Raw genomic sequence first — 56,937 nt, forward strand, 5'->3', positions numbered from 1 at the left:
CTGCGTCACCCGTCCCGCTCCCAGGTCCTGCGCGACTACCTCGACTAGGTCTCGGCCATACGTCACTGAGGGCCCGACTCCCACTGGGAGCCGGGCCCTCGGCGCGTACGCGGAATGCGTGCACGCGCGTGCTGGATCACTCTGGGTGTTCCATGACCATCCCAGAGTGAGGAGCGCCCATGCGCCGTCCCTTTGCCTCAGTGCTGGCCCTCGCGGCCACCGCAGCCGCGATACCGCTGGCGGCCCCCGCCCCGGCGGCTGCGGACAGTGTCGTCATAGGAGGCTTTCCGGTCGAGATCTCCGCGAGTCCGTGGACAGTGGCGCTGTCCAGTCGTGACCGGTTCGGGGGTACACGGGCGGGGCAGTTCTGCGGAGGAGTGGTGATCAGCCCGTCCCAGGTCCTGACCGCGGCCCACTGCCTGGGCACGGAGGTGCTGGGGGCGCCGCCTGAACAGACGCGTGACCTGAAGGTCGTCGCCGACCGCGGGGACCTTCTGTCGAACGACGGCAAGGAGATTTCCGTACGCGACATCTGGGTCAACCCGGGTTACGACGCCCATACGAACGCCGGAGACTTCGGCGTGCTCACGCTCGCCACCCCGCTCCCCGAGAGCTCGGTCATCCGTATGGCGCCTTCGGGAGACCCGGCGTACGAGCCAGGTACGGATGCCGTTGTCTACGGCTGGGGGGACACGACCGGTGGTGGAGACTACGCCGGCAGTCTCAGGGCCGCGCGCGTGAACGTACTTCCTGATGCCGCCTGTAAGGCGGCCTATCCGGGCGACTCCGACGGCACGTATCAGGCTGCGTCGATGCTGTGCGCCGGGGAGACCGAGGGCGGGCGGGACGCCTGCCAGGGGGACAGCGGCGGACCGCTGGTCGCCCAGGGGCGGCTCATAGGCCTGGTGTCCTGGGGGAGCGGCTGTGGGCGGGCGGGGAGCCCGGGGGTCTATACGCGGGTCTCGGACGTGGTCCGGACTCTGGGGAAAAAGAAACGCTGAACGCCATATGTGATCGCCGACCGCGACGTACTGACGCGGGCTGGGAGCCGCTCGAGGCTCCGTCCTGACGCGTGACGGGGGCCGCTGGGGGCAATGTCTCTCACGCGCGGCGGGAGGCCCTTGAGTGGAGTGGGGGTGCGGTACGAGTATGGGCGGCCACTCTCTGTGTCCAGAGAGTGGCCGCCCGCTCGCCGACCTATGCCGGCACTCGCTCGTCGTTGATGCGAAGTGTCAGCGCTCTTCGTCGTTGACGCTTTCGGGAACGGATGTCAATCGCTCCGTCTCGTCCTGTATCTCAGCGGCGATCTTCTTGAGTTCCGGCTCAAACTTGCGACCATGGTGGGCGCAGAAGAGCAGTTCTCCGCCGCTCAGGAGGACGACGCGCAGATATGCCTGGGCGCCGCAACGGTCGCAGCGGTCAGCGGCCGTCAGTGGGCTCGCGGGGGTCAGAACAGTAGTCACGTCGCCTCTTCTCTAGCTCGACGAGCTGTCGTACCAGGGTCAACATCCAACCAGGCCGAAAACGTTCCCGCTCGTGGCTTTCCCTCGAAAATTTCTCTTCGGGGCGGCTGTCTGCTGCCGGGTGGCGGCGAATGAGCCGTATTGCGTGTGTTCGCGTCTTACGGGTTCGCGCAGTCTGTCAGGGTCAGTCCTCCCGGCGGGGTGCCGGTTGTTCATGAGGACGTGCCCCGAGGCTAAATGGTTCATGCCTGGAAGGGAACGTGATATGTACTTCACTCCATCGAGGGATCGAACACCCATGCGACTCTGGACTAGTCTGAGTTCTTGCGAGGGTGGCGTTACAAAGGCTCTACCAGGCCTCGGTACCCTCTGAGCGGCGACCGAAGCCGGGCCCTTACCCAAAAGGGCCCCATCTGAAATTCAGCGAGGAGCGAACCGCGTGACCGCCGAAACGTCCGTGCCGTCCACAGCGCTGCTGGCAGGAGCAGACCGGGACGGTTCCAACTACACCGCGCGGCACCTGCTCGTCCTCGAGGGGCTCGAGGCCGTACGCAAGCGCCCGGGCATGTACATCGGATCGACCGACAGCCGCGGTCTGATGCACTGCCTCTGGGAGATCATCGACAACTCCGTGGACGAGGCCCTTGGGGGCTACTGCGACCACATCGAGGTGATCCTGCACGACGACGCCTCGGTGGAGGTGCGGGACAACGGCCGCGGTATCCCGGTCGACGTGGAGCCCAAGACGGGCCTCTCGGGTGTCGAGGTCGTGATGACCAAGCTGCATGCCGGCGGCAAGTTCGGCGGCGGCTCTTACGCGGCCTCCGGCGGTCTGCACGGCGTGGGTGCCTCCGTGGTGAACGCGCTCTCCGCCCGTCTGGACATCGAGGTGGACCGCGGTGGCCAGACCCATGCGGTGAGCTTCCGGCGCGGTACTCCGGGTGCGTTCAAGTCGGACGGTCCTGAGGCCGCCTTCGACGCGACCAGCGGGCTGCGCAAGATCAAGCGGATCCCCAAGACCCGCACCGGCACGCGCGTGCGTTACTGGGCCGACCGCCAGATCTTCCTCAAGGACGCCAAGCTCTCCCTGGAGAACCTGCACCAGCGCGCCCGCCAGACCGCGTTCCTGGTGCCCGGCCTGACCATCGTCGTTCGTGACGAGTACGGGCTCGGCGAGGGCGGCAGCAAGGGCGAGGAGTCCTTCCGCTTCGACGGCGGAATCAGTGAATTCTGCGAGTACCTGGCCACCGACAAGCCTGTCTGCGATGTCCTCCGCTTCTCCGGGCACGGCACCTTCAAGGAGACGGTCCCGGTTCTCGACGACCACGGGCAGATGACGCCGACCGAGGTCACGCGTGAGCTCGGTGTCGATATCGCGCTGCGCTGGGGCACCGGCTACGACACGACCCTGAAGTCGTTCGTGAACATCATCGCCACCCCGAAGGGCGGCACCCACGTCGCGGGCTTCGAGCAGGCCGTCGCCAAGACGATGAACGAGGTGCTGCGCGCCAAGAAGCTGCTGCGTGTCGCCGAGGACGACATCGTCAAGGACGACGCTCTCGAGGGCCTGACCGCCGTGGTCACGGTGCGTCTCGCCGAGCCGCAGTTCGAGGGCCAGACCAAGGAGGTGCTCGGCACCTCGGCGGCCCGTCGCATCGTGACGAATGTGGTCTCCAAGGAGCTCAAGGCGTTCCTGACCTCGACGAAGCGGGACGCTGCCGCGCAGGCGCGCGTCGTCATGGAGAAGGCCGTCGCCGCCGCCCGTACGAGGATCGCCGCCCGCCAGCACAAGGACGCCCAGCGCCGGAAGACGGCCCTGGAGTCCTCCTCCCTGCCCGCCAAACTCGCAGACTGCCGCAGTGACGACGTGGAGCGCAGTGAGCTCTTCATCGTCGAGGGGGACTCCGCGCTCGGTACGGCCAAGCTCGCCCGGAACTCCGAGTTCCAGGCGCTGCTGCCGATTCGCGGCAAGATCCTCAACGTTCAGAAGGCGTCCGTGACGGACATGCTGAAGAACGCCGAGTGCGGCGCGATCATCCAGGTCATAGGAGCCGGGTCGGGACGGACGTTCGATATCGACGCGGCGCGCTACGGGAAGATCATTCTTCTCGTCGATGCCGATGTCGACGGCGCGCACATCCGCATTCTGCTGCTGACGCTGTTCCAGCGGTACATGCGACCCATGGTCGAGGCGGGGCGGGTGTTCGCGGCGGTGCCGCCGTTGCACCGTATTGAGCTCAGCCAGCCCAAGAAGGGTCAGGACAAGTACATCTACACGTACTCGGACCGTGAGCTGCGGGAGACGCTGCTGGAGCTGCAGCGCAAGAACGTGCGGTACAAGGACTCGATCCAGCGTTACAAGGGTCTGGGTGAGATGGACGCCGATCAGCTGGCCGAGACGACGATGGATCCGCGGCACCGGACTCTGCGGCGGATCAACATCTCCGACCTCGAGGCGTCCGAGCAGGTGTTCGATCTGCTGATGGGGAACGATGTGGCGCCGCGCAAGGAGTTCATCTCCAGCTCGGCGGCGACGTTGGATCGGTCGCGGATCGACGCGTAGGCGCTGCTGCTGGGCTGGGCGATTCGCTGTCTGTCTGTCTGTCTGTGGGTGGGGCGGGGCCTGGCGGTGGGTGGTTCCGCGTTTCCGCCGGTGGGCGGTTCCGCGTCCGCCGTTGGGTGGGTCGGGGCCGTGCCGGTACATCCGCCCCGTCGCCGGTGGCAGATCGCTTGGGCTGCAGGGTCCTGCCTGTTGGCAGCCGCGTAAGCGACGGGGCATGTGATGTACCGGCACGGCCCCTTCCGTGGTCTGGCGACTGCGGGCGCGTGGGGGTGCGCCGCGTCGATGACGGCGGGTGGGCGGGGCGTGCGGCAGCCGTTGCGGGTGGGCGGGGCGTGCGGCAGCCGTTGCGGGTGGGGGGTGTGGGTTCGGCGGTGGGTACGTCCCATCGTTCGCCCGCTCGCCGGCCCTCCACTCTGCCGGCACCATTCGGCCGCCCGGCGTTCGACGACGGGGCCGTCAGGTCTAGGGGGCTTCTGATGGATCTCCGCGGCGTCGCGACGCCCGGCACGCTCCCCCACTGCCTTAAGGGCGTGGGAGGTGCCCCCACTCGCCGCACCGGATAGAAGCCCTAGTAGCTCCTCCCCCACGCTCGGCTTCGCTCGCGCGGGGGGACCCCCATCGAGGACTTCCGCCCGGCACGCCGAGAGCACGCACCGAACGCCGCTCCTTCTTCCACGGAGATCCATCAGAAACCCCCTAATCGCGGCCCTGGGGGCCGCCGCCCCGAGGGTCGGGATGGGTAGGGGCGGAGGGGGCGAAAGGCCCTTGGCCTGGCCACCCGGCCTCGGTGGCCGGAAGCGGGTCTCCACCCGTGGGTGGAGGCGTGGGGCGGTGGGGGATCCACCCACGATCCACCCCGGCTCCGATCTGCTGACCAGCCGATTTCCGTAGCGTCGAAGGCGTCGGCAGTTCCCGCTGTCGGTACCCGCCCTTCCTCGCCCACGGAGGCTGTGATGTCCGGGCTCGCCAATGCCTTGGTGATCTGCGCCGTTGTCGTACTCGTGATCGCGCGCCAGTTCCGCACCCGCAGGATCAGCACGGACAGGCGCTGGTGGATCGTGCCCGCCGTCCTGGTCTTCATCGCTGTGCGGGAGCCCGGATTGATCGACCCCCACCACCGGACCGAGGCCATCCTCCTGCTCGGCACCGAACTGCTCATAGGCCTGGCCATCGGGGCCGGCTGGGCATGGACCACGCGGACCTGGGCGGAGCCGGACGGCTCGGTGTGGAGCAAGAGCACCAAGGCCAGCGTGGCCGTATGGATCGTGGGCATAGGTCTGCGCGTGGGCCTGTTCGGCATCGGAGCGCTGCTCGGCGTCCACCAGGGCTCCTCCGCTCTGTTGCTCGCACTCGCCGCGACCCTGCTGGTGCGCACCGGTCTCCTGGTCTGGCGCTCGCAGTCCCTGAGCTCGGCGATCGGGCAGGGCACGGCGTACGGTGACGGCGTGCCCCTGGGCTCGCGGAAGGAGCACGTGTGACCGAGAACGCCTGGAATCGCTGGCCTTCCCGCGAGGCGCTCTCCCGAGAGGGAGTGCCGAGGGCCCGGCGCGCGCTCGCCTGGACCACGAGGGCCCTCGCCCTGGGTGCGCTCATCGCGTCGACCTTCGCGAACAGCCACTTGCACGCTTGGGGTGCGGCGGCGGGCGTTGTGGGAATCCTCGTGTGCGCAGTCGCCGCGCGGGCCTTCTGGCGGACCACGCTCGAACACCGCCTGCTGCCCTCCCTGGGGCTCCTCGCTCTCCTGCTCGCCATCGCGACCGTGGGGCAGGGCATGGGCTTCCGGGTACCGGCTCTGGTCCTCTGGTGCGGGTGCGCCATCAGCGCCATCGAACGGCTGCCTCTCGCGGCGGCACTGCCCGTCGCCTCGGTGGCACTGGGCGCGTACGCGGCGGTCAACAACGATGTGTGGCTGACCACGGTCGCCACGACGGTGGGGCTCGTCCTGGGCGGTTACGTGTTGCGCCTGGACGCGGAGGCTCGCGGCAGCGCCCATCGGCTGCTGGCCCAGGAGCGTGCGGCACGGCTGGCCGAGGCGGAGTCGGCGGCGCTCGCCGAGCGGACCAGGATCGCCCGGGAGATCCACGATGTGCTGGCCCACAGCCTCTCGGCGCAGCTTGTGCATCTCGAGGCGGCCCGGCTGCTCATCGAGCGGGGCGCGGACCGGGAGACGATTCTCGAACGGGTCGTGGCGGCACGCGGCATGGCCCGTGAGGGGCTCGCGGAGACCCGGCAGGCGCTCTCCGCGCTGCGCGGCGAGATGTCCCCGGTGGAGGACTTCCTGAGCGAGCTCGTCGCCACGGCCGACGGCGCCGAGGTCACCGTGACGGGCGAACGGCAGGCGCTCCCCGCCGAGGCCTCGCAGGCAGTACGCAGAGTCGCGCAGGAAGCTCTGACGAACGCGCGCAAGCATGCTCCGGGCGCCAAGGTCCACGTGCGGCTGGTCTACGGCGAGCACGAAGTGACCTTGGACGTACGGGATTCGGGCGGGCCGCCGGGCGAGCTCAGCGGCTCGGGAGCCGGGTACGGTCTGCTGGGCATGCGAGAGCGTGCCGAGTTGCTGGGTGGCTCGTTGGACGCCGGGCCTGACGAGGAGGGGTTCGTGGTGACGCTGAAGGTGCCCGTATGACAGAGACGGAGGAGGCGGGCAGGAAGCCGGCGCGGGTCGTGGTGGCGGACGACCAGACCGTGGTGCGCGAGGGCATTGTGATGCTGCTGGGGTTGTTGCCCGGGATCGAGGTCGTCGGAGCGGCCGGCGACGGGGACGAGGCAGTGGAGCTTGTCGCCGAACTCGCTCCGGACGTTGTGCTGATGGACCTGCGCATGCCCCGTTGCGACGGTGTCGAGGCTACTCGGCGCATCCGAGCCGAGCACCCTGGGACGCAGGTCGTCGTGCTCACGACGTATGCGGACGACGAGTCGTTGTTTCCCGCGCTCAGAGCAGGGGCTCGTGGCTATCTGACCAAGGACGCGGGGGGCGACGAGATCGTACGGGCGGTGGAGAGTGTGCTGTCCGGAGACGCGGGGCTCTCACCGAGCATTCAGCGGCGACTGCTGGAGCGGCTGTCGGAGCCGAAGGCGGAGCCGGCCCCGTTCACCGAGGCGCCGGACGGGCTCACCGCACGCGAGACCGAGGTGCTCCTGCTGATCGCGGAAGGGCTCAGCAATCAGGAGATCGCTCGCAAGCTGCATGTCTCCACGGCCACGGTGAAGACCCACATCAACAACCTCTTCGCCAAGACGGGACTCAAGGACCGAGCTCAGGCAGTCCGTTACGCCTATGGAAAGGGCCTCGTACGGCCACCGGTGGACTGAGTCACCTGATGGGGTGAAGAGCACGGGGAGAAGAGTCCGGGATCTTCCCGATCTGCCCATCCTTGGGCACGCGGCCGAAACGGGCTGCGGACAAGGAGAGTTCGGTGGAGAAGCACGACGGCGGCGACACCGGGAAGGTCCGGTTCGACGACCCCTGGTACGACGCGCTCGCCTCCGGCTGGGGTGAGTTGGACGGCACGGGTGCGCCCGCTTCTGCCGTGCCGGCCGCGCGCCCGGAGTACGAAGGGCGGATGGGCGGGACGGCCGACGTCTATCTGGAGGTGCAGCGCAGCGCCGCCTTCCAGGAAGTGCGCAGGCGGTACCGGAGGTTCGTGGTCCCTGGCGTCGCCCTGTTCTTCACCTGGTATGTGGGCTATGTGGTGACCGCGACGACGGCGCCCGGGTTCATGGCCAGGCCCGTCGCCGGTGCTGTGAACGTGGCGCTGCTCGCGGGGCTCGGGCAGTTCCTCACGACGTTCCTGTTCACCTGGGCGTACGCGCGGCATGCGCGGCTGCGCCGGGACCGGGCCGCGCTCGATCTGCGCTGGGACACCCAGGAGCTGACGCGGAACGTCAGAGGTGGTGAGCGGTGACCGGCAACCATCAGACGCTGGCGCTGCTGCTGTTCAGCGTGTTTGTGGCAGTGACTCTGGCGATCACGACATGGGTGAGCCGTAACCGGCATGGTTCGGCGGAGGAGTTCTATGCCGGCGGGCGGTTGTTCTCGCCGATGGAGAATGGTTTTGCCATCTCCGGCGACTACATGTCGGCGGCTTCGTTCCTGGGTGTCACAGGGCTCATCTCGCTCTATGGCTACGACGGGTTGTTGTACGTCGTGGGGTTTCTCGTGGCCTGGCTCGTGGTTCTCTTCCTGGTGGCCGAACTGGTGCGCAACTGCGGACGGTTCACCCTCGCCGACGTGGTCGCGGCCCGGATGAGCGAGCGACCGGTGCGGATCGCGGCGGGAACCTCCTCGGTGACCGTGTCCGTTCTGTATCTGGTGGCGCAGATGGTGGGAGCGGGCAGCCTGGTCGCTCTGCTTCTCGGGGGTACGAGCGAGGCCGCACGGAACTGGACGGTGATCGGCGTCGGCGCGCTCATGGTGATCTATGTGTCGTTGGGAGGGATGAGGGCCACCACATGGATTCAGATCGTCAAGGCTGTGCTGTTGCTGAGCGGGGCGATGGCGCTGACCGTGCTGGTCCTGGTGCGTTTCCACGGGGACTTCAACGAGCTGCTGCGTTCGGCGGCGGACCGCAGCGGGCATGGTGAGGCCTTCCTCGCGCCAGGGCTGAAGTACGGCGGGAGCTGGACCGCGCGCTTCGACTTCATCAGCCTGGGCCTGGCTCTGGTGCTCGGCACGGGCGGGCTGCCGCACATCCTGTCCCGGTTCTACACGGTGCCGACCGCGCGGGCCGCGCGCCGTTCTGTGGTCTGGTCGGTCGGGCTCATCGGGGGCTTCTATCTGATGACGATCGTGCTGGGCTTCGGTGCGGCCGCGCTCGTCGGCCCGGAGGCGGTGCGTGGGTCGAACGCGGCGGGGAACACGGCGGTTCCCTTGCTGGCACTCGATCTGGGTGGCGGCGTGAATTCCACGGGGGGAACGGTTCTGTTCGCGATCGTCGCCGCCATCGCCTTCGCCACCATCCTGGCGGTTGTCGCCGGAATCACCCTCGCCTCCTCGGCGTCCGTGGCCCACGACCTGTACGCGTCGTTGCGTCGTCGGCACGCGAAGCCGCGCAGCGAGGTGGCCGTGGCACGTGCGGCGGCTGTCGGGATCGGCGTCGCCGCGATCGCGCTCGGGCTGCTCGCCCGCGATCTCAACGTGGCCTTCCTGGTGGGTCTCGCCTTCGCGGTCGCCGCGTCCGCGAACCTGCCGGTGCTGCTGTACTCGCTGTTCTGGCGGTCCTTCACGACGCGCGGCGCGGTGTGGGCCGTATACGGCGGCCTGGTGCCCGCGCTGGCGCTCGTGCTCCTTTCACCGGTGGTGTCGGGGAGCCCCGAATCGCTGTTCCCGAGTGTGGACTTCCAGTACTTCCCGCTGCAGAACCCGGGTCTCGTCTCGATCCCCCTGGGCTTCCTCGCCGGCTGGCTCGGCACGGTGACGTCCGCGGAGCCGCCCGACGAGGCCAAGCACGCCGAGACCGAGGTGCGCGCGCTCACCGGAGCCGGGGCCGTCTGAGGGCGCCTCCAGAGACGTACGCGGCGAACCGGGGAAGCCGAAGCCGCCGCGCACGGACCGTCCGGGCCTATGGAGCAACCCACGCGTACCGATGCTCGGGCCGCCCCGTGTCTCCGTACTTGAGTGAGAGACGCAGACGTCCGGCCTGTTCGAGGTGGCGCAGATACCGCTGGGCGGTGGATCGGCTGAGGCCGGTCTCGGCGGCGACTTCGTGCGCCGAGAGCGGGTGGCTCGCGCGGTGCAGTACGTCGCAGATGAGGTCTGTGGTCGGCTCCGAGTGACCGCTGGGCAGCCCCGGTGACGAGGGCGCGGGCGCGGTGCGCAGGGCGCCGAAGATGCGGTCGACCTGCTCTTGGCCCGCCACGCCGCGGCCGCCCACCCGGTCGACAGTACGGCGCAGGGCGGCGTAGGACTCGAGGCGGGTGCGCAGGGCCGCGAAGGTGAACGGCTTGACCAGATAGTGCAGGGCGCCCAGGCGCATCGCTGCCTGCACGGTGACCACGTCACTGGCCGCGGTGATCATGATGACGTCGGTGCCATGACCGTGCTCGCGCATCCGGTGGACGAGTTCGAGGCCTGTCCGGTCGGGCAGATAGTGGTCGAGCAGCACCAGGTCGATGGGCGCACGCTCGACGGCGGCCATGGCCTGGGCAGCACTGTGTGCGCGGGCGGCCACCCGGAAGCCGGGAACCTTTCCCACGTACTTGGCGTTGATCTCGGCGACGCGGAAGTCGTCGTCCACGACCAGGACGTCAATCATCGGGCCTCTTTTCCCTCAAGGCCTGGCGAGCGTTAAGCCCGTGTTTCGGCTCCGCTGTTGTAGCGCGAGCAAAAAGAGCACAACAGGCTGTTGCAAGCAAAAGAACTCCATGTGCCCAGAAGACTGATGCTGTGGCCCGCGCCACATCTACCGTCCCCGGCCATGAGCGCAGACACCAGCCCCGCCATCGAGCTACGGGGCGCGAGCAAGATCTTCAAGACCCCGTCAGGGGGTCTGCACACGGCGGTCAGGGAGCTGGACCTGACCATCGGCCAGGGCGAGTTCGTAGCCGTCGTCGGCCCCACCGGTTGTGGGAAGTCGACCACGCTGACCCTGGTGAGCGGGCTCGAAGAGCCCACCGAGGGCGAGGTCCTGGTTGCCGGTGAGCCGGTAGCCGGCGTCGGCGACAAGGTCGGCTTCGTCTTCCAGCAGGACGCCACGTTCCCCTGGCGTACGGTCCTGTCGAATGTGATGGCGGGCCCGCGCTTCCGCGGTGTGCCCAAGGCGGAGGCGAAGCGGAAGGCGCGCGAGTGGCTGGCCAGGGTCGGGCTCGCGGCCTTCGAGGACCGTTATCCGCACCAGCTCTCCGGCGGCCAGCGCAAGCGTGTCGCCCTCGCCGCGACCTTCGTCAACGACCCCGAGATCCTGCTGATGGACGAGCCCTTCTCGGCGCTCGACGTGCAGACCAGGGCCCTGATGTCCGACGAACTGCTCGAACTGTGGGAAGGCACGGGCGCCTCGGTCGTCTTCGTCACCCACGACCTGGAGGAGTCCATCGCGCTCGCCGACAAGGTCGTCGTGATGACCGCCGGCCCCGCCACCGTGAAACACGTCTTCGACATCGATCTGCCACGACCGCGCAAGGTCGAATCAGTGCGCCTGGAGCCGCGCTTCATCGAGATCTATCGCGAGATCTGGGAATCGCTCGGCGAAGAGGTCCGCATCACCCGCGAGAGGGGTGCGGCGAATGTCGCCTGACATCATGCCCGAGGCCGTTGTCGCCCTGACGATGACCGAGCCCGGCAACAAGGGGCGTACACACTCCCGCGCCCAGGCCGCACGCAGACGCAAGGCCATCGTCGCCGCTGCCCGCGCACTGCTTCTGGTCGCCGTGCTCGGCCTGTGGGAGGTGTTCGCGCGGGCCAAGGTCATCGATCCGTTCAACTTCTCGATGCCGTCGAAGATCTGGGACCAGATCTACACGTGGGTGATGCACGGGACCGCGCTCGGATCGTTGGGGGAGCAGGTCTGGTACACGCTCCACGAAGCGCTGCTCGGTTGGGTCATCGGTGTGGTCGCCGGTGTGGTCTTCGGTATCGCGCTGGGGCGGATCGCCTTCCTCGCCGATGTCTTTGGTCCATACATCAAGGTGCTCAACTCGATACCGAGGATCGTCCTTGCGCCCATCTTCGTGATCTGGTTCGGGCTCGGGCCGGCCTCCAAGGTGGCCTCGGCCGTGGTGCTGGTCTTCTTCCCGGTCTTCTTCAACGCCTTCCAGGGCGCCCGGGAGGTCGACCGCAATCTGGTGGCCAACGCCCGGATCCTCGGCGCCAGCGACCGCCGGGTGACGCTTCAGGTCGTCATCCCGTCCGCCACCTCGTGGATCTTCACCAGCCTCCATGTCAGCTTCGGCTTCGCGCTCATCGGCGCCATCGTCGGCGAGTACATCGGCGCCACCAAGGGCATCGGCCTGCTCGTCGCCCAGTCGCAGGGCACCTTCAACGCGGCCGGTGTGTACGCCGCGATGGTCATCCTCGCGGTCGTCGCCCTGCTGGCCGAAGGACTGCTGACCTTCGCCGAGCGCCGCATCTTCCGGTGGAAGCCGTCGGACTCCGACCGCTGACCCGTCGTCGCAGGTACCAACCCTCTTCTCTCACAAGGACGTGACCCACCATGCGCAAGACCGCCAGATACTCCGCGCTGGCAGCCGCCGGTCTGCTCGCCCTCACCTCGCTCACCGCCTGCGCCAACGACGCGGCCAGTACCACGGCCGACTCCGGCAGCAATGGGGGTGGCGGCAAGGGTGAACACGTCAAGATCATGGTCGGCGGCCTGGACAAGGTCATCTACCTGCCCGCGATGCTCACGCAGCGACTCGGCTACTTCACGGACGAGGGCTTGGATGTTCAGCTCCTGAGCGAGCCCGCCGGTGTTCAGGCCGAGACCGCCCTTGTCTCCGGACAGGTGCAGGGAGCCGTCGGTTTCTACGACCACACCCTGGATCTGCAGACCAAGGGCAAGTCGGTCGAGTCCGTCGTGCAGTTCTCCCACGCGCCCGGCGAGGTGGAGATCGTCTCCAACAAGCAGGCGGACGACATCACTTCGCCCAAGGACTTCAAGGGCAAGAAGCTCGGCATCACGGGACTCGGCTCCTCGACCGACTTCCTCACGAAGTACCTGGCGGTCAAGAACGGCGTGAAGGTCAGCGAGTTCACACCGGTCGCCGTCGGCGCCGGGCCGACGTTCATCTCCGCCCTCCAGAAGGGGGCCATCGACGGCGGCATGACGACGGACCCGACCGTCGCCACGGTCATGCAGAAGAACCTCGGCAAGGTGCTCATCGACATGCGTACGCCGCAGGGGTCGCAGGAGGCGCTCGGCGGGCCGTACCCCTCGTCCAGCCTCTACATGCAGACGGACTGGGTGAACGGCCACAAGGAGACGGTCCAGAAGCTGGCCAACGCCTTCGTGAAGACCCTCAAGTGGATGTCCACGCACAGCGCGTCCGACATCGCCGCCAAGATGCCCGCCGACTACTCCCAGGGCAACAAGACCCTCTACGCCGGGGCGATCCAGAGCACGCTGCCGATGTTCACCAAGGACGGCGTGATGCCCAAGGACGGCCCCGAGACGGTCGAGAAGGTCCTCAAGGCGTTCAACCCCAACATCAAGAACGCCGATGTGGATCTGAGCAAGACGTACACCACGGAGTTCGTGCAGAACGCCACCGGCTGAGTCCGCGAGGAAGGCCGGCGACGGCCTTCCTGAACAAGCCACCGGCTGAGCTCTCCTCGCGCGCGTACGGCTGTGCTCCCCTGACAGCCGTACGCGCGGTGGTGCGCGGCCGCTTCCCCCGCACTGCCGGCTGTGCACTCAGGCGCGGGTCGCCCAGACGTAGCGATGCTCCGGGCGGCCCGCGTCGCCGTACTTGAGGGTCAGCCTGGCCCTCCCGGTGCGCTCCAGGAGCTTCAGGTAGCGCTGGGAGGTCTGCCGGCTCAGCCCGGTCTCCTCCGCGACCTCCTGGGCCGACAGCGGGCCCTCCGCGTTCATCAGGGCGCGGCGTACCAGCTCCGCGGTGGTGGGGGAGTGGCCCTTGGGCAGATCCGGCTCCGCGCGCGCCGACAGGGCGCCGAAGATCCGGTCCACCTCGGACTGTTCGGCCTCACCGCCGCCGTCGAGGGTGCGGCGCAGATCCGCGTACGCCTCCAGCTTGGCGCGCAGGCCCGCGAAGGCGAACGGCTTCACCAGGTACTGGAGCGCGCCCTGCCGCATCGCGGCCTGAACCGTCGAGATGTCACGGGCCGCGGTCACCATGATCACGTCGGTCTGGTGGCCGCGTCGGCGCATCTCCTGGACGACCGCGAGGCCCGTCTCGTCCGGCAGATAGTGGTCCATGAGGACCAGGTCCAGGTGGGGCAGCGCCTCCATCCGGCTCAGCGCCTCGGCCGCGCTGTGCGCCTCGCCCGCGACATGGAAGCCCGGAACCTTCTCCACGTAGGCGGCGTTGACCCGCGCGACCCGGGTGTCGTCGTCCACGACCAGGACTTCGATCATCGCGACTCCTCCTTGGCGTCCGTGGCGTCCATGGCAGTGGTGGTCTCCGCAGAGAGGGACGGGCCCGGCACGAGGTGGGGCTCGGGCGCAACGGCCGCATCAGGTGTCGTCGGACCCTGGGGCTCCGGGGCGAGCCCCGGCTCGGTAAGCGCCTCCGGCAGAACGACCGTGAACTCCGCGCCCCCGCCGTCCGCCTCGGTCACCGCGGCGCCGCCGCCCTGCCGCTCGGCGAGCCGGCGCACCAAGGAGAGGCCGATCCCGCGCTTGCCGTGCGCCGGAGGCTTCTTGGTGGTCCATCCGTCGGTGAAGATCAACTCCCGCCGCTCCTCGGGGATTCCGGGGCCGGTGTCCCGTACCCGCAGTACGGCGGTACGCCCCTCGGCGCGCAATTCGACCTCCACGCGCGCGTGGGGCGTGCCCGCGACGGCGTCCAGCGCGTTGTCGACGAGATTTCCGACGACGGTGACCAGTCCTCTCGGGTCGATCAGCCGATCGGGCAGCAGGGTCCGGTCCGAGATCCACAGGGCGACACCGCGCTCGGCCGCGACGGTCGCCTTGCCGACCAGCAGGGCGGCGAGCAGCGGGTCGTGGATCTTCTCGGTGACCTGTTCCGCGGTCACCCTGTGGTCGCCGACCACCTCTCCGACGAATTCCACGGCGTCGTCGTACATCTCCAGTTCGAGCAGCCCGAGGAGCGTGTGCATGCGGTTGGCGTGCTCGTGGTCCTGGGCGCGCAGTGCGTCGATCAGACCGCGTGTGGAGTCGAGTTCGCGGCCCAGCTGCTCCAGTTCCGTGCGGTCGCGCAGGGTGGCGACGGCGCCGCCGTCGTTGGTGGGCATGCGGTTGGCGACCAGGACGCGCTGGCCGCGGACGGTCAGCAGGTCGGTGCCGGTGACGCGTCCGGCCAGGACGTCCGCCGTACGACCCTCGCCCAGCGCCTCGTCCAGGGACTTGCCGACGGCCTCGTCGCCGATGCCCAGCAGCCGCCGTGCCTCGTCGTTGAGCAGCCGGATGCGGCCGCCGCGGTCGAGGGCGACCACGCCCTCCCGGATGCCGTGCAACATCGCCTCGCGCTCGGCGAGCAGCGCCGAGATGTCGGAGAAGGCCAGGTCCCGGGTCTGCCGCTGCACCCGCCGGGAGATCAGCCAGGCTGCCAGCGCACCCACCGCGAGAGCACCGCCGGCGTAGGCGAACAGCCCCGGGATCGCGCTGATCAGCCGGGCGCGCACGCTGTCGTACGCGATACCGACCGAGACGGCCCCGATGATCCGGTGGTCGGCGTCGTACAGGGGCACCTTGCCACGGGCCGAGCGGCCCAGGGTGCCCTTGTCGATCTCCATGACCTCCTTGCCGGCCAGGGCGTCGCGCGGGTCGGTGGAGACCTGGCGGCCGATCTCGCTGGGGGTGGGATGCGACCAGCGGATCCATCGCCGGTCCAGCACCACGATGTATTCGGCGTTCGTGGCGTGCCGGATCCGCTCGGCCTCCTTCTGCACCGGGCCGTTCCTGGTCGGCGGGGTGTTCTGGACGCCTTCGGCGATCTGCGGGTCCTGTGCCGTGGTCTGGGCGATGGCCAGGGCGCGGCGCATGGCCTCCTGGTCCAGCTGCTTGCTCAGCGGCGCCAGGAACAGCCCGGTGGCGAGCACGGCGACTCCCGCGGCGATCGCCACCTGCATCAGCAGCACCTGGGAGAACACCCGGCGCGGCAGACCGAGGCGCAGTCGTCGCGCGGGGGGAGTGGGGCTCATACGTAGACGGTACGGGGGCGTGCGGGCTCCGCCGTAGGGGTGTGGCATGGATCTCTTGATCGTCCGGAGTGGGAGCAGTCGCAGCGCTCGGAGGACGTGCGGGCATCGTGTCGGAGCTCAGCCGGTCGTGCGGGCGTCCCATCGGGAGGAAGGCGCATCGACGGGACAGCATCGACGGGACAGCGTGGAGCGGCCCGGTCCGGGATCCGCCGTCAGCAGGGCACGGCGAGCGCCGACCGCGCCAGTTCCCGCACCGCCACTACGTCCATCCGGGCCGGCGACCCCAGGGCCGAACCGCAGCTCTCCGGGCGGGGCGGCAGCGAGGCGCCCCGCGCGACGATCACGCGCCACAGGCGGCCGTCGGCGTGGGCGACGGTGACTTCCCAGCGCGGGGCGGCGCCATCCGTGCGAACCACGGTCAAGGCATCGGCGGCATGCTCTCCGGTGGCCGTACGCACGGCCAGCTCGGCCGCCTGGCCCGGCCGCTCCCAGGCCGAGCTCCCGCGGCATCCCTCGGTGATCACACGCCCCTCCTGGACGCCCTGGAGGATCTCCTTGACGGCGTGGGCCTCGGCGCGCCCGTACGCGTATCCGTACGGCAGGACGAGCAGCGTGGGTGAGAAGCGGTGACCGCCGAGGTGGGTGACCTCCCAGGTGCCCTCCACCCCGGAGGCGGCCAGCTGGGCCGCGAGGGGGCGTCCGAGCAGGGCGCAGCAGCGGTCGCGCTTGCCGTTGGTGCAGACGAGGGCGAGTGGGCCACCTATGTGGGGCCGACCCTGGAGAGCCGTGTCGAACGTATGGGGGTCACCCATGCCGAGCGCGGCGAAGTCGAGGTTGAGTGCCTGCTCCGGGTCGGATGTTGTGGCGCTGTGCAACCACGCGTTTCCCGGAGTGGTGTGGGCCGCATACACCTGGCGCTCGGAGGGCGTACCGCAGTCGGCGTGCCGTCCGGGGCGGCGGATGAGTGCGATCCGTACGCCGGTGCCCTCCGCGGCCGCTTCGAGAGCGCGGCCGAGCACGGGGTCCAGGTGGCTCGAAGTGAGCGCCTTCGCACCCCAGGGACCGGGCTGCTCGATCAACAGCCAGGTCCTCGCGGTGGCTGCGGTCCCCGCGAGGGGCTCGTCGAGGTGCCGCGACGCGGTCGTGCACGTACTCACAGAGGTGAGCCTAACCTGACTTGGGGCAGGGTGGCTTCCAGCCGCGCGGACGGGGGCGCATTTTGGGCGCTCTCGGCGCGCGGCAGGGCATGGGGGCGCTCACCCGGGGAGCGCCCTCCCTGCCTGCGCCCCTTGCAGCAGACCGCCTCAGCCGGGCAGGGGCTGTGGTGGGCGCGCGCCCACGTACCGACCGCTGGGGCGCATGCGCAGCGGGTGCTCCTCGTACTCCTCCAAGGTGTGGGCGATCCAGCCCGCCGTGCGGGCGATGGCGAAGACCGTCTCGCCCGCGGAGGCCTGCATGCCGGAGGAGACGGTGAGGACCGCCAGGGCCAGGTCGACGTTGGCGTGCAGGTGCGTGTGGCGGGCGGTGGTGGTGACGATGTCGTGGGCCGCCGCCAGCGCGGGCGCCGCGCCGGGGACCTCCTCCAGGAGGGCGAACAAGGCACGCGCGCGTGGATCCTCGCCGGGGTAGATCCGGTGGCCGAGCCCCGGGACGCGGCGTCCGGCGCGCAGCTCGTCCGCGACCACGGGAGCCGCGGTGCCGCGGTCCAGCACGTCGAGGAGCAGCCGGTGCGCGAGTCCGCTGGCCGCGCCGTGCAGCGGGCCTTCGAGCACGCCCAGGCCGGCCGACACGGCGGCGTACGCGTGGGCCCGGGCCGACGCGGCGACCCGGACCGCGAGCGTCGAGGCGGCCAGGTCGTGGTCGACGAGCAACCCAAGTGCCGTGTCCAGCACACGCAGTGACGCGTCGTCGGGCGTACGGCCGGTGAGCCGTGCCCACAGGCGGTGGGCCAGCGGGCCCTCGTCGCGGTGGTCGTGTCTCATGGGCGGCAGTGCGGCGACGAGCGTGGGGATGAGGGTGCGTCCGGTGCCGAGGACGGCATCCTCGGAGAGGTCGAAGCGCAGCGGGTCGGCGGTCGCCGCGGCGATCGTGGCGACGCGCAGCCGGTCCGTCGGGCCGCTGTGCTCGGGCAGCGCGTCGACCGCGCGGCGGGCGACGGCGACGGACGCCTCCGGGGCGGTGAACGTGACGCCGGGGCGCAGCTCTCCGGTCCACAGCCATTCGGTGATCTCTTCGTAGGAGTACCGCGCGGCCAGTTCGGTCGCGTCGACGCCACGAAAGTAGTACCGGTCCTTGTCGATCAGGGTGATGCCGGTACGGACCGAGAGTTCGCCGCCGGTGCTCGAACTCCCGCCGCTCTCCCGTCTGTTGCGCCGCGCGAGCGCCTCGACTTCCTTGGCGTCGAAGGTGCTCCCACGCCCTCCGGGTTCGCGCCGGCTGCTGAGCTGACCGCGGCTCACATACGCGTACACGGTCTCCGGCTTCACCCCGAGCAGCTCGGCGGTCTCCTTGGTGCTGAGCCGTCGGCCCTCGTGCCCTGGCGCTGCCGCTTCTCGATCCCTCATGGCGTCACCGTATCCATGTATCGGCACATTGATTTAATCAACATTGACAGAAATTGAGTCAAGCATGGACAGTCGAATCAAGTCCAGGGAGGAAACATGCCGATCAACCGGGCCGCGACCGCATCCATGGCGCCTGTCGACGTACCGCGAGGACTCGCGGGCGTCGTCGTCACCGACACCGAGGTGGGTGACGTCAGGGGGCTGGAGGGCTTCTACCACTACCGCCAGTACTCGGCCGTCGAACTCGCGCAGAACCGTGGCTTCGAGGACGTCTGGCATCTGCTGGTCCATGGCGAACTGCCCGACGCGGCTCAGCGCGCCGCCTTCACCGCGCGGACCGCGGAGCTGCGCGGACTGCCGCGCGAGGTGCGGGCCGCGTTGCCCGCCATCGCCGCGGCGACGGGGCTGTCGGGGCCACTCGCCGGACTGCGCACCGCGCTTTCGCTGCTCGGCGCCTCGTTGGGGTTCCGGCCGGTGTACGACATTGACGCCGACCGGCGTCGAGCGGACACCCTGGCGGCGTCCGCGGCCGTACCGACGTTGCTCACCGCGCTGTACCGGCTCGGGCAGGGGTTGGAGCCGGTGGAGCCACGTGACGACCTCGCGTACGCGGCCAACTATGCGTACATGTTGACGGGTTCGGAGCCGGACGCCGCGCGCGCCCGTGCGGTCGAGCAGTACTTGATATCGACCATTGATCACGGATTCAATGCATCAACATTCACGGCACGGGTGATCACGTCGACGGGCGCGGATGTGGCGGCGTGCCTGGTGGGCGCGGTCGGTGCCCTCTCGGGGCCTCTCCATGGCGGCGCCCCCAGCCGTGCCCTCGACACACTGGACGCGATCGGCACCCCCGACCGCATCGACCCGTGGATCCGTGAACGTGTCCTCGCCGGCGATCGCATCATGGGCTTTGGTCACCCCGTCTACCGCACGGAAGACCCCCGTTCACGTATGCTCCGCGGCATCGCGCAGCAGTTCGGGGGCCCGTTGGTCGACTTCGCCGTCGAGGTCGAACGTCGGGTGGAGGCAATCCTGGCCGAGCTCAAGCCGGGCCGCGAACTCCACGCGAACGTCGAGTTCTACGCCGGCGTGGTCATGGAGCTGTGCGGCCTGCCCCGCGAGATGTTCACCCCCACCTTCGCCGCCGCCCGCGTCGTCGGCTGGAGCGCCAACATCCTGGAACAGGCGGAGGACCCGAAGATCATTCGGCCGGTGGCTCGGTATGTGGGGCCGGGGGCGCCGGTGGCGGTGCCGCAGGTGGCGTGAGACATGCGTGAGGTCCGGCACCGATCAGTGCCGGACCTCGCCAAGCTCTCATCGAGCGCCCCTGGCGGGTGGACGCCGGGCTGCTCGATCTGTCCCTGCGCGGCGGGGATGGTGCACGTGCGCGGGAGGGGAAGGTTCGGGAGGGGAAGGGGGAGGTCGCGGGCTGCGCGGACGCGTTCTCTGGAGGTGGGCCTCAACGGGGTGACCGGGTGGACCTCAACAGTGGACGAGTGTGTCCATGCGCGGCCGTGCGGCCTCTTCAAGCGTCGGGGATATCGGCTTTCGCGCGCACGAGCGTTTCCCGGCTGACGATGACGATCCGCTCGTAGTCCGCTCTCGCGGCGTCGTCGGGAAGCTCACCGTCGAGCGCCGCTGTGGCTTCCGTCCCGATGACGGCGAAGTTGCCGTCACTGAGCTCGAAGATATCGGGGCAGGTTTCGCCCGACAGACTGCCGCGTTCGCGGGGGGACGCACCGATGCGGCGCACGATCTTCAAGGTTCTGGTCCTCGCCTCTAGACGTGAAGGACCCCGGTCCTCACGCTGCTGGGCAGGCGAAGGCCGGGGGCCAGGGTAGCCCGATACGGGCGGGGTCAGGGTAAACCTTTGATTGTTTCTGTTGTGGGAAGTCCGGCGTTACTCCTCAGGTGGTTCACCCACGACCCACCATTGCTCGGTGTCTGATTCATCCAGATCATGGATGAGCGCGTCCACCATCTGACCTACTCGGGCCTCCTCCGAAGTGCGCTTGAGGCTCGCGCGATGATGGCGCGTCGCGTCCCAGTAGTCGCGAAAGATCGCGCTCTGGCAGATCACCCGAAGATGCCCATGCAGCTCTTCCCAGTTGACGACGCCGACCCGGTAGGCGAGCAGGGCATTGGTGTACATCGCGTTGGCGAAGAGGTACTGGCGCCGCTTGGTCGGATCGACCTCGTCGATGGTGCTCAGGACCTCGGCGAGATCCGGATCGCCCAGAGCCTTGTCGAGCAGGTACGCCTGCAGGCGTTGTTGCTCCGCAAGCCTCGCGTCCCGATCGTTGGTCCGTTCCACCTGTGCGACCCGCAGGCGCAGTGCTTCGAACCGACGCTGTTGAGCGGCCAGGACCACGAGGACCCCGACCGCGAACGTGAGCCCTGCCGTCGCGGCAGAACTCAACCCCCGTACCCCAAAATTCTGTGTGGCCATGTCAACCCCCGAATCAGGCGACCGTCCGCCGGTCGTCGGGTGTGGGCGACAGGGAGCGGACCGGCGAGCGGTGGGCGGCGCGCTTGCCGTCTCCCAGTTTTGCCGAGCGGCTCTGATCGGCAGGGAGGCGGAGAGGAGGCGCACGGAGGGAAGTGCGGGTCGCGTGTCCCGGCGCCATGTCCAACGTGTGCCCCGCGAGCGCCGCTAACAATCGTTCACTTCGCGGCGATTCCTCCCGCTCGTATCCTGGGTCGGCATTGATTCCTCGTAGGAGTGCCGGTGCGTGAGCCGCTCTCCTGCGGGAGCCGGTCCGTGAACCGGCGTACGCACCGGTGTGAAAGAGGTCGCCCGTTGAGCCAGCCCAGTCCGCAGCCGATCCCGATGGACCAGCTCCTGATCGAGCGGAGCGCGACCCAGCAGATCCCGGTCGTCGTCCTCGCCGGATTCCTGGGCGCCGGCAAGACCACCTTGCTGAATCATCTGCTGCACCGCAGCGGCGGCAGTCGGATCGGGGCCATCGTCAACGACTTCGGCGCCATCGAGATCGACGCCATGGCGGTGGCGGGAGCGCTGGGCGATTCCACCGTCTCCCTGGGGAACGGGTGCCTGTGCTGCGCCGTCGACGCCAGTGAGCTCGATGAGTATCTGGGGCGGCTCGCTCAGCCCTCGACCGGTATCGACGTCATCGTCATCGAGGCGAGCGGGCTTGCCGAGCCCCAGGAGCTCGTGCGGATGGTGCTCGCCAGTGAGCATCCGCGGATCGTGTACGGCGGGCTTGTGGAAGTCGTCGACGCCGTCGAGTTCGACGGTACGCGCGAGAGGCATCCGGAGATCGACCGGCATCTCGCCCTCGCCGATCTCGTCGTCGTCAACAAGGCCGACCGGGCGGAGGATGGCGAGCGGGTGCTGCGCGTCGTCCAGGAACTCGCCGATCGCGCCGCCGTGGTGCCCGCCACCTACGGCCGGATCGACCCCGAGTTCCTTTTCGACTGCAGGCCGAGCGAGGAGCGCATCGGGCAGCTGTCCTTCGATGATCTCCACCGGCACGAGGAGGACCATCATCAGGAGCACCGCGACCATCTGCACTCCGCCTACGACACCCTCTCCTTCAGCTCAGACGTGCCCCTCAGCGCCCGACGGGTGATGGACTTCCTCGACACCAGGTCCGAGGGGCTCTACCGCATCAAGGGGCACGTCGATTTCGGCGTCCAGGACAGCCTCAATCGGTACGCCGTGCATGCCGTCGGGCGGTTCCTGCGCTTCTACCCGGAGCCCTGGGGCCGTGCCGAGGCGCGTCTCACCCAGCTCGTCCTCATCGGCTCCGGCATCGACACGGCGGCTCTGACCAAGGAGCTGGAGGCGTGCAAGGACAACGCCCCACACGCCGACGAGCACAGCATGTGGGGCGTTCTTCGCTACGTGCAGGACAGCCACGCAGTGCGGGACAGCGACGTACAGGGCGAGGAGCCCGAAGGCCTGGAAGAGGCCGGCTGAGCTACACCGGGCCCGCCACCACCGAGACCGTCTTCGCCAGTGACACGCCCGAGCCGTCGCGGCGCGGGTCCATCTCCGGCAGTTCGGCGGGCATGCCGTTCTTCTGTGCGGCCCGTGCAGGTGCCTCGCCGGCCCAGGCCAGCGACAGGCAGTCCTCGCCCTTCAGGAACCGCTGGCAGCGCACACCACCCGTGGCGCGGCCCTTGCGGGGGTACTGATCGAAGGGGGTCAGCTTGGCCGTGGTCTGGACGGAATCGTCCAGAGTGCCGCGCGAGCCCGCCACCGTGAACACCACCGCGTCCACCGCCGGGTCGATCGCCGTGAAGGAGATCACCTTCGCGCCGTCGGCGAGCTTGATGCCCGCCATGCCGCCCGCCGCACGGCCCTGCGGGCGCACCTGCGAGGCCTGGTAGCGCAGCAGCTGGGCGTCGTCCGTGATGAAGACGAGGTCCTCCTCGCCGGTGCGCAGCTCGACCGCGCCGACGATCCGGTCGCCGTCCTTGAGCGTGATGACCTCCAACTCCTCCTTGTTCGAGGGGTAGTCGGGCACCACGCGCTTGACGACACCCTGCTCCGTGCCGAGGGCCAGACCCGGCGACGACTCGTCGAGCGTCGTCAGACAGACGACCGTCTCGTCCGGCTCCAGGGAGGGCAGGAACTCCGAAATCGGCGCGCCCCCGGAGAGGTTGGGCGCCGCCGCCGTCTCGGGCAGCTGCGGGAGGTCGATGACGTTCAGCCGGAGCAGGCGGCCCGAAGAGATGACCGCGCCGACCTCGCCACGGGCCGTCGCGGGCACCGCGGAGACGATCACGTCATGCTTGGTGCGCTTGGCGTCCTCGGCTTCCCCGAAGGGGTCGCCGTTGGCCGTGCGGGCGAGGAGACCCGTCGAGGACAGCAGCACCCGGCACGGGTCGTCCGCCACCTGGAGCGGGACCGTCGCGGCGGGGGTGCCCGCGGACTCCAGGAGCACCGTGCGTCGGTCGGTGCCGAACTTCTTGGCCACCGCGGCCAGTTCGCCGGAGACCAGCTTGCGCAGCTCCGCGTCCGACTCCAGGATGCCGGTCAGCTCGTCGATCTCGCCGTTGAGCCGGTCGCGCTCCGACTCCAGCTCGATGCGGTCGAACTTGGTCAGGCGGCGCAGCGGCGTGTCCAGGATGTACTGCGTCTGGATCTCGGAGAGGGAGAAGCGCTCGATCAGGCGCTCCTTCGCCTGCGCCGAGTTGTCGCTGGAGCGGATGAGGCGGATGACCTCGTCGATGTCCAGGAGGGCGACGAGCAGGCCCTCGACCAGGTGCAGCCGGTCGCGCTTCTTGCCGCGGCGGAACTCGCTGCGGCGGCGCACGACGTCGAAGCGGTGGTCGAGGTAGACCTCCAGGAGCTCCTTGAGACCCAGGGTGAGCGGCTGGCCGTCCACCAGTGCCACGTTGTTGATGCCGAAGGACTCCTCCATCGGCGTCAGCTTGTAGAGCTGCTCCAGGACCGCTTCCGGCACGAAGCCGTTCTTGATCTCGATGACCAGGCGCAGGCCGTGCGCGCGGTCCGTGAGGTCCTTCACATCGGCGATGCCCTGCAGCTTCTTGTTGCCGACCAGGTCCTTGATCTTCGCGATCACCTTTTCCGGGCCGACGGTGAAGGGCAGTTCGGTGACGACGAGGCCCTTGCGGCGCGCGGTCACGTTCTCCACCGACACCGTGGCGCGGATCTTGAAGGTGCCGCGCCCCGACTCGTACGCGTCCCGGATCCCGGAGAGGCCGACGATCCGGCCGCCGGTGGGCAGGTCGGGGCCCGGGATGTACTTCATCAGCGTCTCGAGGTCGGCGCCCGGGTACCGGATGAGGTGGCGGGCGGCGGCGATGACCTCGCCGAGGTTGTGCGGCGGCATATTGGTGGCCATGCCCACGGCGATGCCGGACGAGCCGTTGACCAGCAGGTTCGGGTAGGCCGCCGGGAGGACGTCCGGCTCCTGCTCCTGGCCGTCGTAGTTCGGCGTGAAGCCGACCGTGTTCTCGTCGATCGACTCGGTCATCAGTGACGTCGCGTCGGCCATCCGGCACTCGGTGTAACGCATGGCGGCCGGCGGGTCGTCGTTGCCGAGCGAACCGAAGTTCCCGTGCCCGTCCACCAGCGGCAGGCGCATCGAGAAGGGCTGGGCCAGGCGCACCAGCGCGTCGTAGATCGACGCGTCTCCGTGCGGGTGGAGCTTACCCATGACCTCGCCGACGACGCGGGCGCACTTCACATAGCCGCGGTCGGGGCGCAGGCCCATCTCGTTCATCTGGTACACGATGCGGCGGTGCACGGGCTTGAGGCCGTCGCGTGCGTCCGGCAGGGCTCGCGAGTAGATGACCGAGTACGCGTACTCGAGGAAGGAGCCCTGCATTTCGTCCACGACGTCGATGTCGAGGATCTTCTCCTCGTACGAGTCGTCGGGCGGCGGGGTCTTCGTGCTGCGGCGGGCCATCGCTGCTGCGGCTCCTTCACAGTCTCTGCCGGGGCATGAACGGGATCTGACACGGTCCATTGTGGACCGCCCCACTGACAACGCGGACCGCGACCCGTGCATAGCGGGCCTCGGGAGGCCTCCCGGGACGCGGTTGTCACCTACGCGAGTCTCGCTCTCGGCGTACGAGGCGCGGGAACTTCGCCAGCTGTCGACGCGCTTGCATACAGTGGCAGGACCGACAGGAAATACGCAGTTTTCCGCGATCGAAGGGACGTACATGCCCATGGGTCACACGGCCACAGCTGAGGCAGGCTCCGGCGGCCTGACAGCGACCGAGCACCGCCTGGCCAACGGCCTGCGCGTGGTGCTCTCCGAGGATCATCTGACCCCGGTCGCGGCGGTGTGCCTCTGGTACGACGTCGGCTCGCGCCACGAGGTCAAGGGCCGTACCGGCCTTGCTCACCTCTTCGAGCACTTGATGTTCCAGGGCTCCAAGCAGGTCCACGGCAACGGCCACTTCGAGCTGGTCCAGGGCGCGGGCGGCTCGCTCAACGGCACGACGAGCTTCGAGCGGACCAACTACTTCGAGACCATGCCCGCCCACCAGCTGGAGCTCGCGCTCTGGCTGGAGGCCGACCGCATGGGCTCGCTGCTCGCGGCGCTCGACGACGAGTCCATGGAGAACCAGCGGGACGTCGTCAAGAACGAGCGCCGGCAGCGGTACGACAACGTGCCCTATGGCACCGCGTTCGAGAAGCTGACCGCGCTGGCGTACCCCGAGGGCCACCCGTACCACCACACCCCGATCGGGTCGATGGCTGACCTGGACGCGGCCACCCTGGAGGACGCCCGCGCGTTCTTCCGCACCTACTACGCGCCCAACAACGCGGTGCTGTCGGTCGTCGGTGACATCGACCCGGCCCAGACGCTCGCCTGGGTCGAGAAGTACTTCGGTTCCATCCCGGGGCACGACGGCAAGCCCGCTCCGCGTGACGGCGCGCTGCCCGAGACCATCGGCGAGCAGCTGCGCGAGGTCGTCGAGGAAGAGGTCCCCGCGCGCGCGTTGATGGCCGCCTACCGGCTCCCGGAGGACGGCACGCGCGCGGCCGACGCGGCCGACCTGGCGCTCACCGTCCTCGGCGGTGGCGAGTCCTCCCGGCTCTACAACCGGCTCGTACGCCGCGACCGCACCGCCGTCGCGGCCGGGTTCGGCCTGCTGCGGCTCGCCGGAGCGCCCTCCCTGGGGTGGCTGGACGTGAAGACGTCCGGCGACGTCGAGGTCCCGGTCATCGAGGCCGCCGTGGACGAGGAGCTCGCCCGGTTCGCGAAGGAGGGCCCCACGGCCGAGGAAATGGAGCGTGCCCAGGCCCAGTTGGAGCGCGAGTGGCTGGACCGGCTCGGCACCGTCGCGGGACGTGCCGACGAACTGTGCCGGTACGCCGTCCTGTTCGGTGACCCGCAGCTCGCCCTGACCGCCGTGCAGCGCGTCCTGGAAGTCACCGCCGAGGAGGTCCAGGAGGTCGCCAAGGCCCGTCTGCGCCCCGACAACCGCGCGGTGCTCGTCTACGAGCCGATCGCCCCCGAAGACACCGACGCCGCTGACGACACCGACGAGGAGACGGCGAAGTGACCGAGCTCGCCACCATGGACTTCCACCCGCAGCCCCAGGCCGGCGAGGCCAAGCCGTGGGCCTTCCCGTCGCCCGAGCGCGGCACGCTCGACAACGGCCTGACGCTCCTGCGCTGCCACCGCCCCGGCCAGCAGGTCGTCGCCGTCGAGGTGATCCTCGCCGCGCCCCTGGAGGCCGAACCGACGGGCCTCGACGGTATCGCCACGATCATGGCGCGTGCCTTCTCCGAGGGCACGGACAAGCACTCCGCCGAGGAGTTCGCCGCCGAGCTGGAGCGCTGCGGCGCCACGCTCGATTCGCACGCCGACCACCCCGGCGTACGCCTGTCGCTCGAGGTGCCCGTCTCGCGCCTCCCCAAGGCACTCGGTCTGCTCGCCGACGCCCTGAGGGCACCGGCGTTCGCGGACAGCGAGGTCGAGCGACTGGTCCGCAACCGCCTGGACGAGATCCCGCACGAGACGGCCAACCCGGCCCGCCGCGCCGCCAAGGAGCTCTCCAAGGAGCTGTTCCCGGCGACCTCGCGTATGTCGCGCCCGCGCCAGGGCACCGAGGAAACCGTCCAGAAGATCGACTCGGCGACCGTGCGCGCCTTCTACGAGAAGCACGTACGCCCCGCGACGGCCACCGCCGTCATCGTCGGTGACCTGACCGATGTCGATCTCGACGCGCTGCTCGCCGACACGCTCGGCTCCTGGACCGGCTCGTCCGCCGAGCCGCGCCCCGTGCCGCCGGTGAGCGCCGACGACACCGGCCGCGTGGTCATCGTGGACCGCCCCGGCGCCGTCCAGACGCAGCTGCTCATCGGCCGCGTCGGCGCCGACCGCCACGACCGCGTCTGGCCCGCTCAGGTGCTCGGCACGTACTGCCTCGGCGGCACCCTCACCTCACGCCTGGACCGCGTCCTGCGCGAGGAAAAGGGCTACACCTACGGTGTGCGGGCGTTCGGCCAGGTGCTGCGCTCCGCTCCGGACGGCACGGGTGTCGCGATGCTCGCCATCAGTGGCTCGGTGGACACGCCGAACACTGGTCCGGCGCTCGACGACCTGTGGAAGGTGCTGCATACGCTCGCCGCCGAGGGCCTGACGGACGCCGAGCGCGACATCGCCGTACAGAACCTGGTGGGTGTGGCGCCCCTCAAGTTCGAGACCGCGGCGGCCGTAGCGAGCACGCTCGCCGACCAGGTCGAGCAGCACCTGCCGGACGACTACCAGGCGACGCTCTATCAGCAGCTCGCCGCCACGGGCACCGTGGAGGCCACCGCGGCCGCCGTGAACGCCTTCCCGGTGGACCGTCTGGTGACCGTCCTGGTGGGTGACGCCGCGCAGATCGAGGAGCCCGTCAAGGCGCTCGGAATCGGTGAAGTGGCCGTCGTCCGGGCCGAGTAGAACAGCGCGACTTCTTGAGGACCCAGGTGACTGAAGAGTCACCTGGGTCTCCTTTTGCCCCGGCTTCGTGCCTCTTTCGTCACTTCATCACCAAGGTGTCCGTATTGATAGGGAGGTTGCCTGTCTGCCCTGTGGCATGCGCTACAAAAGCCGTGATCCGTTTGTTGATTGAAAGATGCCCCGTTTAGCGTCGATCCGGCTGTTCGTCATGCGCCGCGCCCGCGGCACCGGACAGTCATCGCCGAGTCCCCGTACGGCGCGAGCCAGGGGAGCCGGGGACCCATACGCAGTCCCTGGGGTGAATCGGATCGCCCTCCCCGGAGGGAGTCCGTAGGAGACCTTCCTGCTCCGAACCCGTCAGCTAACCCGGTAGGCGAGAAGGAAGGAAAGGACCAGCCCCTACATGGCGTTCACCTGTGGCACAGGGAAGCACCGCCGCCCGAGCCGCGTGAAGCGCACGACCACGAACGCCGTCGGCGTCGCGGCGCTCACCACCACCGGCGTCATCGGAGCCCTGGCCGCCCCGGCGCTCGCCGCGGACACCGCCGCCGAGCAGACCGGGCTGACCCCGATCATCACCATCGGCGACACCCTCGCCGAGAAGATCGACGCGCAGGCCGTCGCGCAGCAGCACGCGGCCGACGAGGCCGCCGCGGAGAAGAAGGCCGAGGAGGCCGCTCGTAAGGAGGCCGCGGAGAGGGCCAAGGAGGCGCGCGAGGCCAAGGAGCGCGCCGCCCGCGCGGCCGAGCGCAAGCGCCTCAACACCTTCGTCCTGCCGATCACCGGCTCGTACATCTCCACCGGCTACAAGGCCGGGGGCAGCCTCTGGTCCTCCGGCAGCCACACCGGCGTCGACTTCCACGCCGCGTCCGGCACCTCGGTGCACGCCGTCGGCTCCGGCACGGTCGTCACGACCGGCTGGGGCGGCGCGTACGGCAACCAGGTCGTCATCAAGATGCACGACGGCACCTACACGATGTACGGGCACCTGTCGTCCATCGGCGTCTCCGTGGGGCAGACGGTCACCCCGGGCGGCCAGATAGGCCTCTCCGGGTCCACCGGCAACACGACGGGGCCGCACCTCCACTTCGAGGCCCGTACGACCGCGGAGTACGGCTCGGACATCGATCCGGTCGCGTACCTTCGCTCGCACGGTGTGAACGTCTGACGAGCGCTTCATCAGTTCCGATGCCCCGGCTTGCCGAGCCGGGGCATCGTCGTTTCACGCTGCCGTGTGTCCAAAAAATATCCATGGATTCCGGCCTGCCATCGGAAATTCCGGCTCCCTGCAATAGAGTCACTGAACAAGCGTCAATCGATGGCGTTTCGCGGGGATTAAAGCGGAGGTCCGGTCATGCGTATTCCGGCGCACTCGGTATGCACGGCGATCCGTGACGACATCGTCGCGGGTGTCTACGAGCGAGGCGGACGGCTGACCGAGGAACTGCTCGCGCGCCGGTACGGCGTCTCGCGCGTCCCCGTGCGCGAGGCGCTGCGCACGCTGGAGGCCGAGGGTTTCGTCGTCACCCGCCGGCACGCGGGCGCGTGCGTCGCGGAGCCCACCGAGCAGGAGGCCTCCGACCTGCTGGAGATGCGTATGCTCCTTGAGCCGCTGGGCGCCGCGCGGGCCGCGCAGCGCCGTACCGAGGCCCACCTCAAGGTGCTCCGAGGCCTGGTCAGGCTGGGTCAGGAGCGGGCCAGGAGGGGTCACAGCGAGGATCTGCGCTCGCTGGGCGGCTGGTTCCACGAGACCCTCGCGCAGGCCTCCGGAAGCCCTGCGCTCACCTCCACGCTCGCCCAGTTGCGGCACAAGATCGCGTGGATGTACGCGGTGGAGGCGCCGGCCAACCCCGCGGAGTCCTGGGCGGAGCACGGCGGCATCGTGGACGCCGTGGCGCGCGGCGACAGCGAGCGGGCCCGGGCGATCACGTCCCTGCACGCCGAGCGTGCCGCGGCCGCGCACCGCCTCCGTTTTCCGGGCGGCGGAGATCGTCCGGACCGTGTGAGGACTTCGCAACCTCCCGTAAACATGACGGGCCCGCGGCATTAACACGGGCACCGTATACAAAGAGGGATATTCGGCAGGGGTCTATTTCCACTTCCCCTCTTTTCGTGTGCCGGGAATTCCGGTGCGCGCTATTTCCGTGGGTGTGACGCGGGGTGCGCGGTGACATGCGCAGAATTCCTGGGCAGCGTACGGAAAACGGCTGAGCCGCACCGCCCGGGAATGGGCGACGCGGCTCAGCCGCATGCTGTCCGAAATGCTCAGACGGTCTCGGGGAGCTCCTCGAGACCCTCGGCGACCAGCTTCGCGAGACGGTCGAGGGCGGTGTCCGCACCCTCGGCGTCCGAGGTGAGGACGATCTCCTCGCCTCCCTGGGCGCCCAGGCCGAGGACGGCGAGCATGGAGGCCGCGTTGACGGGGCTGCCGTCGGCCTTGGCGATCGTCACGGGGATACCGGAGGCCGTCGCGGCCCGGACGAAGATGGAAGCGGGGCGGGCGTGGAGGCCCTCGGCCCAGCCGACGTTGACGCGGCGCTCAGCCATGTGATGCTGCCCTTCAGGTTTTCAGGGTTGTCTAGACCAGTGTCCCATATCGTGAAGCGTCTCCGGAGCGGTCCTTCGTCCCCTCCGGAGTGTCGTCGGATCGCGGCCTCGATCCGACTTCCGTTCCCCACAGACTGCCTCGCGCCGTTGTCGGACGCGAGCCGTACTCTGGGGCCCATGCAGACCTCGTCGGACCGGCACGAGTACCCCGCTCACTGGGAGGCGGACGTGGTGCTGCGTGACGGTGGTACCGCACGCATCAGGCCCATCACCATTGATGACGCCGACCGCCTGGTCAGCTTCTACGAGCAGGTCTCGGCCGAGTCGAAGTACTACCGCTTCTTCGCGCCGTACCCGCGACTGTCCGCCAAGGATGTCCACCGCTTCACGCACCACGACTTTGTGGACCGGGTGGGTCTCGCGGCCACGGTGGGCGGCGAGTTCATCGCCACCGTACGCTATGACCGCATTAATGCCGAGGGCCTGCCCGCCTCCGCGCCCGCCGACGAGGCCGAGGTCGCCTTCCTCGTGCAGGACGCGCACCAGGGTCGCGGGGTCGCCTCGGCCCTCCTCGAGCACATCGCGGCGGTGGCCCGCGAGCGGGACATCCGCCGCTTCGCCGCCGAGGTGCTGCCCGCCAACACCAAGATGATCAAGGTGTTCACGGATGCGGGTTACCAGCAGAAGCGGCACTTCGAGGACGGCGTCGTACGCCTGGAGTTCGACCTCGAACCCACCGACCGGTCGCTCGCCGTGCAGCGCGCGCGGGAGCAGCGCGCCGAGGCGCGGTCCGTGCAGCGGCTGCTCGCACCCGGCTCGGTCGCCGTCATCGGCGCGGGCCGCACACCCGGCGGTGTCGGCCGCAGCGTCCTCACCAACCTCCGCGACGCCGGATTCACCGGCCGTCTGTACGCGGTGAACAAGGCGCTCCACGAGAAGGAGCTCGACGGAGTCCCCGCGCACCGCTCCGTCCGCGACATCGACGAGCCCGTCGACCTCGCCGTCGTCGCGGTGCCCGCGCCGCTCGTCCCCGAGGTCGTCGCCGAGTGCGGCGAGCACGGGGTGCAGGGGCTCGTGGTCGTGTCCGCCGGGTACGCCGAGAGCGGGCCCGAAGGGCGTGAGCGCCAGCGCGAACTCGTGCGCCAGGCACGTACGTACGGCATGCGCATCATCGGCCCCAACGCCTTCGGGGTCATCAACACCTCCCCCGAGGTGCGCCTCAACGCCTCGCTCGCCCCGGAGATGCCGCGCCCCGGGCGGATAGGCCTGTTCGCCCAGTCCGGCGCGATCGGGATCGCCCTGCTGTCCCGGCTGCACCGGCGCGGCGGCGGTGTCACGGGCGTGACCGGTGTGTCGACCTTCGTCTCCTCCGGGAACCGGGCGGACGTGTCCGGCAACGACGTACTCCAGTACTGGTACGACGACCCGGACACCGACGTCGCCCTGATGTACCTCGAATCCATTGGCAACCCACGCAAGTTCACACGCCTCGCACGGCGGACGGCGGCGGCGAAGCCGCTGGTCGTGGTCCAGGGGGCGCGGCACGGCGGGGTGGCTCCCCAGGGGCATGCCGTACGGGCCACGCGGTTGCCGCACGCCACGGTGTCCGCGCTGCTGCGGCAGGCGGGCGTGATCCGGGTCGACACGATCACCGAGCTCGTCGATGCGGGGCTTCTGCTGGCACGCCAGCCGCTTCCTCGCGGGCCCCGGGTCGCGATCCTCGGGAACTCCGAGTCGCTCGGGCTGCTCACGTACGACGCGTGTCTTGCCGAAGGGCTTCGGCCGCTTCCTCCGCTGGACCTGACCACGGGGGCGTCGGCGGAGGACTTTCATGCGGCGCTGGTGCGGGCCTTGACCGACGACACGTGCGATGCCGTCGTCGTGACCGCCATACCGGCGGTGGGGGAGACGTCCGCGGCCGACGAGGCTCTTGCCCAGGCCCTCCGCTCCGCTGCCGCGGAAGCTCCGGCCAAGCCGGTACTGGTGGTGCATGTCGAACTCGGCGGGCTCGCCGAGGCGTTGTCCGCCGCGGCCAGTACCGCACCACAGGTCGGTTCGGCGGCACCCGGCGCCGCGGGCGGTGCCCACCATCCCCCGCTCTCGGCTGCGCTCGAGCGGGGGGACACCCGTCGCCCTGCGGAACGCCTGCCCACCGCGGGAGCGGGTGCTGGAGCGTCGCGCCCGCCTGCCGCGGGATCGGGCACGGCGCAGCCGCCGATCTCCGGCGCGGCCCAGTCGTCCGCCCCGGACGCCACCCGGCCGTCCGTCGCAGGCGCGACCCCGCCCGACTCCCGTCTCATCCCCGCCTACCCCGCCGCCGAGCGCGCCGTCCGTGCGCTCGCGCAGGCCGTCATGTACGCCCAGTGGCGGCGCGACGCCGCCGAGCCGGGCAAGGTGCCCGAGTACGAGGACATCGACGAGAAGGGGGCAGCCGAGCAGATCGACGGGTTGCTCGCGCGGGGCGAGGGGCTGACGCTCGGCGAGGAGGAGACCTGCGGGCTGCTCGGGCGGTACGGCATCGACGTACGCCGTGCCCTGCCCGCGCCCACGCCGGACGACGCCGTGGCGGCCGCGCGCGCCCTCGGCTACCCCGTGGCCCTCAAGACCACCGCCCCGCACCTGCGGCACCGCGCCGACCTGGGCGGCGTACGGCTCGATCTGGCGGACGAGGAACAACTGCGGCGACAGTACGCGGAGTTGACGGAGCTGTTCGGGAGGCCGGCGGAGCTGCGGCCGGTCGTGCAGGCCATGGCCCCGCGCGGGGTCGACACCGTCGTACGGGCGGTGATCGATCCGGCGGCCGGGGCGGTGCTCTCGTTCGGGCTCGCCGGGGCCGCCTCGGAGCTGCTCGGGGACACCGCGCACCGGCTGATTCCGGTCACCGACCGGGACGCGACCTCGCTGGTCCGGTCCATTCGGACGGCGCCGCTCCTGTTCGGCTGGCGGGGCTCCGCGCCGGTGGACACCGCGGCCCTCGAGGAGCTGATGCTGCGGGTGTCCCGGCTGGTCCACGACCACCCGGAGGTCGTCGCGGTCTCGCTGGAGCCCGTGGTCGTCGCCCCGCACGGTCTGAGTGTGCTGGGTGCCACCGTACGGCTGGCCCGCGCCCCTGTCCGCGACGATCTCGGCCCCCGGACTCTCCCGGTCGTCTGAGCCGCCGCCGACCCTGGGCTGGTGGGCTGTGCGCCCCACGCTCCGATCCTCACGCACTGATCGTCACGCCCTGATCCCTACGCGTATCTGTTCCGTCCACGACAGACACCCGCGAGCGGTGCCTCGCAGTCAGTGGGCCCCCGTAGGATGGACTTCATGGCCAAGACCAGTACGACGACCCAGGGGCTGCGAGCGGCGATCGAGCGCAGCGGCTACTACCCGGCCCTCGTGGCCGAGGCGGTGGAGGCCGCGATCGGCGGCGAGGCCATCCGGTCGTACCTGGTCCACCAGGAGACCACGTTCGACGCGAACGAGGTGCGGCGGCACGTCACCGTGCTCGTCCTCACCGGCAACCGCTTCATCGTGAGCCACACCGACGAGCAGAACGCGGACACGACGTCGCCGACGCCGTACGCCACCACGTCCACCGAGTCGGTCAAGCTCGGCCGGATCTCGTCGGTCGTCGTCAGCCGTGTCGTCGCCAACCCCGAGTCGTACGCGCCGGGCACGCTGCCCCGCGAGGTCGTCCTGACCATCGGCTGGGGCGCGGTCTCCCGCATCGACCTGGAGCCCGCCGCCTGCGGTGACCCCAACTGCGAGGCGGACCACGGCTACACGGGCAACTCGACGGCGGACGACCTGAGCCTGCGCGTCAGCGAGGCCGGGGACGGCCCGGAGACCGTGCGTCAGGCTCTCGCCTTCGCGCAGTCCCTCTCCGAGGCGACCGCGGACATCACGCACTGATGGCACTGTCCACCTGGGACAACCCGGAACCGCTCGCCGTCGACTCCGCGCCCGTCCCCGAATACGGCACCGGCTCGCTGGCCGACCTGCTGCCCACGCTCGCCGCGGGCATGGCCGTGCCCGGCGTGACCGCCGCGATACCCGAGCTGACCGAGGCCGACCGGAACTGCGTCTTCCTGATCGACGGTCTCGGCTGGGAGCAGCTGAAGGCGCACCCCGACGAGGCGCCCTTCATGACCTCACTCCTGGCGTCCTCCCGCGGAGGCACCGGTCGGCCGATCACCGCCGGCTACCCGGCGACCACCGCGACCTCCCTCGCCTCCGTCGGCACCGGCCTGCCGCCCGGCGCACACGGCCTGCCCGGTTACACCGCGCGCAACCCGGAGACCGGCGAGCTGATGAACCAGCTCCGCTGGAACCCGTGGACGGAACCACGCGCCTGGCAGCCCTACCCCACGGTCTTCCAGCTGGCCGAAGCGGCGGGAGTGCACGCGGCACAGGTCTCGTCCCCCACCTTCCAGAACACCCCGCTCACCAAGATCGCGCTGAGTGGCGGAACGTTCCACGGGCGGCTGTCCGGCGAGGAGCGCATGGACCTTGCGGCCGAGCAACTGGCCGCCGGGGACCGCTCGTTGGTCTACACGTACTACGCGGAGCTGGACGGCAAGGGCCACCGCTTCGGCGTCGACTCGGACCCCTGGCGCGGCCAGCTCATGTACGTCGACCGCCTGGTCCAGCGCCTGGCGGAGCAGTTGCCGCCACGCAGCGCCCTGTACGTCACCGCCGACCACGGCATGATCGACATCCCCTTCGACGAGCAGCACCGCTTCGACTTCGACGAGGACTGGGAGCTGCGCGCCGGCGTCGCCCTGCTCGGCGGCGAGGGCCGTGCCCGGCATGTCTACGCGGTGCCGGGCGCCGAGGCGGACGTCCTGACCTGCTGGCGCGAGGTGCTCGGTGAGCAGTTCTGGGTGGCCTCGCGCGACGAGGCGATCGCGGCGGGCTGGTTCGGCCCGCACATCGACGAGCGGGTGTACGCCCGGATCGGCGACGTCGTCGCGGCGGCTCGCGACGACGTCCTGATCATCGCGACGGAGCGGGAGCCGAAGGAGTCGGCGATGGTCGGCAACCACGGTTCGATGACCCCCGTCGAGCAGCTCGTACCTCTGTTGCAAGTACGCTCCTGAAGCCACACCCCTCCTGATCTTCTGTTGCCGAAAGGTACTCAACTCCCCATGCCCGAGCTGGTGTTCTTCTCCGGAACGATGGATTGCGGGAAGTCGACGCTGGCTCTCCAGATCGAGCACAACCGCTCGGCGCGGGGCCTGCAGGGCATGATCTTCACGCGCGACGACCGCGCGGGGGAGGGGAAGCTCTCCTCTCGCCTGGGCCTGGTCACGGACGCGGTGGAAGTGGCGGACGACCAGGATCTGTACGCGTACCTCGTCGAACACCTTTCCCAGGGCGGCCGGGCGGACTACGTGATCGCGGACGAGGCACAGTTCCTGGCGCCCCGGCAGATCGACCAACTGGCCCGTGTGGTGGACGACCTGGGCATCGACGTCTTCGCCTTCGGCATCACCACCGACTTCCGCTCCAAGCTCTTCCCGGGCTCCCAGCGCCTCGTGGAGCTGGCCGACCGGGTCGAGGTCCTCCAGGTCGAGGCCCTGTGCTGGTGCGGCGCCCGCGCCACCCACAACGCCCGCACGATAGGCGGCGAGATGGTCGTCGAGGGGGCTCAGGTCGTCGTCGGCGACGTCAACCAGTCCGAGGACATCGGCTACGAGGTCCTGTGCCGTCGGCACCACCGTCGCCGTACGACGGCCGCGACGGCGCGCGCGGGCGCCCTGTCGCCGGACGTGCTGCCGATCGCCTCGGCCTGATCCCAGGGGCCCCCGAAGGCCTCAGCGGACGGTGTGGATCAGCGAGAACATCGCGCCTTCCGGATCCGCCACCATCGCCACCCGCCCGTAGGGCGAGTCGTGGGCGGCCTTCAGCAGGTGTCCGCCGAGCTCGACGACACGCTCGACCGCCTCGTCCACGTCCGCGGCCTCGAAGTACGTCATCCAGTGCGGGCCCCGGTCGCGGGGCAGGCCGTGGCCGACGCCGTGGATGCCGGCCACCGGGCGGCCGTCGACGTACAGGGTCACGTAGTCGAAGTCGGCCGAGACGACCGGCTCCAGCCCGTAGCCGAAGACCCCCTGGTAGAACTTGACGACGCTCTCGGTGTCGCGGGTCACCAGCTCGTTCCAGGCGGGGGTGCCCGGCACACCGGTGATCCCCGTGCCCAGGTGTGCCGCCGCCTGCCAGATGCCGAAGACGCCTCCGGTCGGGTCCGACGCGATCGCGAGGCGCCCCGCCTCGGCGGCGTCGAGGGGACCGACACCCACGGTGCCGCCGCTGTGCCGTACGGTCGCGGCGGTCAGGTCCACGTCGTCCGAGGCGAGATATGGCGTCCAGGCCACGGGCAGATGCCGGTCGGGCGGCAGCTGGCCGATCCCCGCCACCTCGTGGCCGTCGAGCAGAGCCCGCACATACGGGCCGAGCTGCTGCGGTCCCGGCCGGAACTCCCAGCCGAACAGCCGTCCGTAGAACTCCTGGGTCGCGGCCATCCCGTGCACCATCAGGCTCACCCAGCAGGGTGTGCCGGGCGTGTGCCGAGCGTGCGTTGTGCCGTTCAGGCCGGCCGACCCCCGTGCCTCGGTCATCGTCACTCTCTTCTCGGCCCCTCGCGGTGGCCGGTCACCTTCCGCCTACGAACACGCGTACCGCGGTCGCGTACGTCCACGCCCCGTGCCGATGTTCGCACCACCGGTCGCACCGCGCGTCCCGGCCGCGCCGCCCTCAGCGGCGCACGGCCGGAGGATGCCCGGTGAGCCGTTTCCCATCCGTTTCGGCGTGATTGCCGCGTGGTGTCCATCGTCTGTACAGCATGTGCCCGATCCCATACGCCTCGTGATCGGACCTGTCCGGCCGAGCAGAGTAGCCGGAGCTGGACGACGCGGCCACCCCGTGCGCAAGGATGGGGGCCATGAACGCCATCATCTCCGCATCCGAACTCGCGAGCGATCTGGCCGGACCGACCCCTCCGGTCCTCCTCGACATCCGCTGGCAGCTGGGTGGCCCGAACCTGCGCTCCGACTACGAGAAGGCGCACATTCCAGGGGCCGTTTTTGTTGATTTGGATTCCGAACTTGCTGGTCCGGCGGGTTCGGAGGGCAGGCATCCGCTTCCCGATCTCGAGGTCTTCGGGGCGGCGATGCGGGCAGCGGGAGTGTCCGAGGACCTCGACGTCGTTGTGTACGACGGCGGGCAGGGCTGGGGCGCCGCGCGCGCGTGGTGGTTGCTGGGCTATACGGGTCATCCCTCGGTACGCGTGCTTGACGGCGGGCTCGCGGCCTGGAGCGGGCCGGTGTCCTCGGAGGTCCCCACGCCGGCCCCCGGGACCTTCGTGCCGTCGCCCGGTGCGCGGCCGCTGCTCGACGCGGACGGGGCGGCGGCGCTCGCCCGCACGGGGCTGCTGCTGGACGCCCGGGCCGGTGAGCGCTACCGGGGCGAGGTCGAGCCGATGGACCCCGCCGCCGGGCACATCCCCGGTGCGGTCTCCGCTCCGACCACGGGGAACGTCACCGACAACGGAGAGTTCCTGCCCGCCACCGAACTCGCCGACCGCTTCAAGTATCTCGGGGCGACCGGCACTTCCGAGGTCGGCGTCTACTGCGGCTCGGGTGTCTCCGGCGCCCACGAGGTGCTCGCGCTGGCCGTCGCGGGCATCCCGGCCGCTCTGTACGTGGGCTCCTGGTCGGAGTGGTCCCGGGACGGCAGCCGCCCGGTCGCGGTGGGCCCCGACCCGCAATAGCGTCGCTTCGGGCCGCGGCTCCGCGCACAGGGACCCGGCCCTCGGAAGCGGCGATGGGGCCCGCGCCGACCTGCCGCCGGCCCCGAGCGGCGGTAACGAAAAGAGGGTGCGCACCGAACCGGCGCGCACCCTCTCCTCGTGCAACTGACTAGTCCTGCTTCTTCCGCCGCGTGCCGAAGACGATCTCGTCCCAGCTCGGGACCGCCGCTCTGCGGCCCGGGCGGACGCCGTCGGCCTCGGCCTGGCGGTCGGTCGCGCCGACCAGACGGTCGCGATGGCTGCCGACCGAGCGGGGCATGAGGACGTCCGCGTAGGCGGAACCGGCGCCGGCCGAGGCGGCGGGGGCCGGGGGCTCCTCCGACTCGGGCTCGGGGGCTGGCTCCTCCACGGCGGGACGTTCCGTGGTGGAGGGCCGCTCGGGCACCACCATGTCGCCCCGGAAGCTGGGCACCGCCTCCAGGAGACTGGTCAGCGAATCCCGGTCGCCCGTGGACTCCTCGACCGGCTCCGGGGACGGCGCCGGAATGCTCGGCCTCTCCATCTGCCGGTCCAGGGCGCGGTCCAGCGGACGGTCACGCGGCAGGCGTGCGATCCGCGGCACGAACGGGAAGCTCGGCTCGGGCGCCGCGAGATCGTCGGACTCGCCGATCAGTGAGCGTGCCTCGTCGTCGACGGCCTGTACGAGCCGCCGCGGTGGGTCGTACGTCCAGCTTGCCGAGTGCGGCTCGCCCGCGACCCGGTAGACCAGCAGGACTTCCCAGGTGCCGTCGTCGCGACGCCACGAGTCCCACTGGACGGTGTCCTTCTCGGCACCGCGCAGCAGCAGTCGCTCCTGAACGGCCTCGCCGAGCTGGGGTCCGGCGTTCTCACCGGGGCGGCGGACGGGAGTCTTCCTGGCGCGCTCGGCCATGAAAGCGCGCTCGGCGAGCACGGGCCCCTCGAAGCGGCGCACGCGATCGACGGGGATTCCGGCGAGTTGGGCGACTTCCTCCGCGGAGGCACCGGCACGTATACGCGCCTGGATGTCTCGGGGGCGGAGATGGCTCTCCACCTCGATCTCGATCTGGCCGAGGCGGGGACGGTCGCCGCGTACGGCGGCGCGCAGACGCTCGTCAATCGGAAGCGTGTACTCCGTGCTGTCCGCAGCCTTCAGCACCAGCCGTGTGCCGTCGTTAGAGACGGCCACGACACGCAGTTCGGGCATGGGGACCTCCCGGGTGGTGCCTGCCGACGTCACGTGCGTCGCTGCTTCCGCTAGTCGAGTGTGGCCTGCCCGGGTGCAGCCTGCCACAACCTTGCCGAGTTGCCCGGCGTGTCGGGCACGGGCCCGGGATCGCCGTTATGGCACGGTTACCTATTCGCAACGCTAAGTGACGAACTCCATCACCCTGTGCAACGAGCCCCCTCCCGGCGGACCTGCAAGGCCCCGGACACCCTGGCGGGAGTCCGGACCCAGGGCTCGCAACAGTACTCCATTCGGACCACGCGCGTGGATCGGCGCGCCGCCCAACTTCTGGCGGGGGGTGGTAGTTGGCCGTCCGATGTGCCGTTTTCGTGACCATGAAACGTGGCGTACTTCACGCAATCGCCAGAAATGGAACGAATCGTTTCGCCTGTACGTCCCTCTCTCGTGCAGTCGGTCGATCACGTGCGGGAAGGTCGATCAAGTTCGGAAAGGCAGGCAAGGTCCGGGGATGCGTGAGAAGTCGGATGCCGAGAGGGAGCCGAAGAAGAAGCGGGTGGATCTGAGCGTTCCGCAAGTGGCGGGCAGCGCCGTGGCCGCGGTGGTGGCGGCCAAACTCGCCTCCTACTTCGGGGTGTACGGGACGATCCTCGGCGCCGGAGTGGTGAGCGCGATCGCCACCTGCGGAGGCACCGTCTTCCAGCACTTCTTCAAGCGCACCGGTGAGCAGATACGCGACGTGACCGTCCAGGCCAAGCCGAAGACCCAGCAGGCGGCCGCCTTGGGCGAGTTCACCGAAGGAACCGTCTATCGCGCGCGGGTCAAGAGCTGGAAGCGGCCGGTCGTCGCCGCGGCACTCGTCTTCGGCGTCACGATGGCGGGCATCACCACCTACGAACTGGTGTCGGGGCAGAGCTTCAGCGGCGACGGCAGGAGTACGACCGTGAGCGACGCCTTCAAGAGCAGCGGCTCCGGTTCCGACTCGGAGCGTTCCGAGCCCGGTACGACGCCTTCGACCGGGTCCTCTTCCCGGGAGCCGTCCTCATCCGGCGGCAGTGCCGCCCCTCAGGACGACCGCGACAGCGGTACGTCCCCCACGCCGACACCGCGTTCCAGCGCATCTTCGGCCGCGGAGGCCGGGGACGCCACCCCGACCCCCACAGCCGGCGCGCCTACGAGCCCAGCACCCGACGCAAGTAGTCATTCGCAAAGCGCCGATCCGGGTCGAGTCGATCCCTCAGGGCAGTGAACTCGCCGAAGCGCGGATAGACCTTGGCGAAGTACTCCGCGTCACGGGTGTGCACCTTGCCCCAGTGCGGTCGCCCCTCGTGCGCGGTGAAGATCCGTTCGGCGGCGGTGAAGTACGCCTGATAGGGGGTGCCCCTGAACATGTGGACGGCAATGTACGCGCTGTCCCGCCCCGAGGCCGTCGAGAGCGCGATGTCGTCGGCAGGGGCCGTGCGTACCTCTACCGGGAAGCTGACCCGCAGGGTCGAGCGGTCGACCATCGCCTTCAGTTCGCGCAGTGTGTCGACCAGGGCCTCGCGCGGCACGGCGTACTCCATCTCCACGAAGCGCACCCGGCGCGGAGAAGTGAAGACCTTGTAGGGAATGTCGGTGTAGGTCCGCGCGGACAGCGCGCGGCTGGAGATCTTGGCGATCGTCGGGATGGTGGCGGGCAGGGCGCGGCCGAGCAGATTGGCCGCGTGGAAGACGCCGTTGGAGAGGAACTCGTCCTCGATCCAGCCGCCGATCGGGCCCACCGGCTTCTCGGGACCCGCGCTGCGGTTGTTGCGCTTGGTGTTGCAGTTCCCCGTGTGCGGGAACCAGTAGAACTCGAAGTGCTCGTTCTCGGTGAAGAGTTCGTCGAAGTCGGCGGTGACCTTGTCGAAGGTCATCGGTTCCTCGCGGGCCGTGAGCAGGAATATGGGCTCCACGGAGAAGGTGATCGCGGTGACGATCCCCAGGGCGCCGATTCCGATCCGGGCCGCGGCGAAGACCTCCGGGTTCTCCGTCTCGGAACAGGTGAGCACCGAGCCGTCCGCCGTGACCAGCTCAAGTCCCTTGATCTGCGCGGCGATCGACGCCGAGTCGCGCCCCGTGCCGTGAGTTCCGGTGCTGGTCGCCCCTGAAACCGTCTGCTCCATGATGTCGCCCATGTTCGTGAGCGACAGTCCCTCGCGCGCGAGAGCGGCGTTGAGGCGCTTGAGCGGGGTGCCCGCTTCAACCGTGACCGTGCCGGCCTCGCGATCGATCTTGCGGATGCCGGTCAACAGTTGAGGGCGGATCAATACGCCGTCGGTCGCGGCTGCGGCCGTGAAGGAGTGCCCGGCGCCGACGGCCTTCACCTTCAGACCGTCGTCGGCGGCCTTCCGCACCGCTGCGGAGAGTTCTTCGACCGAAGCGGGGACGACCTCCCGTACCGGACGGGCGGTGACGTTCCCCGCCCAGTTACGCCACGTGCCGCTCTTCCCGCTCACTGTGGTGCTCATGGGACCCTCCCCGCTGCGGAGCCGGCCTGCTGAGCCGGCGATACCCGAGGAAACCGACCGCGACCGCGACGGCTCCGGACACCGCCGGAACCCCGTACCCGGCCTTCGCACCGGCGGCGTCGATCACCCAGCCGGCCACGGAGGAGCCGAGCGCGACCCCGACCGCGAGTCCGGTGCTCACCCAGGTCATGCCCTCGGTCAGTTTCGCGCGTGGTACGTGCTGTTCGATGAGGGACATCGTCGTGATCATCGTGGGAGCGATGGAGAGTCCCGCAACGAACAGCGCCACGGCCAGGAACGGCAAGTTTCCGACCAGTAGGAGGGGGATCATACTCACGGCCATCGCGCATATGCCCAGCAGCCACCGACGTTCGGGCGCCCCCCTGAAGTGCAGCAGTCCGAACACGGCTCCCGCGACACAGGAGCCCGCTGCGTACAGCGCCAGGACGATGCTCGCGGCGCCCTTGTGACCCTGCTCCTCGGCGAAGGCCACGGTGACCACGTCGACGGCCCCGAAGATCGCCCCGGTCGCCACGAACGTGGCCACCAGGACCTGGAGTCCGGCCGAGCCGAGCGCCGAACCGCCGGTGTGCTGCTCGCGCGGATGCGGCACGGGCTCGGTCGCGCGCTGGGAGGTCAGCCAGAAGACGCCGGCCGCGAGGAAGCAGGCGGCGAGCAGCGGCCCGGCCTCCGGGAACCACACCGTGGACAGCCCGATGGAGATGATCGGCCCGAAGATGAAGCAGATCTCGTCGACCACGGACTCGAAGGAGTACGCGGTGTGCAACTGCGGCGTGCCCCGGTAGAGGGCTGCCCAGCGGGCTCTGATCATGGCGCCGATGCTCGGGACGCAGCCGATGCCGGCCGCGCAGACGAACAGCAACCAGTCCGGCCACTCGAAGTGCGCGGTGAGCAGCAGCCCGGCGGCCGCGGCGAGCGCGAAGAGGGTCACGGGGCGCAGCACCCGCCGCTGCCCGTACTGGTCCACCAGACGAGAGACCTGTGGGCCGAGGACCGCGGCGGCCAGCGCCATGGTCGCCGACAGCGCCCCCGCGAGCCCGTACCGTCCGGTGAGCTGGGAGATCATCGTGACCACGCCGATGCCCATCATCGAGAGCGGCATCCTGCCGAGGAAGCCCGCGGCGGAGAAGCCCTTGGAGCCGGGGGCGGCGAACAGGGCGCGGTACGGGCTGGGCACGGGGGTCTCCGTCGGCTCGGCTCGGCCGCCCGGTCACCACGGGCGGTACGAACTCGGGTAAGGCGTGAAGCTGGCCGATACAGCTTACAGGTTAGGTGACCCTAACGCACGCCCTCCGCGCCCTCCCCGTGCACCTTCACACCTGCCCGCCCCAGGCGTCGCCGCGCCCCTTCGCGCCCGCCGTCGCCCGCGTCCCCGAGCGCCCGCACGCCGCCCACCCCACACCCTCCCGACACTCTCCTGCGTGCCATCCCGCCGGGGGACCTGCCCTTCCCGTCCCACCCCCGCCGTTTTCCGCCTGTCAGTGCCGGGTGGCAGGATCGGAGGCATGCCAGATGCGCTCGATGCCACCCCCTACGACGCCCTGCTCCTGCTCTCGTTCGGCGGCCCCGAAGGCCCGGACGACGTCGTTCCGTTCCTGGAGAACGTGACGCGGGGGAGAGGCATCCCCAAGGAACGGCTCAAGGAAGTGGGGCAGCACTACTTCCTGTTCGGCGGGGTCAGCCCCATCAACGACCACAATCGCGCCCTGCTCGACGCCCTCCGCAAGGACTTCGCCGACCACGGCCTGGACCTGCCCGTCTACTGGGGCAACCGCAACTGGGCGCCGTACCTGACCGACACCCTGCGCGAGATCGTCACCGACGGCCGCCGCCGCGTTCTCGTCCTCGCCACCAGCGCCTACGCCTCCTACTCGGGCTGCCGCCAGTACCGCGAGAACCTCGCCGAGTCCCTGGCCGCGCTCGAGGCCGAGGGCCTGGAGCTGCCGAAGATCGACAAGCTGCGCCACTACTTCAACCACCCCGGCTTCGTGCGACCCATGATCGACGGCGTCCTGAAGTCCCTCGCCGAACTGCCCGAGGACGTACGCGAGGGCGCGCACCTCGCCTTCACCACGCACTCCATCCCGGACGCGGCCGCCGACACCTCCGGACCGGTCGAGGACCACGGGGACGGCGGTGCGTACGTCAAGCAGCACCTGGACGTCGCCCGGCTGATCGTCGACGTTGTGCGCGAGGAGACGGGGATCGAGCACCCCTGGCAGCTCGTATACCAGTCGCGCTCCGGAGCCCCGCACATCCCGTGGCTGGAGCCCGACATCTGCGACCACCTGGAGGAGCTGCACGGCGCCGGCGTCCCGGCCGTCGTGATGGCACCCATCGGGTTCGTCTCGGACCACATGGAGGTCCTGTACGACCTCGACACGGAGGCGAAGGCCAAGGCCGAGGAGCTGGGTCTGCCGGTGCGCCGCTCGGCCACCGTGGGCGCCGACCCGCGGTTCGCCGCGGCGATCCGTGAACTCGTCCTGGAGCGCGCCGTGCGGGAGAGCGGGCAGCGGGTGACCCCCTGCGCCCTCGGCGCGCTCGGTGCGAGCCACGATCTGTGCCCGGTGGGCTGCTGCCCGGCCCGCGCCCCCAAGCCCGCCGCCGCGGGCGCCGACAGTCCGTACGCATGAGGAGCCCCGTGACCGAGCCCCTGCACACCGAACTGCTCCAGCTCGCCCAGGAGGCTGCCCGGCGCGCGGGTGAACTGCTGCGGGACGGCCGCCCGGCGGACCTCGCGGTCGCCGCGACCAAGTCCAGCCCGATCGACGTCGTCACCGAGATGGACATCGCCGCGGAGAAGCTGATCACCGACCTGATCTCCGAGCACCGCCCGGACGACGGCTTCCTCGGCGAGGAGGGCGCCGCCACGGAAGGCACCAGCGGCATCCGCTGGGTCATCGATCCGCTCGACGGCACGGTCAACTACCTCTACGGACTGCCGACCTGGGCGGTGTCCATCGCCGCCGAGCGGGACGGCGAGGGGATCGTCGGAGTCGTCGCGGCGCCGATGCGCGGCGAGACGTACCACGCGGTGCGCGGCGGCGGAGCCTGGGCCCTCGGGGCCCGGGAGGGGGAGCGCCGGCTGACCTGCAGGCCGGCGCCGCCGCTCGACCAGGCGCTGGTGTCGACCGGCTTCAACTATGTGTCCGAGGTCAAGGCCCACCAGGCTGACGTCGCCCAACGCCTCATCCCGCTGTTGCGCGACATCCGGCGCAGCGGTTCGGCGGCGGTCGACCTGTGCGACGTCGCGGCGGGCCGCCTGGACGGCTACTACGAGCGGGGCCTCAACCCCTGGGACCTCGCGGCGGGCGACCTGATCGCCCGTGAGGCGGGCGCCCTGACCGGTGGACGCCCCGGGGAGCGCCCCGCACGCGATCTCGCGGTCGCCGCCTCACCGGGTGTCTTCGAGCCCCTCCAGCGGCTCCTGGAGGAGTTCGGCGCCTGGCACGACTGACGGCGCCCGCGAGGGGCGGCGCGTACAACAGGCGGCAAAGGGAGCGGGGCCCCGGCACTGGATCGATACCGGGGCCCCGCTCTCGTACAAACTGATCAGACGCGTGTCGCGCCGACCTCCACACCGTGCTCGGCGGCAAGGCGGTGCAGGTCGTCGAGCTCGGCCTGCTCGACCTCCGCGAGGAAGTCGTCGCCCGTTTCGCGAGCCCGCGTCAGGTCGGACTCGGTCGCCCTTATGCGCTGCAGAAGTCCTGCGGTGAATGCGTCCATGCTGCGCCCCCTCGTCCTGGGTCGTGGGTCGGTGGCACGGGGGTGTGCCGTTCGGAAGGGGCGATCACGTCTCCAGATGGGTGCCCAGCGCTACCCAGGCTGGGCGGCGACGGTGCCGGACACCCACGCCCGCTCTGCGGAAGCGGTTGGACGTACCACAAGGTGGCTTGCCACATGCAGAGCGTGATCGCGGGGTGTAAAGCCGTCCTCCCCCCGCTCCCTTCCGTGGAAACCTCAACGCGACGAGAAAATCTCGCATTCCCGGGCCCCTGGACCGTCTTCTCGGGTGCCTCACACCGCCTTACAGCCGGTTTATGGCCGAAAAGGGCAGGATGGAGGTCTCATCCATGACAGACCTGCCCGCGTGGTGCCCTGAAGCGCTGCGCGGGTGGACAGAGGAAGGACAAGCGACGTGCGCGTACTCGTCGTCGAGGACGAGCAACTGCTCGCCGATGCGGTGGCCACCGGACTGCGCCGGGAGGCCATGGCCGTCGACGTCGTGTACGACGGTGCGGCCGCTCTGGAGCGCATCGGCGTCAACGACTACGACGTGGTCGTCCTCGACCGCGACCTCCCGCTCGTGCACGGCGACGACGTCTGCCGCAAGATCGTCGAGCTCGGCATGCCGACGCGCGTGTTGATGCTCACGGCCTCCGGCGACGTCAGCGACCGCGTGGAGGGCCTGGAGATCGGCGCCGACGACTACCTCCCCAAGCCGTTCGCGTTCAGCGAGCTGACGGCACGCGTGCGTGCCCTCGGACGCCGTACGAGCGTGCCGCTGCCGCCGGTCCTGGAGCGCGCCGGGATCAAGCTCGACCCCAACCGCCGCGAGGTCTTCCGCGACGGCAAGGAGGTCCAGCTCGCGCCGAAGGAGTTCGCCGTCCTGGAGGTGCTGCTGCGCAGCGAGGGCGCGGTCGTCTCCGCCGAGCAGCTCCTGGAGAAGGCCTGGGACGAGAACACGGACCCCTTCACCAACGTCGTACGGGTGACGGTCATGACCCTGCGCCGCAAGCTCGGCGAGCCCCCGGTCATCGTCACCGTGCCCGGCTCCGGCTACCGGATCTGATGCACCGTGGCCGCGACCCCAGCGCCCCCCGCGGCGCCCCCCAAGCCCACCTGGGACCCCAGAAGGCCGGAGCCCCCGTTCCCCTGGCTGCGCCCGACCATCCGCATACGGCTCACGCTGCTCTACGGTGGCATGTTCCTGATCGCCGGCATCATGCTGCTGTCGATCATCTACTTGCTCGCGGCGCAGGCGCTGAACACGGGCAACGAGCCGCTGTTCAAGATCGTCGGCGGTAGCGCGATCAAGGTCACCAGCACCACCTGCCCCGCGGTCGACGGGGGCAACAATGTGCCGCTCGACGAGTTCAACAACGCGATCAGCCACTGCATCGACCAGCAGCGCCAGGCCGCCCTGGACAACCTGCTCAGCCGCTCGCTGCTCGCCCTGCTCGGCCTCGCCATCATCGCCTTCGCCTTCGGCTACGCGATGGCCGGCCGGGTGCTCTCGCCGCTCGGCCGGATCACCCGCACCGCGCGCGCCGTGGCGGGCTCGGACCTGTCCCGGCGGATCGAACTGGACGGCCCGGACGACGAGCTGAAGGAGCTGGCGGACACCTTCGACGACATGCTGGAGCGGCTGCAGCGAGCCTTCACCGCCCAGCAGCGGTTCGTCGGGAACGCCTCGCACGAACTGCGCACCCCGCTCGCGATCAACCGCACGCTCCTGGAAGTGCATCTGTCCGACCCGGGCGCGCCGACGGAGCTGCAGCAGCTCGGCAAGACGCTGCTCGCCACCAACGAGCGCAGTGAGCAGCTCGTCGAGGGCCTGCTGCTGCTCGCCCGCAGCGACAACCAGATCGTGGAGCGCAAGCCCGTGGACCTGGCCGAGGTCGCCTCGCAGGCCGTCGACCAGGTGCACGCCGAGGCCGAGGCCAAGGGCGTGGAGATCCGCGGGGAACGCGCCGCGGCGGTCGTGCAGGGCAACGGCGTCCTGCTGGAGCGGATCGCCCTCAACCTCGTCCAGAACGCCGTCCGGTACAACGTGCCGGAGGGCGGCTGGGTCGAGGTCACCACACAGGTCCAGCACGGCCAGGCGGTCCTGGTGGTGTCGAACACGGGTCCCGTGGTGCCCGCCTACGAGATCGACAATCTTTTCGAGCCCTTCCGGCGGCTGCGTACGGAGCGCACGGGCAGCGACAAGGGCGTGGGCCTCGGCCTTTCGATCGTCCGGTCGGTGGCCCGCGCCCACGGGGGACACATCGTCGCGGAGCCGCGCGAGGGAGGTGGGCTCGTGATGCGCGTCACCCTTCCGATCTGAGACCATGGCGCCGACACGCGACGATGTTCGCTTTGCGCGGAATTTTCTGGTCACCCACCAGGGAAGCCCGTGTGTGATCGATCACAAGGGCGATTTTCTCGCCATCTACTCTCCGTGATCATGCAAGCTGCCGGAAAGCCGGGAAAATCCGGGTTTTCGGGGGTCTTGATCACGGGAAGTACACGGTGGGACGCCTTTGAAGTGCGACCTTCGGACCGTGTACGGTCCGCATCGCCATCCAAGCCGATCACTCTTGAGGAGTCCGGTTGGGTGTCGATTGAGTAACAGACCTTGATGTGAGGCAAAATCTCCGCCTCGGGTCGGGCACAAGTCCGGCCTCTCACGCGTTACGTGCGCTGGAGACACCGCAGACACCCAGAGGGGGAGAGCGACATGGCAACGGATTACGACACTCCACGCAAGACCGACGACGACGTCGACTCGGACAGCCTTGAAGAACTGAAGGCTCGCCGGAACGACAAGTCCACCTCGTCCGTCGACGTAGATGAGTTCGAGGCCGCAGAAGGCCTGGAGCTGCCCGGAGCCGACCTCTCGAACGAGGAGCTGGCCGTCCGGGTCCTGCCCAAGCAGCAGGATGAGTTCACTTGCATGAGCTGCTTCCTGGTGCACCACCGCAGCCAGCTGGCCCGCGAGAAGAACGGTCAGCCGATCTGCCGCGACTGCGACTGAGGCAGGGTCGGCCGTGACTGGCTCGACCCCTCCTTGGAAGCGCCGCTTCCCCGTGCGGGAGGCGGACGAAGGGCCGTCCGACGGCTCTGAAGGCGTGCGTGACGACGAGCGGGGCTCTTCCGAACCGGGATCAGCCTCGCTCGAGCGGGCGCCCGCCACAGGCGGCCTACCGGCCTCCGCGGGCACTCCCGCGCCCGTCGCCAGGCGCCGCGCCGCAGTCCTCCGGGACGGGGTCAGGAAAGGCGTCCGGAAGGGCGGCAGCCGGGCCAGGGCGGGCCTGGGGTACATCGCCGACCGGATCATCGACATGGCCCCGCGTGTGCCCGTACGGGACCTCGCGACCCTTCGCAGGCAGTTCCCGGGCCTCGGCCCCGAGCAGCTCGCGGACAAGCTCGTCGCGGGCGCGGCCGCCGCGACGTCCACGGTCGGCGCCGGGATCGGCGCGGCCGCGATGCTGCCGGTGCCCCCCGCCATGCCCACTGAGCTGGCCGCCGAGATCACCGGCGTCGCCGCGATCGAGCTGAAGCTGATCGCCGAGCTCCATGAGGTCTACGGCCTGCGGCCGCCGGGCACCCTCACACAGCGCAGTACCGCGTATCTGAACTCCTGGTCCGGGGAGCGCGGGATCGAAGTGACGAAGCCGTCGACGATCAACGCCGCGTTGGGCGGCCAGATGAAGCGCGAGCTGCGTCAGCAGATCATGAAACGGATGGTTCGGGATCTCCCCAACCTGATGCCGTTCATGGTCGGCGCGGCGGTCGGGGCGGTCATGAACCGCCGCGACACCAAACGCCTCGCGGGGCGCATTCGCAAGGACCTGCGCAAGGCCCAGGTGCCATGGGACGCGCTTGCGGAACTGCCTCCGCTGGAGAAGCCCGTGGATCCCCTGCGGATGGGGGAGATCCCCAAGGAGCTGGGGCGCTAGCTGTGGTGTGCGCCGCTCGCCCTGCGAGTGAATTCTCCCGGTGGTTGCACCGATTTCGGCACCGCCGGGCAGCCTCGCAGTGGCGGATCGCCGATGGGGCGGAGAAGGGCGCGGAGCCCCTCACCTCATGTGCTTCCTCCGGAGCCGGGGTGTCCGCAGGAGTCCGCGCGCCAACGCCGGACGTGCCTCGTGGGCACCAGCGGGTTCCCGGCGGGTGTGCGTCTCCGCAGCCCCGTTCGCCTTTCCGCCGCCGGATCTGCGCCTCCGCAGGCGCCCCTGCACTCCCGCCCGAGGCGGGCCATGGGGTTACGCCGTCGCTCGTGCCGCCTCCAGCGCTGCCGCCAGGCGCTGTGGCTCCCTCGTCGACAGGTACAGGTACGGCGTCGGGTCCTGCGGGTCCGTGACCTGGACGCGCAGGGCGGTGGGGATGTAGGCGCGCAGGAGCATGAAGGCGCGGGGGTCGGCCTTGTACGTGCGCCAGGCGCGCGCCTCCTCCTGGTCCATGATCTCGGCGTCGCCCAGGGCCGTGACCGGGATCTTGGCGTCGCCCGCGATCAGCGAGTCGCCCACGACGCGGATGCGGATCGAGCCGTACGAGCTGGCCACGACCGCCGACACCGCGGTGCCGCCGACCAGGGCGCCCAGCAGCGGCAGTGTGCCGAACGGGAGGAAGATCAGGGCCATCGCGACACCGACCAGGAAACAGATCGCCCACCAGGTGCGGGGGGCGGTGAGGCGTTCTTCGTACGGCGAGGCGGAGAGCTGCATGAAGTCAAGCTTGGCACGGTGCCAACAGTTGGTGGACGCGCGGGTAAGGTCTGCGGCTGTGAGTGGTACTTCCGCAGCTCTGACGCCCCCCGCAGACGCCGTCGCGCCGGTGCGGCACCCCGACGCGCCCGCCCCCGGCGAGCTCCTCGGAGCCCACTACGAACAGTGTTTCGGGTGTGGCGGTGAGCAGCCGCATGGACTGCACCTGGAGGCCCGCGCGGGGGAGGGGGTCCGGATCACGGCGGAGTTCACCGTGCGGCCCGCCCACCAGGGCGCCCCGGGCCTCGCGCACGGCGGCGTCCTCGCCACCGCGCTGGACGAGACGCTCGGTTCGCTGAACTGGCTGCTGCGCACGATCGCCGTGACCGGACGGCTGGAGACCGACTTCCGCCGCCCCGTGCCCGTCGGCAGCGTCCTCCACCTGGAGGCCGAGGTCACCGCAGTGGCGGGGCGGAAGATCTACTCCACCGCCACCGGGCGGCTCGGCGGGCCCGAAGGACCCGTCGCCGTCCGTGCCGACGCACTCTTCGTCGAGGTGAAGGTCGACCACTTCATCGACAACGGCCGCCCGGAGGAGATCCGGGTCGCCATGAACGACCCGGACCAGATCCGGCGTGCCCGCGCCTTCGAGGTGAACCCGTGACGAGTCAGCCCCGTCAAGCGATCGCCGTGCTGATCCAGCGCGTCGACCCGGAAGTCCCGCTTCCCGAGTACGCGCACCCCGGTGACGCGGGAGCCGATCTGCGCACCACCGAGAGCCGCGAACTGCAGCCCGGTGAGCGGGCGGTTCTGCCCACGGGAGTGTCCATCGCGCTGCCCGAGGGGTACGCGGCCTTCGTGCACCCGCGTTCCGGGCTCGCCGCCCGCTGCGGTGTCGCCCTCGTCAATGCCCCGGGGACGGTTGATGCCGGGTACCGTGGGGAGATCAAGGTGATCGTGGTGAATCTCGACCCGCGCGAGTCCGTGCGGTTCGAGCGCTTCGACCGGATTGCCCAACTGGTCGTTCAGCAGGTCGAGAAGGTCCGCTTCCAGGAGGTCGCGGAGCTTCCGGACTCGGCGCGGGCCGCAGGGGGCTTCGGGTCCACTGGAGGTCATGCCGCCGTGGGCAGCACAACGGGTGGGAATCGATACGCTTCGGTCGTATCCGACCGGGAAGGACAGTGACGTGTTCGGACGTCGCAAGAAGGGCAGTGCCGCCGAGGACGCGGCGGGCGAGGCCGAGCAGGTCGTCGACGAGTTCGACACTGAGGCGGACGAAGAAGCCGAGCGCGAGCGCGTGCGGCTCGAGCCGGAGCCGCGGCCCGACGGGCCCTGGGACAGCTCCGAGGTCCGCGATCCGGCCGAGGGCCGGGTGGACCTGGGTGGGATCTTCGTGCCCGGAGTCGACGGCATGGAGCTGCGGGTCGAGGTCGCGGGCGACGCGATCGTCGCGGCCACCGTCGTCCTGAAGGACAGCGCGGTCCAGCTGCAGGCCTTCGCGGCTCCCAAGCGCGAGGGCATCTGGGGCGAGGTGCGCGAGGAGATCGCCTCCGGCATCACCCAGCAGGGCGGTGTCATCGATGAGGTCGAGGGCCCGCTGGGCTGGGAACTGCGAGCGCAGGTGCCGGTGCAGCTGCCGGACGGCACGGGTGGTTTCCAGGTCGTGCGGTTCGTCGGTGTGGACGGCCCCCGCTGGTTCCTGCGCGGAGTGATCTCCGGGCAGGGCGCGGTGCAGCCGCAGGCCGCGGGTCTCCTTGAGCAGATCTTCCGGGACACGGTGGTCGTGCGTGGTGAGGGTCCGATGGCCCCTCGCGACCCGATCGTCCTGAAGCTGCCGGACGACGCGCAGATGGTGGCCGAGGGTGTCCAGCAGGAGGAGCAGAGCGGTTCCCGCTTCTCCGGCGGCATGGGGCAGCTGCAGCGCGGACCGGAGATCACCGAGGTCCGCTGACGCGCGAGTGGCCGCGCGTGGGGTTCACGCGGGCTGCGTCGACACACGAGTCGCGTCGACACACGAGTCGCGTCGACACACGAGTAGCGGGGCCGCACTCCTTCACCACGGGGTGCGGCCCTTTCGTATGCCTGGGGCCGGCCAAGTTCTCATCCGTGAACGGCAGTTGAGCTGCGGGTCTTTCTTCAGGCCTTGACGGAAGTCTGGTCTGTACCTATGGTCACCGGCCAACGCGTGTGTTCAGTCCCCAGTGCGTCGTTCATATACGAGAACGGATGGCCCCCCACATGCCCGACACCCCCGCAGCCCACCGGCGCAGACGACGCCCGGCCCTCCTCGTCACCGTCGCCGCCGCGACCGCCGGCCTGGTCGCCGGATTCCTCTCCTGGCCGGGCGCACACCCGGCCGAGGCCGCCCCCACCACCTTCGTGCACCCCGGAGTCACCGTCTCCAAGAGTCAGTTGGACTTCGCCCGCGGCAAGGTCAACGCCGGCGCCCAGCCCTGGAAGGGCGCGTTCGACCAGATGATGGCGAGCAAGTACGCCTCGCTGAGCCGCACCGCGACGCCTCGCGCGACCGTCGAGTGCGGCTCGTACTCCAACCCCAACTACGGCTGCACCGACGAGCGCGAGGACGCGATAGCGGCGTACACCGACGCGCTCGCCTGGTACATCACCCGTGATGAGCGGTACGCGAAGAAGTCGATCGAGCTGATGGACGCGTGGTCGGCGGTGATCAAGGACCACACCAACAGCAACGCGCCGCTGCAGACCGGCTGGGCGGGCTCCTCCTGGCCCAAGGCCGCCGAGATCATCAAGTACACGTACACAGGGACATGGGCCAACTCCGGCCGCTTCGCGACCATGCTGCGCAACGTCTACCTCCCCGAGATCATCAACGGCTCCAACTCCAACGGCAATTGGGAGCTGTCGATGATGGAGGCCGCCATCGGCATCTCCGTCTTCCTCGAGGACAAGACGTCGTACGACAAGGCGATGTCGAAGTTCCGCACACGGACGGCCGCGTACGTCTACCTGTCCTCCGACGGCTCCGTGCCGAAGACCGTGCCGAGTCAGAACCTCGACACCACGGCGAAGATCGTCAACTACTGGCAGGGGCAGTCCACCTTCGTCACCGGTCTTACCCAGGAGACCTGCCGCGACTTCACGCACACCGGGTACGGCATCTCCGCCATCTCGCACGTCGCCGAGACCAGCCGGATCCAGGGGCAGGACCTGTACGGCACGGACGTCGGCGAGCGGCTGCGGCAGGCACTCGGCTTCCAGTCCAAGTACCAGCTGGGCGAGGCGGTGCCGAGCTGGTTGTGCGGTGGGTCCCTCAAACTCGGGCTCGGTCCGATCACCGAGGTCGGGTACAACGCCCTGCACAACCGTCTGGGCATCGCGATGACCAACACCCAGAAGCTGACCGAGCAGAACCGCCCGGCCGGCAGCAACAACCTCTTCGTGGCCTGGGAGACGCTGACCCACGGGGACAACCCCAGCTGAGGTCCGCGCGGACAACCCGGGCTGAACCCCACGCGGACAACCAGAGTCGAGCCGACCCATTGCCCGGCCGGGCGCCCGCTGGACATACTGGCGCCCGGCCGACGGGGGAGGGTCATGAGTCAGGTCGTCACGGACACCATGGTGCGCGTCGAGAACGTCCATCGCTCGTACGGCGCCGGTGCCGCCGCCGTGCACGCGCTGCGGGGTGTCTCCTTCGATGTACCGCGCGGAGAACTCGTCGCCCTCAAGGGGCGTTCCGGATCCGGCAAGACGACGCTCCTCAACCTCGTCGGCGGGCTCGACGCGCCGGACGAGGGGCGCGTCACCGTCGACGGCCTTGATCTCTCCACGCTCGACGAGAGCGGGCTCCTGGGACTGCGCCGCGACCGCATCGGCTTCGTCTTCCAGTCCTTCGGGCTGATTCCCATCCTGACCGCCGCCGAGAACGTCGGCGTTCCGCTGCGGCTGCGCCGGGCCGATCCGCGCGAGCGCGAGGAACGCGTCGATCTCCTGCTCTCTCTCGTCGGTCTCGCCGATCACGCGGCCCAGCGCCCCGGCGAGCTGTCCGGCGGCCAGCAGCAGCGTGTGGCCATCGCCCGTGCCCTCGCCAACAACCCCTCGCTCCTCATCGCCGACGAGCCGACCGGACAGCTGGACGCCGAGACCGGCATCGCCGTGATGGAGCTGCTGCGTGCCGTCGTCCGCAGCGAACGTGTCACCGCCCTGGTCGCCACCCATGACGCGACCCTGCTGGGCCTGGCCGACCGTGTCCTTGAGCTGAGCGACGGGGAGATCGTCGAGCACTGACGCGCTGCGGTGGCGGCGGTCACGGCACGAGGCATCAGGGTTGCGTCAAAGACGCCCCCGGCGACTCCCGGCGTCCGTTTTGTCGAGATTCTTGGCCGTAAGGTCGACGCTGCGTACATAGTGGCGACAGGAAGACAATAAGGGTCATGGGACGCGGCAAGCTTCGGATCTACCTCGGTGCGGCACCGGGCGTCGGCAAGACGTACGCGATGCTCTCCGAGGCGCACCGGCGCGTCGAGCGGGGGACCGACTGTGTGGTCGCTTTCGTGGAGCACCACAATCGGGCGCGCACCGAGGTGATGCTGCACGGCCTTGAGCAGGTTCCGCGCAAGGAGCTGGAGTACCGGGGTTCTGTCTTCACCGAGATGGACGTGGACGCCGTACTGGAGCGCGCCCCGGCCGTCGCCCTGGTGGACGAACTCGCGCACACCAATGTCCCCGGTTCGCGCAACGAAAAGCGCTGGCAGGACGTGGAGGAGCTGCTGGCGGCCGGTGTGGACGTCGTCTCCACGGTCAACATCCAGCACCTGGAGTCGCTGGGCGATGTCGTCGAATCGATAACGGGCGTACGGCAGCGGGAGACCGTGCCGGACGAAGTGGTGCGCCGAGCGGACCAGATCGAGCTGGTCGACATGTCGCCCCAGGCGCTGCGGCGGCGGATGGCACACGGAAACATCTACAAGTCCGACAAGGTCGACGCGGCCCTGTCGAACTACTTCCGGCCCGGCAATCTCACCGCGCTGCGCGAGCTGGCACTGCTCTGGGTCGCCGACCGCGTCGACGAGTACCTCACCGAGTACCGCAGCGAGCACCGGGTCTCGAAGATCTGGGGATCGCGGGAGCGGATCGTGGTCGGACTCACGGGTGGCCCGGAAGGGCGCACGCTGATCCGCCGTGCCGCGCGGCTCGCGGAGAAGGGCGCGGGCGGCGAGGTGATGGCCGTCTACATCGCCCGCAGCGACGGGCTCACCTCGGCCTCGCCCAAGGAGCTGGCCGTCCAGCGCACCCTGGTCGAGGACCTGGGCGGCACCTTCCACCACGTCGTCGGGGACGACATACCGGCCTCCCTGCTGGACTTCGCGCGGGGCGTCAACGCCACCCAGATCGTGCTCGGCTCCTCGCGCCGCAAGACCTGGCAGTACGTCTTCGGGCCGGGCGTCGGCGCCACGGTCGCCCGGGAGTCGGGCCCCGATCTGGACGTCCACATCGTCACCCATGGAGAGGTCGCCAAGGGGCGAGGTCTGCCGGTGGCGCGCGGGGCACGGCTCGGCCGCTCCCGGATCATCTGGGGCTGGCTGGTCGGCGTGGGCGGCACGGTGATCCTCGCGCTGCTGCTGAACACCGTCGACCTCGGCCTCGCCAACGACATGCTGCTCTTCCTGTCGCTGACGGTGGCGGCGGCCCTGCTCGGCGGCCTCTATCCGGCGCTGGCGTCGGCGGCCTTCGGCTCGCTGCTCCTGAACTACTTCTACACGCCGCCTCTGCACCGGCTGACGATCGCGGATCCCAAGAACATCGTCGCCATCGCGATCTTCGTCGGCGTCGCCGTCTCGGTGGCGTCCGTGGTGGACCTGGCGGCCCGCCGTACGCACCAGGCGGCACACCTGCGTGCCGAGTCGGAGATCCTCTCCTTCCTGGCGGGCAGTGTGCTGCGCGGCGAGACCAGCCTGGAGGCGCTCCTCGAACGCGTCAGGGAGACCTTCGGGATGGAGTCGGTCGCGCTGCTGGAGCGGGAGAGCGACGTCGAGCCGTGGACGTGCGCGGGCAGTGTGGGGCCGGGGCCCTCGGTCCGCCCCGAGGAAGCGGACGTGGACATGCCGGTCGGGGACCACATGGCGCTCGCCCTGTCCGGACGCGTGCTGCCCGCCTCCGACCGCCGGGTGCTGGCCGCCTTCGCCGCGCAGGCGGCGGTGGTCCTGGACCGCCAGCGCCTCCAGCAGGAGGCCGACCAGGCGCGCACGCTGGCCGAGGGCAACCGCATCCGTACGGCCCTGCTCGCCGCCGTCAGCCACGATCTGCGCACGCCGCTGGCCGGGATCAAGGCCGCCGTGTCCTCGCTGCGGTCCGACGACGTGGCCTGGTCCGAGGAGGACCGGGCGGAGCTCCTCGAAGGCATCGAGGACGGCGCGGACCGCCTCGACCACCTGGTGGGGAACCTGCTGGACATGTCCCGGCTGCAGACCGGCACGGTCGCCCCGCTGATCCGCGAGATCGACCTCGACGAGGTGGTCCCGATGGCGCTCGGCGGCGTGTCCGAGGACAGCGTGGAGCTGGAGATCCCGGAGAGCCTGCCGATGGTCGCCGTCGATGCGGGCCTGCTGGAGCGCGCGGTCGCCAACCTCGTCGAGAACGCCGTCAAGTACAGCCCCGCCGACGAACGGGTCCTGGTCTCCGCGAGCGCCATCGCCGACCGCGTGGAGGTGCGGGTGGTCGACCGCGGCCCGGGCGTCCCGGACGAGGCCAAGGACCGGATCTTCGCGCCCTTCCA

General features: G+C 69.9%; 51 protein-coding genes and 1 riboswitch (2 of these 52 running past the window's edge). Of the genes, 35 read left to right on the top strand and 16 right to left on the bottom strand.

Annotated features, from left to right (window positions below):
• Positions 1 to 48, top strand: the end of a protein-coding gene (locus IEY95_RS24295; protein ID WP_189188233.1) for an RNA polymerase sigma factor. 1,488 nt of this gene lie to the left of the window's left edge; the window shows 48 of its 1,536 coding nt (coding positions 1,489-1,536); its start codon lies beyond the left edge, outside the window; its stop codon occupies positions 46 to 48.
• Between the two features lie 131 nt (positions 49 to 179).
• Entirely contained in the window at positions 180 to 1,001 is an 822-nt protein-coding gene (locus IEY95_RS24300) for a serine protease (protein WP_189188234.1), read from the top strand.
• 231 nt (positions 1,002 to 1,232) lie between these two features.
• Here the strand turns inward: IEY95_RS24300 and IEY95_RS24305 are convergent, their stop codons facing one another.
• A complete protein-coding gene (locus tag IEY95_RS24305) occupies positions 1,233 to 1,463 on the bottom strand; it encodes a DUF7455 domain-containing protein (RefSeq protein ID WP_121406526.1) in 231 nt (76 codons plus the stop codon).
• 439 nt (positions 1,464 to 1,902) lie between these two features.
• On the opposite strand from IEY95_RS24305, the gene IEY95_RS24310 reads away from it, so the two are divergent.
• The 6 genes from IEY95_RS24310 (at position 1,903) to IEY95_RS24335 (ending at position 9,520) form a co-directional block, all read left to right on the top strand.
• Complete coding sequence (locus IEY95_RS24310; RefSeq protein ID WP_189188235.1) at positions 1,903 to 4,026, top strand: DNA gyrase/topoisomerase IV subunit B; 2,124 nt, start codon at positions 1,903 to 1,905, stop codon at positions 4,024 to 4,026.
• A gap of 953 nt (positions 4,027 to 4,979) precedes the next feature.
• Positions 4,980 to 5,504 carry a DUF1453 family protein gene (locus IEY95_RS24315; protein WP_189188236.1) on the top strand — a complete coding sequence of 175 codons (525 nt, stop codon included), beginning with the start codon at positions 4,980 to 4,982 and terminating at the stop codon, positions 5,502 to 5,504.
• Complete coding sequence (locus tag IEY95_RS24320) at positions 5,501 to 6,652, top strand: sensor histidine kinase (protein WP_189188237.1); 1,152 nt, start codon at positions 5,501 to 5,503, stop codon at positions 6,650 to 6,652. Before IEY95_RS24315 ends, IEY95_RS24320 begins: the two co-directional genes overlap by 4 nt.
• Positions 6,649 to 7,338: a response regulator transcription factor gene (locus IEY95_RS24325; RefSeq protein ID WP_189188238.1), complete on the top strand. Its 690-nt coding sequence runs from the start codon at positions 6,649 to 6,651 to the stop codon at positions 7,336 to 7,338. Before IEY95_RS24320 ends, IEY95_RS24325 begins: the two co-directional genes overlap by 4 nt.
• Before the next feature lie 104 nt (positions 7,339 to 7,442).
• Positions 7,443 to 7,931: a DUF485 domain-containing protein gene (locus tag IEY95_RS24330; RefSeq protein WP_229703285.1), complete on the top strand. Its 489-nt coding sequence runs from the start codon at positions 7,443 to 7,445 to the stop codon at positions 7,929 to 7,931.
• A complete protein-coding gene (locus tag IEY95_RS24335) occupies positions 7,928 to 9,520 on the top strand; it encodes a monocarboxylic acid transporter (protein WP_189188240.1) in 1,593 nt (530 codons plus the stop codon). Before IEY95_RS24330 ends, IEY95_RS24335 begins: the two co-directional genes overlap by 4 nt.
• Positions 9,521 to 9,587: 67 nt before the next feature.
• On the opposite strand, the gene IEY95_RS24340 is transcribed toward IEY95_RS24335, so the two are convergent.
• Positions 9,588 to 10,280, bottom strand: a complete 693-nt coding sequence (locus IEY95_RS24340) for a response regulator (protein ID WP_189188241.1) — start codon at positions 10,278 to 10,280, stop codon at positions 9,588 to 9,590.
• Positions 10,281 to 10,442: 162 nt separating this feature from the next.
• Here IEY95_RS24340 and IEY95_RS24345 point away from each other — a divergent pair, with 162 nt between their 5' ends.
• Genes IEY95_RS24345 through IEY95_RS24355 form a run of 3 tightly spaced genes read left to right on the top strand, consistent with a single transcriptional unit; the run spans position 10,443 to position 13,235 of the window.
• Positions 10,443 to 11,258, top strand: coding sequence for an ABC transporter ATP-binding protein (locus IEY95_RS24345; RefSeq protein ID WP_189188242.1), 816 nt, complete (start codon positions 10,443 to 10,445; stop codon positions 11,256 to 11,258).
• Positions 11,248 to 12,123: an ABC transporter permease gene (locus tag IEY95_RS24350; RefSeq protein WP_189188243.1), complete on the top strand. Its 876-nt coding sequence runs from the start codon at positions 11,248 to 11,250 to the stop codon at positions 12,121 to 12,123. The genes IEY95_RS24345 and IEY95_RS24350 overlap by 11 nt, the downstream gene beginning before the upstream one ends.
• A 50-nt stretch (positions 12,124 to 12,173) precedes the next feature.
• On the top strand, positions 12,174 to 13,235 hold the full coding sequence (locus IEY95_RS24355) for an ABC transporter substrate-binding protein (RefSeq protein ID WP_189188244.1): 1,062 nt from the start codon (positions 12,174 to 12,176) through the stop codon (positions 13,233 to 13,235).
• 138 nt (positions 13,236 to 13,373) lie between these two features.
• Here IEY95_RS24355 and IEY95_RS24360 read toward each other — a convergent pair whose 3' ends face one another.
• The 4 genes from IEY95_RS24360 to IEY95_RS24375 form a co-directional block, all read right to left on the bottom strand.
• Complete coding sequence (locus IEY95_RS24360; RefSeq protein WP_189188245.1) at positions 13,374 to 14,054, bottom strand: response regulator; 681 nt, start codon at positions 14,052 to 14,054, stop codon at positions 13,374 to 13,376.
• Complete coding sequence (locus tag IEY95_RS24365) at positions 14,051 to 15,802, bottom strand: ATP-binding protein (RefSeq protein ID WP_189188246.1); 1,752 nt, start codon at positions 15,800 to 15,802, stop codon at positions 14,051 to 14,053. The genes IEY95_RS24360 and IEY95_RS24365 overlap by 4 nt, the downstream gene beginning before the upstream one ends.
• Positions 15,803 to 16,014: 212 nt before the next feature.
• Positions 16,015 to 16,959 carry a ferredoxin family protein gene (locus tag IEY95_RS24370; protein ID WP_189188247.1) on the bottom strand — a complete coding sequence of 315 codons (945 nt, stop codon included), beginning with the start codon at positions 16,957 to 16,959 and terminating at the stop codon, positions 16,015 to 16,017.
• A gap of 147 nt (positions 16,960 to 17,106) precedes the next feature.
• A complete protein-coding gene (locus IEY95_RS24375; protein WP_189188248.1) occupies positions 17,107 to 18,366 on the bottom strand; it encodes a citrate synthase in 1,260 nt (419 codons plus the stop codon).
• 96 nt (positions 18,367 to 18,462) lie between these two features.
• Here IEY95_RS24375 and IEY95_RS24380 point away from each other — a divergent pair, with 96 nt between their 5' ends.
• Positions 18,463 to 19,638, top strand: coding sequence for a citrate synthase/methylcitrate synthase (locus tag IEY95_RS24380; RefSeq protein ID WP_189188249.1), 1,176 nt, complete (start codon positions 18,463 to 18,465; stop codon positions 19,636 to 19,638).
• Positions 19,639 to 19,897: 259 nt separating this feature from the next.
• On the opposite strand, the gene IEY95_RS24385 is transcribed toward IEY95_RS24380, so the two are convergent.
• A complete protein-coding gene (locus IEY95_RS24385; RefSeq protein WP_189188250.1) occupies positions 19,898 to 20,134 on the bottom strand; it encodes a hypothetical protein in 237 nt (78 codons plus the stop codon).
• A gap of 138 nt (positions 20,135 to 20,272) precedes the next feature.
• Complete coding sequence (locus IEY95_RS24390; protein ID WP_189188251.1) at positions 20,273 to 20,821, bottom strand: DUF6082 family protein; 549 nt, start codon at positions 20,819 to 20,821, stop codon at positions 20,273 to 20,275.
• 351 nt (positions 20,822 to 21,172) lie between these two features.
• On the opposite strand from IEY95_RS24390, the gene IEY95_RS24395 reads away from it, so the two are divergent.
• Positions 21,173 to 22,315 (top strand): CobW family GTP-binding protein, encoded by a 1,143-nt coding sequence (locus tag IEY95_RS24395; protein WP_373294531.1) that lies wholly within the window; start codon positions 21,173 to 21,175, stop codon positions 22,313 to 22,315.
• Position 22,316: 1 nt separating this feature from the next.
• Here IEY95_RS24395 and IEY95_RS24400 read toward each other — a convergent pair whose 3' ends face one another.
• Positions 22,317 to 24,776: a DNA gyrase/topoisomerase IV subunit A gene (locus tag IEY95_RS24400; RefSeq protein WP_189188252.1), complete on the bottom strand. Its 2,460-nt coding sequence runs from the start codon at positions 24,774 to 24,776 to the stop codon at positions 22,317 to 22,319.
• A 265-nt stretch (positions 24,777 to 25,041) separates the two neighbouring features.
• On the opposite strand from IEY95_RS24400, the gene IEY95_RS24405 reads away from it, so the two are divergent.
• From IEY95_RS24405 to IEY95_RS24420, 4 genes are all read left to right on the top strand, one after another.
• Positions 25,042 to 26,388, top strand: a complete 1,347-nt coding sequence (locus tag IEY95_RS24405; protein ID WP_189188472.1) for a M16 family metallopeptidase — start codon at positions 25,042 to 25,044, stop codon at positions 26,386 to 26,388.
• Positions 26,385 to 27,773, top strand: a complete 1,389-nt coding sequence (locus IEY95_RS24410; protein WP_189188253.1) for a M16 family metallopeptidase — start codon at positions 26,385 to 26,387, stop codon at positions 27,771 to 27,773. Before IEY95_RS24405 ends, IEY95_RS24410 begins: the two co-directional genes overlap by 4 nt.
• A gap of 229 nt (positions 27,774 to 28,002) precedes the next feature.
• A riboswitch (cyclic di-AMP (ydaO/yuaA leader) is annotated at positions 28,003 to 28,163 on the top strand.
• A gap of 13 nt (positions 28,164 to 28,176) precedes the next feature.
• Positions 28,177 to 28,941 carry a M23 family metallopeptidase gene (locus IEY95_RS24415; RefSeq protein ID WP_189188254.1) on the top strand — a complete coding sequence of 255 codons (765 nt, stop codon included), beginning with the start codon at positions 28,177 to 28,179 and terminating at the stop codon, positions 28,939 to 28,941.
• 186 nt (positions 28,942 to 29,127) lie between these two features.
• A complete protein-coding gene (locus IEY95_RS24420; protein ID WP_189188255.1) occupies positions 29,128 to 29,823 on the top strand; it encodes a GntR family transcriptional regulator in 696 nt (231 codons plus the stop codon).
• Between the two features lie 215 nt (positions 29,824 to 30,038).
• On the opposite strand, the gene IEY95_RS24425 is transcribed toward IEY95_RS24420, so the two are convergent.
• Complete coding sequence (locus IEY95_RS24425) at positions 30,039 to 30,320, bottom strand: HPr family phosphocarrier protein (RefSeq protein WP_189188256.1); 282 nt, start codon at positions 30,318 to 30,320, stop codon at positions 30,039 to 30,041.
• A gap of 177 nt (positions 30,321 to 30,497) precedes the next feature.
• On the opposite strand from IEY95_RS24425, the gene IEY95_RS24430 reads away from it, so the two are divergent.
• From IEY95_RS24430 to IEY95_RS24445, 4 genes are all read left to right on the top strand, one after another.
• Positions 30,498 to 33,473 carry a bifunctional acetate--CoA ligase family protein/GNAT family N-acetyltransferase gene (locus tag IEY95_RS24430; protein ID WP_189188257.1) on the top strand — a complete coding sequence of 992 codons (2,976 nt, stop codon included), beginning with the start codon at positions 30,498 to 30,500 and terminating at the stop codon, positions 33,471 to 33,473.
• Between the two features lie 156 nt (positions 33,474 to 33,629).
• Positions 33,630 to 34,217 (top strand): DUF5998 family protein, encoded by a 588-nt coding sequence (locus IEY95_RS24435; protein WP_189188258.1) that lies wholly within the window; start codon positions 33,630 to 33,632, stop codon positions 34,215 to 34,217.
• A complete protein-coding gene (locus IEY95_RS24440; protein WP_189188259.1) occupies positions 34,217 to 35,404 on the top strand; it encodes an alkaline phosphatase family protein in 1,188 nt (395 codons plus the stop codon). The genes IEY95_RS24435 and IEY95_RS24440 overlap by 1 nt, the downstream gene beginning before the upstream one ends.
• A gap of 48 nt (positions 35,405 to 35,452) precedes the next feature.
• Positions 35,453 to 36,100, top strand: coding sequence for a thymidine kinase (locus IEY95_RS24445; protein ID WP_189188260.1), 648 nt, complete (start codon positions 35,453 to 35,455; stop codon positions 36,098 to 36,100).
• A 21-nt stretch (positions 36,101 to 36,121) separates the two neighbouring features.
• On the opposite strand, the gene IEY95_RS24450 is transcribed toward IEY95_RS24445, so the two are convergent.
• Positions 36,122 to 36,925, bottom strand: a complete 804-nt coding sequence (locus IEY95_RS24450) for a VOC family protein (protein ID WP_189188261.1) — start codon at positions 36,923 to 36,925, stop codon at positions 36,122 to 36,124.
• 323 nt (positions 36,926 to 37,248) lie between these two features.
• On the opposite strand from IEY95_RS24450, the gene IEY95_RS24455 reads away from it, so the two are divergent.
• A complete protein-coding gene (locus IEY95_RS24455; protein ID WP_189188262.1) occupies positions 37,249 to 38,076 on the top strand; it encodes a sulfurtransferase in 828 nt (275 codons plus the stop codon).
• A 148-nt stretch (positions 38,077 to 38,224) separates the two neighbouring features.
• Here IEY95_RS24455 and sepH read toward each other — a convergent pair whose 3' ends face one another.
• Entirely contained in the window at positions 38,225 to 39,280 is a 1,056-nt protein-coding gene (gene sepH / locus IEY95_RS24460; RefSeq protein ID WP_189188263.1) for a septation protein SepH, read from the bottom strand.
• A gap of 490 nt (positions 39,281 to 39,770) precedes the next feature.
• On the opposite strand from sepH, the gene IEY95_RS24465 reads away from it, so the two are divergent.
• On the top strand, positions 39,771 to 40,508 hold the full coding sequence (locus tag IEY95_RS24465) for a hypothetical protein (RefSeq protein ID WP_189188264.1): 738 nt from the start codon (positions 39,771 to 39,773) through the stop codon (positions 40,506 to 40,508).
• Here IEY95_RS24465 and IEY95_RS24470 read toward each other — a convergent pair.
• The gene (locus IEY95_RS24470) at positions 40,432 to 41,751 is read right to left on the bottom strand and encodes a D-arabinono-1,4-lactone oxidase (RefSeq protein WP_189188265.1); all 1,320 of its coding nucleotides are present in this window, start codon (positions 41,749 to 41,751) and stop codon (positions 40,432 to 40,434) included. The genes IEY95_RS24465 and IEY95_RS24470 overlap by 77 nt on opposite strands.
• Entirely contained in the window at positions 41,711 to 42,949 is a 1,239-nt protein-coding gene (locus IEY95_RS24475) for an MFS transporter (protein WP_189188266.1), read from the bottom strand. Before IEY95_RS24475 ends, IEY95_RS24470 begins: the two co-directional genes overlap by 41 nt.
• 328 nt (positions 42,950 to 43,277) lie before the next feature.
• Between IEY95_RS24475 and IEY95_RS24480 the strand changes: the two genes are divergently transcribed.
• Positions 43,278 to 44,405: a ferrochelatase gene (locus tag IEY95_RS24480; RefSeq protein ID WP_189188267.1), complete on the top strand. Its 1,128-nt coding sequence runs from the start codon at positions 43,278 to 43,280 to the stop codon at positions 44,403 to 44,405.
• An 8-nt stretch (positions 44,406 to 44,413) separates the two neighbouring features.
• Positions 44,414 to 45,229 carry an inositol monophosphatase family protein gene (locus IEY95_RS24485; protein ID WP_189188268.1) on the top strand — a complete coding sequence of 272 codons (816 nt, stop codon included), beginning with the start codon at positions 44,414 to 44,416 and terminating at the stop codon, positions 45,227 to 45,229.
• Positions 45,230 to 45,324: 95 nt separating this feature from the next.
• On the opposite strand, the gene IEY95_RS24490 is transcribed toward IEY95_RS24485, so the two are convergent.
• Complete coding sequence (locus IEY95_RS24490) at positions 45,325 to 45,498, bottom strand: hypothetical protein (protein ID WP_167459062.1); 174 nt, start codon at positions 45,496 to 45,498, stop codon at positions 45,325 to 45,327.
• A 412-nt stretch (positions 45,499 to 45,910) separates the two neighbouring features.
• Between IEY95_RS24490 and IEY95_RS24495 the strand changes: the two genes are divergently transcribed.
• From IEY95_RS24495 to IEY95_RS24510, 4 genes are all read left to right on the top strand, one after another.
• Entirely contained in the window at positions 45,911 to 46,564 is a 654-nt protein-coding gene (locus IEY95_RS24495) for a response regulator transcription factor (RefSeq protein WP_010983842.1), read from the top strand.
• 6 nt (positions 46,565 to 46,570) lie between these two features.
• Positions 46,571 to 47,821: a sensor histidine kinase gene (locus tag IEY95_RS24500; RefSeq protein ID WP_189188269.1), complete on the top strand. Its 1,251-nt coding sequence runs from the start codon at positions 46,571 to 46,573 to the stop codon at positions 47,819 to 47,821.
• A gap of 393 nt (positions 47,822 to 48,214) precedes the next feature.
• Entirely contained in the window at positions 48,215 to 48,511 is a 297-nt protein-coding gene (locus IEY95_RS24505) for a DUF4193 domain-containing protein (protein ID WP_003997302.1), read from the top strand.
• A 13-nt stretch (positions 48,512 to 48,524) separates the two neighbouring features.
• Positions 48,525 to 49,436, top strand: a complete 912-nt coding sequence (locus IEY95_RS24510) for a hypothetical protein (RefSeq protein ID WP_189188270.1) — start codon at positions 48,525 to 48,527, stop codon at positions 49,434 to 49,436.
• Positions 49,437 to 49,742: 306 nt separating this feature from the next.
• Here IEY95_RS24510 and IEY95_RS24515 read toward each other — a convergent pair whose 3' ends face one another.
• Positions 49,743 to 50,204, bottom strand: a complete 462-nt coding sequence (locus IEY95_RS24515; protein WP_189188271.1) for a DUF3093 domain-containing protein — start codon at positions 50,202 to 50,204, stop codon at positions 49,743 to 49,745.
• A gap of 58 nt (positions 50,205 to 50,262) precedes the next feature.
• Between IEY95_RS24515 and IEY95_RS24520 the strand changes: the two genes are divergently transcribed.
• From IEY95_RS24520 to IEY95_RS24545, 6 genes are all read left to right on the top strand, one after another.
• Positions 50,263 to 50,847, top strand: a complete 585-nt coding sequence (locus IEY95_RS24520) for a PaaI family thioesterase (RefSeq protein WP_189188272.1) — start codon at positions 50,263 to 50,265, stop codon at positions 50,845 to 50,847.
• Positions 50,844 to 51,368, top strand: coding sequence for a dUTP diphosphatase (dut, locus tag IEY95_RS24525; protein WP_373294533.1), 525 nt, complete (start codon positions 50,844 to 50,846; stop codon positions 51,366 to 51,368). Before IEY95_RS24520 ends, dut begins: the two co-directional genes overlap by 4 nt.
• Position 51,369: 1 nt before the next feature.
• Positions 51,370 to 52,134, top strand: coding sequence for a DUF3710 domain-containing protein (locus IEY95_RS24530; RefSeq protein WP_189188273.1), 765 nt, complete (start codon positions 51,370 to 51,372; stop codon positions 52,132 to 52,134).
• A 287-nt stretch (positions 52,135 to 52,421) separates the two neighbouring features.
• A complete protein-coding gene (locus IEY95_RS24535) occupies positions 52,422 to 53,642 on the top strand; it encodes an alginate lyase family protein (RefSeq protein ID WP_189188274.1) in 1,221 nt (406 codons plus the stop codon).
• Positions 53,643 to 53,756: 114 nt separating this feature from the next.
• Positions 53,757 to 54,449, top strand: coding sequence for an ABC transporter ATP-binding protein (locus tag IEY95_RS24540; RefSeq protein WP_189188275.1), 693 nt, complete (start codon positions 53,757 to 53,759; stop codon positions 54,447 to 54,449).
• Between the two features lie 146 nt (positions 54,450 to 54,595).
• On the top strand, positions 54,596 to 56,937 hold the 5' portion of the coding sequence (locus tag IEY95_RS24545) for an ATP-binding protein (RefSeq protein ID WP_189188276.1). The gene runs 205 nt beyond the window's last position; 2,342 of the gene's 2,547 nt are visible here — the first part of the coding sequence; its start codon is at positions 54,596 to 54,598; the stop codon falls past the right edge of the window.

This window comes from Streptomyces albiflavescens, from assembly GCF_014645835.1.
Classification (GTDB): Bacteria; Actinomycetota; Actinomycetes; order Streptomycetales; family Streptomycetaceae; genus Streptomyces; species Streptomyces albiflavescens.

Excerpts from the sequence above, each read along its gene's own strand:
- IEY95_RS24300 (WP_189188234.1), top strand. The coding sequence starts at position 180 with ATGCGCCGTCCCTTTGCCTCAGTGCTGGCCCTCGCGGCCACCGCAGCC.
- IEY95_RS24315 (WP_189188236.1), top strand. The coding sequence starts at position 4,980 with ATGTCCGGGCTCGCCAATGCCTTGGTGATCTGCGCCGTTGTCGTACTC.
- IEY95_RS24325 (WP_189188238.1), top strand. The coding sequence starts at position 6,649 with ATGACAGAGACGGAGGAGGCGGGCAGGAAGCCGGCGCGGGTCGTGGTG.
- IEY95_RS24340 (WP_189188241.1), bottom strand. The coding sequence starts at position 10,280 with ATGATTGACGTCCTGGTCGTGGACGACGACTTCCGCGTCGCCGAGATC.
- IEY95_RS24345 (WP_189188242.1), top strand. The coding sequence starts at position 10,443 with ATGAGCGCAGACACCAGCCCCGCCATCGAGCTACGGGGCGCGAGCAAG.
- IEY95_RS24350 (WP_189188243.1), top strand. The coding sequence starts at position 11,248 with ATGTCGCCTGACATCATGCCCGAGGCCGTTGTCGCCCTGACGATGACC.
- IEY95_RS24355 (WP_189188244.1), top strand. The coding sequence starts at position 12,174 with ATGCGCAAGACCGCCAGATACTCCGCGCTGGCAGCCGCCGGTCTGCTC.
- IEY95_RS24360 (WP_189188245.1), bottom strand. The coding sequence starts at position 14,054 with ATGATCGAAGTCCTGGTCGTGGACGACGACACCCGGGTCGCGCGGGTC.
- IEY95_RS24365 (WP_189188246.1), bottom strand. The coding sequence starts at position 15,802 with ATGAGCCCCACTCCCCCCGCGCGACGACTGCGCCTCGGTCTGCCGCGC.
- IEY95_RS24375 (WP_189188248.1), bottom strand. The coding sequence starts at position 18,366 with ATGAGGGATCGAGAAGCGGCAGCGCCAGGGCACGAGGGCCGACGGCTC.
- IEY95_RS24380 (WP_189188249.1), top strand. The coding sequence starts at position 18,463 with ATGCCGATCAACCGGGCCGCGACCGCATCCATGGCGCCTGTCGACGTA.
- IEY95_RS24390 (WP_189188251.1), bottom strand. The coding sequence starts at position 20,821 with ATGGCCACACAGAATTTTGGGGTACGGGGGTTGAGTTCTGCCGCGACG.
- IEY95_RS24400 (WP_189188252.1), bottom strand. The coding sequence starts at position 24,776 with ATGGCCCGCCGCAGCACGAAGACCCCGCCGCCCGACGACTCGTACGAG.
- IEY95_RS24405 (WP_189188472.1), top strand. The coding sequence starts at position 25,042 with ATGGGTCACACGGCCACAGCTGAGGCAGGCTCCGGCGGCCTGACAGCG.
- IEY95_RS24415 (WP_189188254.1), top strand. The coding sequence starts at position 28,177 with ATGGCGTTCACCTGTGGCACAGGGAAGCACCGCCGCCCGAGCCGCGTG.
- IEY95_RS24420 (WP_189188255.1), top strand. The coding sequence starts at position 29,128 with ATGCGTATTCCGGCGCACTCGGTATGCACGGCGATCCGTGACGACATC.
- IEY95_RS24425 (WP_189188256.1), bottom strand. The coding sequence starts at position 30,320 with ATGGCTGAGCGCCGCGTCAACGTCGGCTGGGCCGAGGGCCTCCACGCC.
- IEY95_RS24430 (WP_189188257.1), top strand. The coding sequence starts at position 30,498 with ATGCAGACCTCGTCGGACCGGCACGAGTACCCCGCTCACTGGGAGGCG.
- IEY95_RS24435 (WP_189188258.1), top strand. The coding sequence starts at position 33,630 with ATGGCCAAGACCAGTACGACGACCCAGGGGCTGCGAGCGGCGATCGAG.
- IEY95_RS24440 (WP_189188259.1), top strand. The coding sequence starts at position 34,217 with ATGGCACTGTCCACCTGGGACAACCCGGAACCGCTCGCCGTCGACTCC.
- IEY95_RS24445 (WP_189188260.1), top strand. The coding sequence starts at position 35,453 with ATGCCCGAGCTGGTGTTCTTCTCCGGAACGATGGATTGCGGGAAGTCG.
- IEY95_RS24450 (WP_189188261.1), bottom strand. The coding sequence starts at position 36,925 with ATGACCGAGGCACGGGGGTCGGCCGGCCTGAACGGCACAACGCACGCT.
- IEY95_RS24455 (WP_189188262.1), top strand. The coding sequence starts at position 37,249 with ATGAACGCCATCATCTCCGCATCCGAACTCGCGAGCGATCTGGCCGGA.
- sepH (WP_189188263.1), bottom strand. The coding sequence starts at position 39,280 with ATGCCCGAACTGCGTGTCGTGGCCGTCTCTAACGACGGCACACGGCTG.
- IEY95_RS24465 (WP_189188264.1), top strand. The coding sequence starts at position 39,771 with ATGCGTGAGAAGTCGGATGCCGAGAGGGAGCCGAAGAAGAAGCGGGTG.
- IEY95_RS24470 (WP_189188265.1), bottom strand. The coding sequence starts at position 41,751 with ATGAGCACCACAGTGAGCGGGAAGAGCGGCACGTGGCGTAACTGGGCG.
- IEY95_RS24480 (WP_189188267.1), top strand. The coding sequence starts at position 43,278 with ATGCCAGATGCGCTCGATGCCACCCCCTACGACGCCCTGCTCCTGCTC.
- IEY95_RS24490 (WP_167459062.1), bottom strand. The coding sequence starts at position 45,498 with ATGGACGCATTCACCGCAGGACTTCTGCAGCGCATAAGGGCGACCGAG.
- IEY95_RS24505 (WP_003997302.1), top strand. The coding sequence starts at position 48,215 with ATGGCAACGGATTACGACACTCCACGCAAGACCGACGACGACGTCGAC.
- IEY95_RS24515 (WP_189188271.1), bottom strand. The coding sequence starts at position 50,204 with ATGCAGCTCTCCGCCTCGCCGTACGAAGAACGCCTCACCGCCCCCCGC.
- IEY95_RS24535 (WP_189188274.1), top strand. The coding sequence starts at position 52,422 with ATGCCCGACACCCCCGCAGCCCACCGGCGCAGACGACGCCCGGCCCTC.
- IEY95_RS24540 (WP_189188275.1), top strand. The coding sequence starts at position 53,757 with ATGAGTCAGGTCGTCACGGACACCATGGTGCGCGTCGAGAACGTCCAT.